Here is a 56,422-nt window from a genome sequence, read left to right on the forward strand (position 1 = left end):
GTCGCGACCGCATCTGATCGCACCCGATCGACTCTGGGGCCCCCGTCACCTCCATGGTGACGGGGGCCCCGTCGTCGTGCCGGGCGCGGTTCACGCCCTTCCCCCCCGGGCCCGCGCCCCGGGCACGGCCGCGCAGTAGTCCAGGCCCAGTTCCACCACCGCCGCGGCCGCCACGTACATGCCCCGGTAGCCGAGCGCGGGGACCAGCGGCCCAGCGCGGCGGGGGAGCAGAGGGCACCTCCCCTCCCGGCGCGGGCGGGTCGGGCGGTCCGGGAACGTCTGCGGGCATCGGGCGGCCTCACCTCCGCGGGTCATCATCGCACCGCCGCCGCCCGCCCCTGCCCGCACCGGCCGACAGGTACCATCGATGCAGTGCGCGCCGCCCGGCGGTGCCGCTGCCACGCGCCCCCCGTACCGGTGCGTGCCGTTGCCGAACCCGAGGAGCACCTTCCCCATGACCACCGTGCCCGAGCACCAGCCCGAGTCCGCCCCCCTCACGCTCACCGTCGACGGCGAGCAGCGCACGGTGGGGACCGGGACGTCCGCCGCGGACCTGTACCGCGAGGACCGGGCCGTGGTGGTGGCCCGGGTCAACGGCGTGCTCAGGGACCTCGCCACCGAGCTGGCCGACGGGGACGCCGTGGAGCGGGTCCTGGTCTCCGAGCCCGAGGGCCTCGAGGTGCTGCGCCACTCCGCCGCCCACGTCATGGCCCAGGCCGTGCAGCAGCTGCACGAGGACGCGAAGCTCGGCATCGGCCCCTACATCACCGACGGCTTCTACTTCGACTTCGACGTCGAGCAGGCGTTCACGCCCGAGGACCTCAAGGCCATCGAGAAGCGGATGCAGCGGATCGTGAACTCCACCCAGTCCTTCCGCCGCCGTGCGGTGAGCGAGGAGGAGGCCCGGGCCGAGATGGCGGACGAGCCGTACAAGCTCGAGCTCATCGGCCTCTCCCAGGGCCCCGGCTCCGGCGCGGACGTGGACGCCGCCGCGGAGGGCGCCTCCGTGGAGGTCGCCGCCGGCGAGCTGACGATCTACGACAACGTGGACCGCAAGACCGGGGAGACGGTCTGGAAGGACCTGTGCCGCGGCCCGCACCTGCCGGACACCAAGCTCATCGGCAACGGCTACGCCCTCATGCGCTCGGCCGCCGCCTACTGGCGCGGCTCCGAGAAGAACAAGCAGCTGCAGCGCATCTACGGCACCGCGTGGCCCTCCAAGGAGGACCTCACGGCGTACAAGACCCGTCTCGCCGAGGCGGAGCGGCGCGACCACCGCCGGCTCGGCTCGGAGATGGACCTGTTCTCCTTCCCCGACGAGCTCGGCTCCGGCCTGCCGGTGTTCCACCCCCGGGGCGGGATCATCCGCAAGACCATGGAGGACTACTCCCGGGAGCGGCACACGGAGGCCGGCTACGAGTTCGTCTACACCCCGCACATCACCAAGGGCCACCTCTACGAGGTCTCCGGCCACCTCGACTGGTACCGCGAGGGCATGTTCCCCGCGATGCACGTGGACGAGGAGCGGGACCCGCAGACCGGGGAGCTGACCAAGCAGGGCCAGGACTACTACCTGAAGCCCATGAACTGCCCGATGCACAACCTGATCTTCCGGTCCCGGGGACGCTCCTACCGCGAGCTGCCGCTGCGCCTGTTCGAGTTCGGGCAGGTCTACCGGTACGAGAAGTCCGGCGTGGTCCACGGCCTGACCCGGGTGCGGGGCATGACCCAGGACGACGCCCACATCTACTGCACCCGGGACCAGATGAAGGCGGAGCTGACCACCACGCTCACCTTCGTGCTCGACCTGCTCAAGGACTACGGCCTGGACGACTTCTACCTCGAGCTCTCCACCAAGGACCCGGAGAAGTTCGTGGGCTCGGACGAGCTCTGGGAGGAGGCCACGAACACCCTCGCCGAGGTCGCGGCCGAGTCCGGTCTGGACCTGGTCCCGGACGCCGGCGGCGCCGCGTTCTACGGCCCGAAGATCTCGGTGCAGGCCAAGGACGCGATCGGGCGGACCTGGCAGATGTCCACCATCCAGCTCGACTTCAACCTGCCGGAGCGCTTCGACCTCGAGTACCAGGCCGCCGACGGCACCCGGCAGCGGCCCGTGATGATCCACCGCGCCCTGTTCGGGTCCGTGGAGCGGTTCATGGGGGTGCTCGTGGAGCACTACGCCGGGGCGTTCCCCGCGTGGCTGGCCCCCGTGCAGGTCGTGGCGATCCCGGTGGCCGAGGCCTTCAACGACTACCTGCAGGGCGTCGTGGACACGCTGCGGGCCCGTGGCGTGCGCGTGGAGCTGGACGCGGGCTCGGACCGGTTCCCCAAGAAGATCCGCACCGCCTCCAAGGAGAAGGTCCCGTTCGTGCTCATCGCGGGCGGGGAGGACGCCGAGGCGAACGCCGTGTCCTTCCGCTTCCGCGACGGCTCGCAGGACAACGGCGTCCCGGTCGGCGAGGCCGTCGAGCGGATCGTGGCGCACGTCCAGCGCCGGGTCAACGAGGAGCCGACGGCCGTTGCGGAGGACGCCGGCGCCGCCGCGGAGACGGCGGGGGTGGGGCAGTGACCGGTACGGCGCCCGACGCCGGGCCCCCGCACCACTGGATCCGCCAGGACGAGTTCGAGATCCCCGGGGTGCCGGACAGCTTCCAGCGGCTGTGGACCCCGCACCGGCTCGCCTACGTGCGCGGCGAGGACCCGTCCGTGCGGGAGGACCCCGGGTGCCCTTTCTGCAACGGCCCGGACCGCGCGGACGAGGAGTCGCTGATCGTCCACCGCGGCGAGCACTGCTTCGTGATCCTCAACCTGTTCCCCTACAACCCCGGCCACCTCATGGTCTGCCCGTACCGGCACGTGGCCGACCTGACGGAGCTCGAGCTGGAGGAGCTGCGGGAGCTGACGGACCTGACCCGCACCGCGGTCGCGACGATCCGCAGCGTCGCGTCCCCGCACGCCTTCAACGTGGGCATCAACCTGGGGGCCGCGGCCGGCGGCTCCCTCTCGGGCCACCTGCACCAGCACGTGGTGCCGCGCTGGAACGGGGACGCCAACTTCATGCCGGTCCTCGCCGGGACCAAGGCGATCATGCAGACCCTCGGGGACACCCGCCAGGACATCGCCGACGCCTGGCCCGCGGCCTGAGCCTCCCGGGCTGGTCTTCCCGGCCCGAGCTTCCCGGTCTGAGCCTCCTCGCCTGATCTTCCGGCCCTGTCCTCCGGCACGACGCCGGGGTTCGACCGCTGCGCCCGGCGCCGGGGCGCTCAGCCGCGGGCGTCCGGCGCGGGCGCCCCGCGCCGCTGGTGGACGAACTCCTCCCGCTGCTGGAGCCCGCGCCGCTCCAGCAGCGCTCCGAGGTGCGGGCGACGTCCCAGCAGGGCCTCGAAGGCCTCCATCGGGGCGGTCTCGTTGCCCCGGGAGAGCACCTCCTCGGCGAAACGACGCCCGTTCTCCCGGATCGGTCCGCCGCGGGCGGTGAACCACTGGGCCGTGTCGGCGTCCAGGATCTCGGACCAGATGTAGGAGTAGTAGCCCGCGGAGTAGCCGCCGGCGAAGATGTGCTTGAAGTAGCCGGACCGGTAGCGCGGGGCGATGCCGTCCACGTCCACCCCGGCGCGGGCGAGCGCCTCCCGCTCCACGGTGCGCGGGTCCGGCAGCTCGGCCGGATCCTCGATCCCGTGCCAGGCGAGATCCAGGTAGGTCGAGGCGAGGTACTCCACGGTCCGGAAGCCCTGCCCGTGCGCGGACGCCTCCCGCAGGCCCGCCAGGGTCTCCTCCGGGATCGGCTCGCCCGTGCGGTGGTGGCGGGCGTAGTGCCGGAGCACCTCCGGGTGCAGCACCCACATCTCGTGCACCTGGGAGGGGTACTCCACGAAGTCCCGCGGCACCTTCGTCCCGGAGAAGGAGGGCAGGTGCACATCGGAGAGCAGCCCGTGCAGGGCGTGGCCGAACTCGTGGAAGACCGTCACCACCTCGTCCAGGGTCAGCAGCTTGGGCCTGCCCGCGGGCGGTCGGGTGAAGTTCGCGTTGTTGACGACGACGGGGCGCTGCCCGGTCAGCCGGTTCTGGTGCACCAGCGATCCCATCCAGGCGCCGCCCTGCTTGGTGGGCCGCGTGAACCAGTCGCCCAGGAACAGCCCCACGCCGCGGCCCTCCTCGTCGGTGACCTCCCACACCCGCACCTGCGGCAGGTAGCCGTGCAGGTCGGGGCGCTCGGTGAAGACCAGCCCGTAGAGCTCCCGGGCGGTGCGGAAGATCCCGTGCTCCAGCACGGACTCCAGCTCGAAGTACTCCCGCAGCGCGGAGGCGTTCACGGCGTAGCGCTCCCGGCGCAGCCGCTCGGCCCAGAACGGCCAGTCCCACGCCTCGATCGGGTGGCCGGCCAGCTCCTCGAGCTCCGCCCGCTCCTCGAGAGCGTTGCGCACCGCGGGACCGGTGATCCGCTCCAGCATCTCGTGCACCGCCTCCGGGGACGGCGCCGTGGCCCCGGCCATGACGTGGTCGCCGTGGCTGCGGTAGCCGAGCAGCCCGGCCTGCTCCGCGCGCAGCCGGGCGATCCGGGCGGCCACGGGCAGCAGGTCCGTGCGGCTCTGCGAGCCCTCGCCGCCGTGCTCGCCGGTGCCGCGGTTGACGGCGGCCAGATGGATCCGCCGGCGCAGCGCGCGGTCCGTGAGCACCGACAGCACCGGCTGGACGGTGAACAGCGAGGGCGTGAGGAGGTACCGGCCCGGCATCTCGTTCTCGGCGGCCGCCGAGGCGGCGGCCTCGACGTCGGTGGCGGACAGCCCGTCCAGCTCCGCGGGGTCGTCGACGACCACGGCCGAGACGTTGACCTCCCGGATCAGATCGTTGCCGTAGCGGATGCTCAGCTCCGACAGCTCGTCGTTGATCTCCCGGAGCCGCTGCTGGTCGTCCAGGGTCAGCTCCGCGCCGGAGTTCGCGAACCAGGAGATGTACTCGTCCAGCGCCCGCAGCTGCCACGGGTCCAGATCGGTGCGGTCGACCCGCCGGACCCGGGCATAGAGGTCCTTGTTGAGCGTGAAGTCCGCCTTGTGCTCCGACAGCCGCGGGGCGAGCTCCTGGTAGATCCGCTGGATGCCCTCGGTGTTGTGGGCGGCGGTCAGTGTGAAGAAGACGGACTCGACCCGGTCCAGTGCCAGGCCTCCGCGTTCGAGGGCCTCGATGGTGTTGGCGAAGGTGGGCGGGTCCGGGTCGGCCAGGATCGCCCGAACGCACTCGAGGTCCTGGGCCATCGCCGCCTCGAAGGCCGGCAGGAAGTGCTTCTCCTCGATCCGCCCGAAGTCGGGCAGCTCATAGGGGAGCTTGCTGGGGCGCAGCAGTGGGTTGTCCAAGGGCCGGCTTCTGTCGTGGTGGGCGAACGGGCGCGCTTAAGACTAGCCTCCCCGTGTGACGGCGGTGTCAGCACGCCGCACCCGTCGACCACACGGCGCGGACCTCGACGACGTCGCGTGGTGCCCATCGGGGCATTACGTGCCGGGCCTTCGCAGGCGCGCATGCGGACGGGAGTCGACTCGACCTCGGCCACCATGCTCAGCACGTTCCCGTCCGGGTTCCAGCATCCGCTCGGAGCGCTCACGCTGTGGCCGGCGAGCCGCGTCGAAGACCCTTGTTGCGGGTGACGTCGGCGCTGTGTACGGAGCCACAAATTCACTCGGGGTGATTGAGGACGTCGCCGTCCCGGGTGAGGTCGGCGTCGGTGCGAACGAACAGCACCTCGAGACCCGGGGTCTCCAGGAGCTCGCGCACGAGCGCCCTGGTCCCGGCTACGAGCGTCGAGTCGAAGTCGATCTCCGTGGCGAGCACCCAGGCGTGATCGTCCGGCCACAGGACGCTGGGCGAGTGCGCCCACACGGCGTCGTCGACCCAGGGCGCGCGGGCGGGCCATGCGACATCCGCGAAGTCGTTGGCACCGGCCTCGAACAGGATGTAGCGCCGCCCGGTGTCTCCGTGCAGCTCGAACCGCGGCCCGGCTGCGATCTCTCGAGAGAGCAGCCCGGTGCCCGGCGCGGGATTCTTGCGGGCAAGTCCGGGGCCGGCCTTCACCACCGAGTGCGCTCCGGTGAGCCCCCGCCGCGCGGCCGCAGCAAGCCGCTTACGCAGCGCCGGGGCGGCACCGCGCCCGGTGTCGTCGTCGGTGTATCGGGCGGGCGGACTCGCGCTGGACGCGGGCACGAAGCGCGCAATCCCGGCCGAACTCACGAAACCGCCCCAGCCCTCCCAGATCGCGGCGATGCCGGTGTCCGGAGTCGTGGTGTGACGGGCCAGCACCGCGGAGGCCGCCGCCGGCGACGCGGCGTCGAGACAGCCCTCGGACGTATCGCTGTAACGCCAGCCGTCTGCGGCGATCGCTCCGTCGACATCGCCGCAGTCACGCCGCACGAGCCGTGCGTACTGCGCCTGGGCGTGCATGGTCGTGCCGAACGATTCCGCTGCCTGCGCCCACGTGGTGCGCTCCGTCTCGAGCGAGGCCTCGATGTCGTCGACCCCCTCGAAGTAGGTCGTCTCGTCGAGACCCTGCCAGGTCCTCGTCTGGCGCGGCCGGTCGCGGTCGACAGGATGGAACACGCGCGCGTACGCCTCGAAGCCACGCGGTACCACCGACAGAATGCTGTCCGGAGGCTCGGCTTCCATCGGGCGAAGCCACTCGCCCCGCTCGAGGTCGGGCACCCATGCGAATTGTTCTGGCATGCGCCTATTCTCCTGGTGCGGCCCGGCCCGGCCCACTGGGCCGGTGTTCCCGAGTGTCCGGGACCTCCGGAGGGTGTGCATCGCCGTCCGTCCCGTGCGTCTGGTTCAGCCCCGTGGCGCCGTCGATGGTGACCACCTGGCCCTCGGTCAGCCGGGTGGTGGCGTCGGGCACGCAGATGACGGCCGGGATGCCGTACTCGCGGGCCACGGTCGGGCCGTGGGCGATCGTGGAGCCGGTCTCCGTGATGAGCCCGCCGAGGGTCAGGAACAGCGGGGTCCAGCCCGGGTCGGTGGTCGGGGCGACGAGGATGTCACCGGGCTGCAGCCTCGCCTCCGACGGGTGGTGGACGATGCGCACCGGCCCGGTCGCGACCCCGGTGGCCGCCGGCTGGCCGACCAGCACGTCGGGTCCGTGCTCGGCCGTGGTGGCGTCGGGCAGGGCCTGGGGGTTCGTGCCGTCGGACAGCAGCAGGCCCGGGACCTGCCGCCGTCGGGCCTCGCGGTGGTGCTCCCGACGCCGGCCGGTCACCACCGCGCGCAGGTCCGCGCCGTGCGAGGCGTCGAGGGCCTCGTCCAGGGTCAGGAACATGATGTCCTGCGACTGCTCCAGCAGGCCGCGCTCGGTGAGTTCGGCCCCCGCGGTGAGCAGCTGCCGGCGCACCTCGGCCAGCGGGGTCAGCCAGAGGAACTTGGGCAGCTCGCGCAGGCCGGCCAGCTCCCGGCTGCGGCGCAGCAGGGAGCCGGCGAGCCGGGCCCGCAGCGGCCGGGTGCGCTGCGCGCGGTCGACGAGCGCTGCCAGGGCGGCCTCGGCCTCGACGGCGGCGCGGGCGAACCGGGCAGGCGGGGCCTGGTCCGGGTCGGTCACCTGCAGGTACCCGGCCAGGGCGGCGAACACGGGGGTGGAGTCGTCGGCCCACCGGGGGGAGCCGACGTCGATCTCGGCGCTGCCCCGGATCCCGTACTCCTCCAGGAAGGCCGTCAGGCCGAACTCGGGCAGCTCGCCGCGCGAGAAGCGCGCGGCGAGCTCGTCCGGAGCGGTGCTGACTAGCAGCTCGCGGTGCGGACGCGCGGCCTCGGCGACGGACCAGAGCTTCAGGTCCATCTGTGTCGTGACGTTGTGGGGCATGCCGCGCAGGGTCGCGTTCAGCTCGCCGGGCTCCAGGACGCCGCGCAGCAGCCAGCCGGCCACTCCCTGGGCGATGAGCGCTCCCCACAGTGGTGGCAGGGAGCGCATCATCGGCCCGGTCATCGTCGCGTCCTGCAGACCGGCGGCGGAGCGGATCCGGCTCGCCGTGTCCGCCGGTCCGGTCCGGGGCTGCCGGCGGACCTGCTCGAGTTCGTGGAACGCACGCTCGCGGGCGGCGGCGGGCCGTGCCAGGGCCCGCAGCGCGCCGAGCAGCGAGGCGGGCACGACGGCCAGGAGCAGCCGCGCGGTCGCACCGGCGGAGAACGCGCGCCAACCGGGACGAGCGGGACGGGGCGCGTAGCGGGGGTCGTCCAGGACGCGCCGCACGCCTCGCGCCACGGCCGGACCGTAGACCTGCACCATCTCGGGGACGCGGGAGTGCAGGCGCGGGCTGCGGACGAAGCCGGTGAGGTCCATGAACAGCCGGCCGCCGATCTCGACGAGGAACAGATCGACCACGGCGTCGTCGACGCCGATGATCTGCAGCCAGCGGCGGGTCGTCTCCCGCAGCACGGACACGCCCATGGGGGTGACCGGGCGCCGCAGGCCCTGCATGTGGCCGACCTCCATGTAGACACGCGGGTCGCCCTGCACCGGGTCGGTCCCGGCCGGGAGCGGGAAGAGCGTGGTGATGGGCCGGGACTGCAGCAACCAGAGCGTGCCCTTGGCGTCGTAGGCGAACTCGATGTCCTGCGGGCTGCCGAGGGCGCGCTGCACCCGCTGCCCGGTCCGCTGGAGCTCGCGGAGCTGGTCGGGGGAGAGGCAGCCGTGATCGTGTGGCCCGGGGAGCGGACCCTGCCCGGGCAGGACGTAGTGGTCGGTGTCCATGGTGCCGTCCACGACGCCGGTGCCCAGCCCCGGGACCGCGTCGATGACCGTCTCGGTGCGGGTGCCGGTCAGGGGGTTGGCCGTGAACATCACCCCGGCGACCGTCGGGGTGATCATGCGCTGCACGACGACAGCCATCGCCGGGTCGTCGGTCTCCAGCCCCTGCCCGTCCCGGTAGGCGACGGCGCGCTCGCTGTGCACGGAGGCCCAGCACTGCCGGATGGCCTCGAGCAGTGCGTCCTCGCCCCCGACGTCGAGGACGGTGTCCTGCTGGCCGGCGAAGCTGGCGTCCGGCAGGTCCTCGGCCGTGGCGCTGGAGCGGACGGCGACGGGGCCACCGCCGAGGTGCTCGTAGGCCGTCAGGACGGCCCGCTCGGGGACGGCGCCCGAGCGGTAGGCCTCGGTGGTCAGGCAGAACCCGTCCGGCACGCGCTCGCCCGCGGAGATGAGGGCCCCGAGGCCGACGGCCTTGCCGCCGACGAGCTCGGTGGTCTCCGGGGTGACGTGAGCCAGGTCGATCAGGTCCATGGGATACCTCTCTGGTGCCCCGGGGCGGACGGGAGGTGTGGAACGGACAGCGCCATGGGGCGTCCGGTGTCCCGTTGGTAGCCGATGATCCAGTCCACCGGTGGGCAGGTCAACCTCTCCGTGCCGTGAGGCACCTGCGTGACGGCGCGGCGGTGACCGCTCTCGGGGCGCGGGACTTCGTCAGCGGCGTCGCCTGCGGGGACAGAGCTGGAGCGTCTGCGCGTGGTCCGTTCCCTGGACAGGGAGCAGGAACGGGGCGCTGCCCTTGCGGAGGGCCATCACCATCGGACCACCAGCGGCAGGGGCCGCTCCTCGACGACCGTCAGCGGCTCGGGCACACCGTTCAGCTGGACGTCGCCCCACGGTCCGTCTCCGTCAGGAACGGGTGCACCCGGGCGAGGAACTCGTCGTGGCGCTCCAGCTGCGCCCAGCGACCGCAGTCGGGCACCAGCACGAGACGAGCCCGCGGGATGAGCTCCGCCGCACGCCGCGAGCCCTCGGGGTCGACGACCGGATCGTCCGCTCCGTGGAAGAACAGCGCGGGCACCCCGATCTCCTGGAGCCGGTCGGTCAGATCGTTGAGCATCCGGTCCCGGCCCAGCGTGGCCTGGTTGTACCGGGCGTACCCCAGGACGCCACGGCGGTCCCGGTCCAGCCTCGCGAACTCCTTGACCACCTCGACGGGCAGGCACGCTGGATCTTTCACGATGGCGCGCAGAGCGGTGCGGACGAACCGGTTCGCGAACCGTCCCGCCGGCAGCAGGACTCGGTCGGGCAGCTGCGCAGCAAGCCACGCGGCACGGTGCATGCCGGCGGACCCGAGTGAGGGCACGAGCCCGCCGGGGGCGATCAGCACGAGGCCGGCGACGCGCTCGGGGTGCCTCAACACCAGATTCAGCGCAACGTCCCCACCCATGGACACACCGCACACCGCGGCCGGACCGACACCGAGTGCGGCCAGTGCCTCGGCCAGCACGTCCGCCATCGTGCCGGGGCCGCCGACTGGGGCGACGTCCATGCTGGTGCCGGATCCCGGCAGGTCCACCGCCCACACCTCACGATCGGCTGCCAACGGCTCGACCAGGCGGTACCAAGAGATGGACGAGCTGTCGGTCCCGCCGCCATGGACGAGCACGAGCGGGCACCTGCCCGGGGTCGGAACACCGGCGTGGAGAACACCGAGGCGTCCGGCCGCGGTGGAGACGTGGCGCCGTTCGGCGCCCGGTGGCGTCAACGGTCGGTCGGTCGTGGAGTGATGCATCGCACCTCCTCGACGCCCAGCCCTGGTCGACCGGCTGGGCCGAGGGGGCGTCGATCTCACCGGTGACGACGATCGCACCGGTTCGCACCGGGGCGCCGAGAGGACCTGGACCGCCGTGCTGTGCGGTGGTGAACACCATGCCCCACCACCGGGCGTTCCTGAAGGCGCACTGCTCGAGATAGACGGGGCGCTGAGACGCAGTGGGGTCCTGGGAAGGAGAAGCGGTCGTGCGGGGGGTCCCCTCAGACCCAGGAGGCGAGCACGGGGACGGTGGTCATCAGTCCCAGCGCCACGAAGACCGCCCGGGAGACGAGTTCGATCCGGCGGGTCACGGTGGGACGGTTGAGCCAGGTGCTGGCCGTGTGGGCGGCCAGGGCCACGGCGAGCAGGTAGACCCCGATCGTGGCCGCCACCGTTCCGCCCATCACCACCACCACGAACAGCGCCCCGGCCCCGGGCGGGGTGAACTGGGGCAGCAGGGCCAGGAAGAACAGCCCGGTCTTCGGATTGGTGAGGCAGCACACCAGCCCCGCGGTGAAGGCCGATCGCGCCCTCCGCCGGGACGGCTCCGGACGGGTCGGGGGAGCTGCGGCGGTCGAGCCGGCGACCTGGGCGGCACCGATGGTCGCCGGGACCGCGGTGGCCGGGGCAGGCGCGTGAGCGGTCACCGCTCGGTAGCCCAGGTAGAACAAGTAGGCGCCCCCGAGCAGGCGCAGCGCCTGGAAGGCCGCCGGGGAGCTGTTGAGGAAGGCGGCCACCCCCACCGCGACCAGCCCGGCCCAGGCGAAGACCCCCACCGCGGAACCGGCAGAGGCCAGCATGCCGTCCCGCCGCCGGCGCAGGGCGTAGCCCAGGGTCAGGACGGTGTCGGGTCCCGGGGTGAGAGCCAGGACCACGGCCACTCCCAGCAGGGCCAGATAGCTCGAGGTGTCCACGGCAGCTCCATTCCGGTCAGTGATCCACGGCCTCTACCGTGCCACCGCACCACCCTTCAGCACTAGCAAGGATTTCCGTCCCATTGACAGGTGAAAGCGTACGGTCGGGGCATGCTCGACCCGCACCGGCTCACCATCCTGCGCGCCGTCATCGCCGCCGGCTCGATCCACGCCGCCGCCCGGAACCTGCACCTGGCCCCGGTCACCGTCAGCCAGCACCTCCGCGCTCTGGCCCGGCAGACCGGGCTGGTCCTGTTCGAGAAGAACGGCCGGGGCATCGAGGCCACCCCTGCCGCCCGGCACCTGTGCGAGGCCAGCGCGGACACCCTCAACAGCCTGGAACGCCTCGAGCGCACCGTGGAGGATCTGCGGCAGGGCCGCGCTGAGCAGGTCGCCGTCGCCTGCTTCGCTTCCCTGGCCCAGGCCTGGATGCCCGAGGTGGTGGTCGCACTGCGCGCCCGGTCCCCGGAGGTGGTGGTGGAGATCAGCATCAACGAACTGCACCCCACCGGCGGCCGCCGGGCCCCTGACGTCGACGTGCGCAACGAGTCCCTCGACGGGCTCCCCGGTCATCTGGAGGGATACCAGCGCCACGCCCTGCACGAGGAGGACTTCTGCGTGGTGCTGCCGGTCGGCCATCCGCTGGCCGCTCGGGCCACGGTGACCATGGGGCAGTTGCGTGACGAGCCCTGGATCGACCACGACATCCACGACGGCCCCACCGGACGCATCATCACCCGCGCCTGTCACGCCGCCGGCTACACCCCGCACTACGTCGCCCGTCTCGACGACCACCACGCGGCCACCAGCCTCGCCGCGGCCGGGCTGGGCATCACGGTGCTGCCCCGGATCGCGCTCACCGGGCTGCCGGCGAATCTCACGACGAGGCCGCTGGTCGACCCGGCCGTCCACCGGCGCATCGTCGCCCACACCCGCACCCACCCCACTGGGGCCCGGCTGATCCACACGATCCTGACGGCGCTGCGCGCAGCCGCTCGACGAAGCCGGCCGTCAGCACCGGACGAGCACTGACTCCGCAGCCACCCCGACAGCCCCTGTGATCTGATCGGGCAACCGAAGCCGCCCGCGGGCCACGCTTCAGCAGGTGCTCTCCGTCCGGGCGTCCCGTCGGGCTATCTTCTGCGGGCGAGCTGCTGCAGTTGCCATCGGTGGACGTCGGGCAGCCAGTCCAACGGGGCGGAGGGGCCGACCCGCGGGTCGTCGGGAACACCGCCGTCTCGCAGGGTCACCACGTAGGCGCGATCCTGCTCGATCCGTGCGCGGACCTGCTCGGCGCCGCCGACCGATCCGTGACCGGGGATGACGGCGACGACGTCGTCGGCCACGCTCTCCAACAGCCGCAGGGCGGCGAGGTAGTCCTCGATCGGATCCGCGGCCTCCAGATCGAGGAACGGCATCAGGATGTCGGAAAGCATGTCGCCGGCGACGAGAACGCCGTGCTCCTCGATCAGCAGCGCCGCATGGCCCGGGGCATGGGCCTGATGCTCGATGATCCGGACCTCGGGGCCGTCCCAGGGGATGCGTGCGGCGTCGGCGGGCAGCCCGGTGATGAGGCCGAGCAGATCCATCGGGATCTCCTCGGCGTACTCCGGTGGCAGCCCCACGGCGATGCGGGCCTGCCAGTCCGCGTGGGACAGCAGACCGTGGACGGAGGCCGCGCAGCGGGAGGTGCCGTATCGCGGCACGTCGCCGAAGAGCCCGTGCCAGAGCACGTGGTCCCAATCGGGATGCGTCGAAAAGCCGGCCACGACGGGCCGGCCCGACTCGTGGAGGTCGTGCGCGAGGGCGGCCATCTCGTCGCGGGTGATGCCGGGGTCGACGAGGAGCACACCGGCCGGGCCCTGCACGAGGACGGAGTTGCTCTGGAGGAACTCGCTCTCGTGCACGAGAACGCCCTCAGCGACGGGCCTCAGCATGGGACGCCTTCCGCTCGTGGTCTGCCACCGCTTGTCGAGACGGTAGGGCCTGGCGGAGCGCGATGTCCAGCCTCCACCGCCTCCTGTCGTACCGCTGTGCGCGCCGAACCCGGACCCCGCCTGCCGGACGTGCGCTGAAGCCGTGCCGGGTCAGCGGTTCGTGGTGATCTGCCCGCCGAGCTCGTCCTGCAACCGCTGCAGCGGCTCCTCGGTCCTGGACAGGACGAACCAGTTGGTCGCCTGCAGGACGGAGACGTCCACCTCGCCGCGGAACGCCCCCAGGAGCTCCTCCATGCTCTCCTCGGAGCCCGCGACCGCCATCGCCATCTCGCCGTTGGCGCAGTCGAGGAAGGTGGTCGCCGGATCGGCCGGCGCGGACAGCTGATCCGTGCCCGGGCACTCGACACCGGCGTCGACGACGGCTTCGCGCAGCGCCAGCGCGTCGTCGTAGGCGGTCTCGCCGTCCACCATCGCCTGGATGTCGTCGGCGGTCGGCCCGCAGCCGGTCAGGGCCAGGACGGAGAGGGAGAGCAGGACGGTAGCAGCGCGGCGCACGAGGAGCTCCGGTCGTCGGGGATCGAGCAAGGGCAGGGGGTCGAACGCAGAGAGGCACGGGCATCGACCCGCCTCGATCCTATGCGCACGACAGGCGCCGGCGGCAGATCCCGGGCGCGGGACGGCGGGTGGACCGAGCACAGGATGTCCGGAGCAGCCGGACCGACCAGGGGAGCACCATGATCCCGAGCAGACCTTGCAGGCTCCGGACGGCGCGGAGGACCGGGTGCTTCCGCCACCGGGGTCAGCCGGTGCACAATCTGATCACTCGAGGACCTCGTGAGCGCTGAGCCCCAGCGCGGCGGGGTCCTCCATCGATCCGATGATCGTCCCGGCGCCAGGCCGGGAACCCGAGAGGAGGAGGCCGGCATGGAGCCCGACGAGTGCCCGGAGTGCGAGGCCGGACGGGTGATCCGCTACCGGGTGGAGCCCACCCAGGAGATCGTGCGGGTCTGCGACGAGTGCGACGCGCTGTGGGAGGCCGAGGAGGATCTGACCTCGCCGTCGGTGACCACCGTCGATCAGTACCTCACCGTCCGCGGGCTGCCGCTGCTGTGGAGCGGGCTGACGGTGATCGTCTGAAGCCGCGGGGCCTTCCCGTGGGGCGCCGCTGCACGGGCCGCGGTGCCCCACGGGCGTGACGGCCCGTCAGCCGAGCTGCTCTGCCAGCGCGACGATGATCCCTGCGGGGCCGCGGACGTAGCAGAGCCGGTAGCTGTCCTGGTACTGCACCACCTCACCGACGAGTTCCGCGCCGTGGGCGCGCAGACCGGCGACAGCGGCGTCGACGTCGTCGACGGTGAACATGATGCTGCGCAGGCCCAGCGTGTTCCCCGGGGCGTCCTGCGGCTCGGCGCTGACCGCTCTCGGGGTGTGGAACTTCGTCAGCTCGAGCCGACCGTGGCCGTCCGGGGTGCGCAGCATCACGATGTCGACCCGGACTCCCTCGAGCCCGGCGACACGGTCCACCCACTGCCCCTCGATCGGCGCCTGCCCCTCCAGCTCGAGACCGAGGTCGACGAAGAACGCCACGGCGGCTTCGAGGTCGTCGACGACGACGCCCACGTGGTCCATCCGCTGAATCGTCATGGTGGTTCTCCCTGTTCGTCGGTCGGACTGTGGTGGCCACTGGTGCACCTGGGACGGAGCCGGCACCACGTTCTCGACACCCGGTGACGTGCTGAGTTCGAGGGACCTGCATCTGACCGTCACCGCCCCGCGGCGCCCGCGAATCCTCCAGGGCTGCGACGTGGCCGCCTCCGCTCCGGGGAAGCGGGCCTCATGCCGGGGCGGTCCCGCCCCGGCCCACGGCGGACATCCCCCTCGCGGGATGCTCCGGCAGGGACTGCGCGCCCGTGCTGATGAGCACATCGGTCAGGACCGGCCCCTCCAGCCGCGGCAGCACCTCGGTGACCAGGTGGACCAGAGCGGCACCGTAAGCGGCAGCGGCCGTGGCGGCCTCCACGGCCAGCAGCACGGACACCCCCGGCACCCCGTGGCTGCAGGACACTCTCTGGCAGGCGGTGACGCCGGCCAGCAGGATCGCCACCGTGGGAGCGTCCACCCGACGGGTCGTGCTGATCGTGACCTGCACCGTCCAGACGCTCATGTCCACCCCCTGTACTCCCCGCCCCACCGCGCTGACCCCGCCGCCAGGAGGGGTCCGGCCTGTCCGCGCGGTGCGGGGACACGGCCGTGCTTCTCATGCTGGTGCCCAGACAGGTGGCGCACAACGTTCGGGCAGGTCCCCGCGTTGATCGGCCGATTGTTGCTGCCGATCAGCACACTGCGGACCGCCGGGTCCGCACCGGGACTGCGTCTGCGTGCTCCGCAGTGTTCGTGGGCTACCGGTTCGAGTTCACGAGGACGTCCGCGGCGTCCCCGCCGAAGCAGTTCCACGTGGCCGGCAGGGGCCCGTTCTCGTTGACGTTCCAGTTGTTCGTGATGGTCAGGCACTCGAGGACGAGGTTCTCCGCCGTGACGTTCTTGTTGCGCTCCCGGTCCGCTTCGGCGTCGATCTTGGCCTGCTCGAGGCGGGACTGAGCGCGGTCCACGTTGGCTTCGGCCTCCACGACCCGATTCAGCGCGTCCTGTGCCGTCTGGTCGAGTGCCGCCGGGGGCAGCGCCACGGAATCCAGTTGCACCCCGTACGGGGACAGGCGTTCGGTCAGAGCCTCCTCCACTGCCTCGCGCACCTCTTCCACCTTGCCCTCGGCACGGGCCTCAGCGGGTGTGTACGACGCCAGGACGGTCGCGACCGCTTCCCTGGCGGCCGGCTGGACGAGCATCCCGTCGACGTTCTCGAACTGCCGGTACCGGGACCACAGCTCCTGGGCCTGTTCCCCCGTGATGGTCCACTGCACGGTCATGTGCTGGGTGCCGGATCCGCCGCCGGCGAAGGCGATCGGGGCGTCCATCTCCGAGCGCTGCAGCTGGGTGGAGAAGGTCTCGACCTCGGCCCAGGGCGCCTTGATCTGCCATCCCGCCTGCAGGGTGCGGGAGTACTTGCCGAGGCTGGTCTCGATCCCCACCTCACGGGCACCCACTCGGGCCAGCGTGGTCCCGGCGGTGACGAGCAGCAGGAGCACCAGGGCGCTGACGGCAGTGAGGCCGGCCGCCTTCCTCGTGGCGCCGGGGCGGACGTGCTCGCCGTCCGCGTCCTTCCGGACGGTCTCCTTCGGGGACATCGTCCAGGCGACGATCGAGAGCACGGTGATGGAGGCCAGGACGATGCCCGTGACGATGTAGAACATGGATTCCTGCTCCCACTTCCCCTGGTCGGAGTTCCCCGCACCCTGCACGCGGTAGTTCACTGATGGAAACGGTCCCACAGTCCGGCGCCGTGGGACCGCAATCGGCGAGCGGCGTGGGCCCACACTTCTGGGGACCACCGACGGCGACCGCCCGCACGGACACGACCAGCGCTCAGGTCGTCAGTGTCCCGGCCGGCGGACCTCGAGCGCTCCGTGCGGTCGAAGACGGGTCCTCACAGGGCGTGCAGGTACCGGCGGGTGGTCCGTCGCTGCACGGCCCGGCTCAGGGGTGCCGCGGCGCGGGCCCACCAGGTGGCCGGCCGGGAGAAGGCGGTGATGGTCAGCACCACGGTGTCGTCCGCCCGCCACTGCAGGTCGAAGAGCTCCTCACCCCGTTCGGGGTGGCCCTCCAGCGTGCCGTAGGCGAAGCCTCGTCGGCGCGGTTCCGCCAGGACGTAGACGACCTCGCAGCCGAAGCGAAGGGCCAGCGGTCCGCGCCCCAGGCCCAGCAGCACCCGTGTGCCGGGGGCGGCCGACGGGGTCGTCGGTGCGACGGTGAGGCCGGCGCGGCGGTGCAGGTCCCAGTGCATCAGCTGCTCGGCCGCGGCGCGGAACGTCGTCGCACCGGTGCCGATGGTGCGGTGGCGCATCAGGTGGTGGTAGCCCTCCGGCAGGGGGCCGCGCGTGGCCCCGACCTCGGGGTAGCTCAGCGGGAGCTCCCGGAGGGAGCTGCGTCCCATCCGAGTGCCCCGGGCCGATCGACCACTGTCACCGCCCTCGGTGCTGTCGTGGGTCAGTGGATCTCCCGGAGGGAGCCGTCGGTCACGTCGTAGACGAATCCGCGCACGCTGTCCTTGTACGGGATGAAGGGGTTGGCGGCGATCCGTGCCATCGACTGGCGGACGTCGTCGTCGGGGTCGGCGAAGGACTCCGGTGACCACGGCGGGCGGATCCCGGTGTCGGCCTCGATCTGTGCCTTGAAGGCGTCGTCGGTGAAGGTGAGCATGCCGCAGTCGGTGTGGTGGATGAGGATGATCTCTCGGGTGCCCAGCAGACGCTGGCTGATCACCAAGGACCGGACCTCGGCGTCGGTGATCACCCCGCCGGCGTTGCGGATGATGTGGGCGTCGCCTTCGCTCAGGCCGAGCAGTCCGTAGGGGTTCAGCCGGGCGTCCATGCAGGCCACCACTGCCACCGGGAGGGCCGGGGGCATGGGCAGATCGCCTCGGGTGAAGCCGGCGGCATAGGTCTCGGCGTGGTGCAGAAGATCATCGGTGACGCTCATGGCAGGGGCCTTTCCTCGACGGCGGTGGCGGACGGCATTCCAGCGGTGGGCGCCGCGGCAGGCGTCCATGGGTGCTGCGGCCCGGCACGTCCGGATCCGCCCGGTCCGTTCCTCACCCTAGGACCGGCCGCCGCCCGTGCACACCCCTCCCGTCGTCCGGTGTCACCCGGGGCGGGCCCGCCCTGCCTGGGGGCCTTCGGCACCCGCTGCGTCCGCCACGAGGCACCGGAGCGGATCCTCCGGAACCGCCGAGCGGGCGGGTCACCCGCCGACTCGACAGCGCGAGCGGGATTCCCTGTCCACGACGGATGTGCCGGATGCGTCAGATCACCCGTGGGCTGGGATGTGCCGGCGCAGCGCGAGCGGCAGTGTCAGCAGCGAGATCGCTCCGGCGACCAGCAGCGCGGTGCTGAACGAGGTCCCCGCGGCGACCATCCCCACCACGACCGCGCCGATGCCGGTCCCGGCGTCGAAGCCGATGTTCCACACCGCGCTGGCCGGTCCGTAGTGCTGCCGGCTGACGGCTTGGAAGGTCACGACCAGGGTGAGGTTCTGCAGCCCGCCGTAGCTGGCGCCCACCATGGCTGCTCCGGCCAGCAGCGCCGGGGCCTGGGTCGCCTGAGGATCCCGGACGGCCCAGGCGATGACGATCATCCCCGCCGTGGTCAGCAGCACCAGCGGCGCGAGGAACCGGCGCGGTCCGTGCCGGTCCGACAAGGAGCCGATCCGCCAGCGGGTGAGCGCGGCGACGACGCTCATCAGCAGCAGCGCCAGGGCGGTCAGCACGGTGCTGCTGCTCATCTGGGCCATGAAGGTGATGAGCGCACCGCCGGCCAGGGTGACGGCGATCAGCAGTGCCATCGGAGGGAAGAGGCTCGGATAGGGCGCCCGCTCCTGCTCGTCCTCCTCCGGGGCGTGGTCCAGCATCCGGGCCAGGCCGATCGCGGGCACGACGGCCACCGCGGGCAGGGCTGCCACGGCGAACACGACCCAGAAACCGAGCCGGTCGGCGAGCCACGGTCCCGCCGGCAAGAACACGACCTGCGGTCCCGCGATCGCCAGGCCGTAGGCCCCGATCGCCCTCCCGCGACGTTCGGGTTCCACCAGCTCGGCCACCAGGGCGCTGCCGGTCACGGTCAGGACGCCGAAACCGAGCCCGCGCACCGCGGAGAGCACCAGGGTCGGCCCGAGCGCATCGCTGAGGCCGTGCGCCAGGGCGGGCAGTCCCAGCAGCAGCATGCCCGTGACGAGGACCGGGGCCCAGCCGAAGCGGCGCAGCGCACGGGGGACGAACAGCTGCGTGAGCACGGTGAAGGCCATGAGCACGCCGTTCACCAGCCCCGCCCCGACGGTGTCAGCGCCTCCGTGCACCGCCCAGAGCGGCGCGACCGCCAGCAGCGCGGCATACCCCGAGAAGCCCAGCACGGTCATCGTCAGCAGCAGCGGCATCCCCGGCACCCGCAGGACCGCGTCGTTCACCACCGGTCGAGGCTCGTGACGACGACGTCGCCCTGGTGGCACGCGTCAGCGGCGGCTGGGCCGTGCCCTGGGCCTCGCGGCCCTGCCGACGGTCTCTTGCTGCGGCCCTCGAGGATCAACATGGTGACGCCAGCCTATGCCTGGCGTCACCTCCGACATGGCCGTGACCCCTGACGGGTCCCCTCGGAGAGAGGACTGAGGTTCCGGTGGACGGAACAGGAATGCTGAGGTTCCGGTGGGCTTGCGGCCCGACGCCGTGCAGGTGCGGTTCCACTGATCGAGGTCACGACCCGCGCCTCAGTCAGGACCTCCGCGCAGCACGTCCACGTGCACGTGGTCGAGGTGGCGCAGGATCTCGTTGCCGGGGTCGGGCGCGTCGTAGTCCCGCCACTGCCCTCGCGGGCTGTGGGCGCTCCAGAACCGGTCGTCGAAGATGACGTACTGGACGTCCAGGTCCTCGGCATGGGCGACCAGCCAGTGGGCCAGCAGCCACCCCTCACGCCGGTTCTCCTCGGTCACCGGGCGGAAGAAGACGTCGACGGCGCGGCCGTCGTAGTGCGTCGACTCCCCTCCGTGCCCCTGGTCGACACCGCCCGGGGCGAACCCGCCCAGGCTCTGCTCGCCGAACACCCCGGTCATCGCCTCGCGGAGCTGCTCGGCGCGCGGTGTCAGACCGGTGCTGGTCAGCTGTTGTTCCGGCAGATCACCAGCGGCCGAGCCCCGGCACCTCAGGCTCGCGCCGGCGTCCTCGGGCGGCCCCTCGGCCAGCCGCTGCAGCACCGCCGCGTCGATGCCGGAGGTGTCCGGGGCCTCCGCCCCGCGGGCGGCGAGCGCGACCGCCGTCGTGGCCCGCTTCGCCTCCTCACGGTCGAGCTCGACCTCACCCTCCGAGGTCTCGACCGTGCACTCCGGGCCCCAGCGCAACCAGCCGTCCCCTGCGCGCAGGCCGCTGAGCACACCGGGCCCGAGGAGGGCCAGCGCTGCCGCGAGCGTGCCCAGGAGGAGAAGGCCCAGAAGCGCCCGCCGGGGTCGGCGCCGGCGCCCGCGCATGTCCTCGACGGTCATCACGAGGGCGGACGGGCAGGCGGCACGGTGAGCTGCCGGGTGCCGGCCGGCTCACGGGTCGGGGCTGGTCCGAGGCGGCCGGTGCCGGGCACGGGGTTCCTGGCTGTGATCACGCACCTGCTTCTGCTCGCTTCGTGGAAGGTCCTGCTCCAGCAGAGCAGGCGGACCTGGCGAGAACCTCCACGAAGCGGCAGGTGGTCCTGCTCGTGCCGCCCGAGCCCGGAGCGGCCGATCCACGAGCTGCCGGAGGGCGCCCCGCATCCGGTGCACCAGGAGGTCCCGGCCGGGGGAGCGTGGCTCTATGGCGTACGGGTGGTGGGCCGACGGGCAGGGCGGCACCTCTTGACAGCTCGGTGTGATCTGTATCATGCTGAGCACATGAACCTGTCAGACAGCCGGACAGCCGGACAGCCGGTCGAGCGCTTCAGCGCGGCGGAAGCCGTCTTCAAGGACCTGCTCGCACAGATCCAGGCGGGACAGCTCGCGGTGGGGGAGAAGCTGCCCTCGGAGGCGGCTCTCGCCCAGGGGTACGGGGTGAGCCGGTCCGTGATCCGTGAAGCGCTGCGCTCCTGCGCCGCCCTGGGCCTGACCGTCAGCCGCACCGGCAAGGGAACCTTCGTCGTCGCCCAGCGGGTGTCCGAGGACCTGGCCCTCGGCCCGTACTCGGCGCGGGACCTGCACGAGGCCCGGCCGCACATCGAGGTCCCCGCGGCAGGCCTCGCCGCGCTCCGCCGCACGGACGAGGACGTGCGGTTCCTGCACGACGTCGTGGCGGCGATGGCGGCCGAGGACGATCCCCAGGCCTGGGTCGAGCTGGACACCGGCTTCCACGCCGCCATCGCCCGGATCAGCCACAACCGGGTGTTCGAGAAGGTCATCGCCGACATCCGCGAAGCGCTCTACCAGCAGTCCGAAACCCTCAACGTGGTGGCGGACCGCCAGAAGCGCTCCGACGAGGAGCACCTGCGCATCTTCCACGCCATCCGGGACGGCGCGGCCGACGAGGCGGAAGCCGCGATGCAGGACCACCTCACGGCCGTTCGCGGCGCCCTCGGCGCCATCAGCGGCGAATAGCCCGGCGGCCGTCCCGCCCTCCGCTCCGGCTTCCCCGCTCTCCGCTCTCCGCTCTCCGCTCGAGCATCCGCGGTCTCCGCCCTGCTCGCCCGCCGTCCCGTCCTCCACCCTGTCCTCCACCCTGCCCGCCGTTCTGTGCGGGGCGCCGTCCGGCGCCTCCCTCCGGCGCGCGCCCCCGCCCGCGCCCATCGCCTCCAGCAAGGACCCAGCATGACCACCGCAGCCCTCCGGGCACCCCTGTCCACCGCCCGCCCGCAGCACGTGCCCGTCGCCGAACAGGTCCGCGACGGCGTCGTCGAGAGCGTCCATCACGGCTCGCTCGTGGCCACGGACGCCGCCGGGCGGATCCTGCTCGAAGCAGGAGACCCCCTGGCCCTCTTCTACCCCCGCTCCTCCCTCAAGCCGCTGCAGGCGGTGGCCATGCTCCGCGCCGGACTCGATCTGCCCGGGCACCTGCTGGCCCTGGCCGCAGCCAGCCACTCCGGGGCGCCCCTGCACCGGGACGGCGCCCGCCGCATCCTCGCCGGACACGGTGCGGACGAGACCGCCCTGGAGAACGTGCCCGACCTGCCGTACGGGTCCGCCGAACGGACCACCGCCCTGCGCGCCGGTGAGGGGCCCTCGCGCCTGGCCCAGAACTGCTCCGGCAAGCACGCGGCCATGGTCGCCACCTGCCGGGTCAACGACTGGCCCGTGGCCGGCTACACCGACCCCGGTCACCCGCTGCAGCAGCTGATCGCCGAGGTCCTCGCGGAGCTGACCGGTGAACCGCTGGGACCCGGCAGCACCGACGGCTGCGGCACCCCCCTGTTCGCCGTCACCCTCCGGGGCATGGCCACCGCCTTCGCCCGGCTCGCCTCGGCCGCCCCGGGGACGCCCGAGGGCCGGGTGACGTCCGCCATGACCCGTCACCCCGAGCAGGTGGCCGGCGAGGGCCGTGACGTCACGGAACTCATGCGCAGGATCCCCGGCCTGCTGGCCAAGGACGGCTTCGAGGGACTGCAGCTCGTGGGCCTGCCCGACGGGCGCGGCCTGGCCGTGAAGATCGCCGACGGCGCCGACCGCGCCCGGATGCCGGTGACCGCGCAGGTCCTGCGGCAGCTCGGCGTCGACCCGGCAGCGCTCGCCGGAATGGACCGTGTCCCCGTGCTCGGCGGAGGCCGCACCGTGGGGTCGCTGCACGCCGTCGACCTCGTCGCCGGCTGATCCGCCCCCGCCGTCCGCCGCCTGCTGATCCGCCCCGGCTGACCCGCCACCCCTCGACCGACCGCCCGCTGACCCACCGCCCCTGACACCCACCACCTCGTGACATCCGAGAGAACCGAGAGAACCGTGACCGCTCCCGCCTTCCGCACCGAGCACGACCTGCTCGGCGACCGCCAGGTCCCCGCCGACGCCTACTGGGGCGTGCAGACCCTGCGCGCCGTGGAGAACTTTCCCATCACCGGCCTCCCGCTGGGCGGCCACGCCCACCTCGTGCGGGGCCTGGCGGCCGTCAAGCTCGCCGCCGCCCGCGCCAACCACGAGCTCGGGCTGCTGGACACCGTCCGGGCCGAGGCCATCGTGGCGGCCTGCCAGGAGATCCTGGACGGTCGCCTCCACGAGCAGTTCCGCGTCGACGTGATCCAGGGCGGCGCCGGCACCTCGTCCAACATGAACGCCAACGAGGTGATCGCCAACCGGGCCCTGGAGCTGCTGGGCGCCGGCAAGGGGGAGTACTCCCGGCTGCACCCCAACGACCACGTCAACCTGTCGCAGTCCACCAACGACGCGTACCCCACGGCCGTGAAGATCGCCACGATCACCGGTGTCCAGGAGCTGCTGGCCGCCCTGGAGGTGCTGGAGGACGCCTTCGCGGAGAAGGCCCGCGAGTTCCGCACCGTCGTGAAGATGGGCCGCACCCAGCTCCAGGACGCCGTGCCCATGACCCTGGGCCAGGAGTTCGGCACCTACGCCGTGATGATCCGGGAGGACCGCCAGCGCCTGGCCGAGGCGAGCCTCCTGGTCCACGAGATCAACCTCGGGGCGACGGCGATCGGCACCGGGCTCAACGCCCCGGACGGCTACGCCGCCGCGGCCTGCCGCCACCTGGCCGCCGTCACCGGCCTGCCGCTGGTCACCGCCGTCGACCTCGTGGAGGCCACCCAGGACGTCGGGTCCTTCGTGCACCTGTCCGGGGTGCTCAAGCGGGTGGCCGTGAAGCTGTCCAAGATCTGCAACGACCTGCGGCTGCTCTCCTCCGGGCCCCGGGCCGGGCTGGGCGAGATCACCCTGCCCGCCGTGCAGTCCGGCTCCTCGATCATGCCGGGCAAGATCAACCCGGTGATCCCCGAGGTCGTCAGCCAGGTCGCCTACGAGGTCATCGGCAACGACGTCACGATCACCATGGCCGCCGAGAGCGGACAGCTGCAGCTCAACGCCTTCGAGCCGATCATCGTCCACAGCCTGCACAAGAGCGTCGGCCACCTCCGGGCGGCCGCCACCACCCTCGCGGAGCGCTGCGTGCGCGGCATCACCGCCAACGAGGAGCACCTGCGCGCCTCCGTGGAGCACTCCATCGGTCTGGTGACCGCACTGAACCCCCACCTGGGCTACGCCACGGCCACCGCGATCGCTCAGGAGGCCCTGGTCACGGGCGCCGGCGTCGCGGAGCTGGTGCGCGAGCGCGGTCTGCTGACCGCCGAGGAGCTGGGCCGCATCCTGCGCCCGGAGCGCCTCGCCAACCTCACCGTCTGACCCGTCCACGAGCTCTTCCGCCACCACCAAGGAGACCGAGCCATGCCCCCTGTGTCCGTCCACCACCCGGACCGGCGCCACGCCACCCCGGCCCAGCCACCGACCGCCGCCCTCGACGTGCTCCACGCGGAGGACGAGGGCTACCACAAGGGGCTCAAGCCCCGGCAGATCCAGATGATCGCGATCGGCGGCGCCATCGGCACCGGCCTGTTCATGGGCGCCGGCGGGCGGCTGGCCAGCGCGGGGCCCGCCCTCGTGCTCGTCTACGCGGTCTGCGGCTTCTTCGCGTTCCTCATCCTGCGCGCGCTGGGCGAGCTCGTCGTGCGCCGCCCGTCCTCCGGCTCGTTCGTCTCCTACGCCCGGGAGTTCTACGGAGAGAAGGCGGCCTTCTTCACCGGCTGGCTGTACTGGCTCAACTGGGCCATGACCGCGATCGTGGACATCACGGCCGTGGCGCTGTACATGAAGTTCTTCGCCCGGTACTGGGCGCCCATCGGGGACGTCCCCCAGTGGCAGTACGCCCTGGCCGCCCTGCTGCTCGTCCTCGGGCTGAACCTCGTCTCGGTCAAGGTCTTCGGCGAGCTCGAGTTCTGGTTCGCCCTCATCAAGGTGGCCGCGCTCTCCGCGTTCCTGGTGGTCGGGATCTGGCTGGTGCTCTTCGGCACCCCGGCCGACGGACAGGAGGTGGGCCTGTCCCTCATCGGCCAGAACGGCGGGCTCCTGCCCAACGGTCTGCTGCCGGCGGTCGTCGTGATCCAGGGCGTGGTCTTCGCCTACGCCTCCATCGAGCTGATCGGCACCGCGGCCGGTGAGACGGAGCACCCCGAGAAGGTCATGCCGCGCGCCGTGAACACGGTGATCGTGCGCATCGCGGTCTTCTACGTCGGGTCCCTGACCCTGCTGTCCCTGCTCCTGCCCTACACCGCCTACCAGGCGGGGGAGAGCCCGTTCGTGACGTTCTTCGGCTCCATCGGCGTGGCCGGCATGGACACCGTGATGAACCTCGTGGTGCTCACCGCGGCCCTGTCCTCGCTCAACGCCGGGCTCTACTCCACCGGCCGGATCCTGCGCTCCATGTCCCTGGCCGGTTCGGCCCCCCGCTTCGCGGGCCGGATGAACCGGGCCGGCGTCCCGTACGGCGGCATCGTGCTGACGGCGGCGGTCGCCGTGCTGGGCGTGGTGCTCAACGCCCTCGTGCCGGCCCAGGCCTTCGAGATCGTGCTGAACCTCGCCTCGGTCGGCATCATCAGCGCCTGGGGGATGATCATGCTCTGCCACCTGCGGCTCGTCGCGTGGTCGAAACAGGGCAAGGCGGAGCGCCCCGGGTTCCGGCTCCCAGGCGCGCCCTTCACCGGCTGGTTGACGCTGGCGTTCCTCGTGACCGTGGTCGTGCTGATGGCCTTCGACTCCCCGATCGGGACCTGGACCGTCGCCTCCCTGCTCCTGCTCGTGCCCCTGCTGGTCCTCGGCTGGTACCGGTGCCGGGACCGGGTGCACGAGATCGCCGCGGCCCACGCCATCGCCGCCCCCACGGCCCCGGAGGCCTCGGAGGAGACGGGGCTGCCCGTCCGGTAGGACCCCGCCCGGCGCACTGGCCGGTGCCCGTCTCCCGACGGGCACCGGCCAGGCCGTGTCCGCGGTGGCGCCGACGGCGCGGGGCTCGTCCCCGGAATCCCGGATCGTTCGCCCGGGGAGGCTGATCCCCACCCTCAAAGGCGCACCCCCTGCCGGGTGCATCCGCGCACCCGGCTCACGGACGGCCTGACCGGCGGCTCGCCTCCGCCCGGCCGGCGGCAATCTGGGCGGCCCAGCGCACCCGGAACGGCCGCCGATCCGGGTCCGTCGCCGCCTGCGGCTCTACGGCCGCTCCCACAGCCCCGGCCTCCACCCCGGCGGGCTGCGACGGGGGCCGACGGGAGGCGTGGCGCCGGGCGGCCGCCACGGCCTCGGCCCGGCGCTGCTCGGCCTCCGCCGCGGCGCGCTGGTCCGGAGAGCGCATCGGGGTGCCGTCCTGGTGGGTCCAGGTGCGCAGACGGGCGGCGAACCAGGCGCCGGGGTGCTCGATCCCGGTCACCGAGTCGTGGGTGTAGCGCACGCCCTGCGGGGTCCAGTCCAGGGCATGCAGGACGTCGGCGACGGTCCACCCGGCCTCGAAGTGCGGCCCGGCCACGGCCACGACGTAGGCGGTGGTGATCCGGCGCAGCACCAGCGCGTGGTGCTGGAGCTCCAGTCCGGCCCGGCGGAAGACCTGCTGCCAGTCCCACCGGGTCGGCGCCGTCGTCGACGGCCGCACGGCTGCGTGCGCCGGCCACAGCGGAGCCACCCGCCGGCCCAGCGCGGCCTGGACCTCCCGCCGCTGCGCGTCGGCTCCGGCAGCGGGCAGGGTCTCCGCAGGGGCCCTCGGGGAAGGCTCCGCGCGCGGGCGCGGGGGAGAGGCGGACCTCTCCGGGGGAACCGGGTCGGCGTCGGGATCCACTGACATCGACTCCTCTGCCTGCTCGTCGGTGGTGTGCTTCGGCTCCGGGGGCCGGCCCGCGGGCCGATGCCCGGGGCCTGTCACTCCGGGCCGGCCTGGACGACCAGCAGCATCGTGCCCTCGGGATCACGGACGTAGGCGACGGTCTCGCCCCACGGCATGGCCTCGGCATCGACAGCCACGGCGGCACCGGCCCGGCGGGCGGCCTCGAGGACGGCCGCCAGGTCCTCGACATAGGCGCACAGGTCCACCGCGTGGCCGGTCGCGGGCAGCGGCGTGTCGCCGTACAGCCCCGCCGTGGTGCCGACGCCCAGGCCCAGCTGACCGTCTCCCACGCGCAGGACGAGGAAGGCCAGCTCACCCGTCTCCGGGAACCGGTACGTCTGCACGGCGTGGAACACCTGCTCGTAGAAGGCCTGGGTGCTCAGCAGATCCGCACAGTTGACGATGGGGAACAGCTCGTGCCCGGTCATGGTCCGACAGTACCGACAGCTCGTGGCCGGGCGCACCCGGCCCCCAGGAGCCGGCTCCCGGGATGTGCTCTACTCGGTCGCATGAGCGCCGACTCCCTGCCCGAACTCCCCACGGCCGAAGACTTCCGCGCCCTGGCGCGCAGCTCGCCGTGGCGGTTCACCACCGTGCACTTCACCCACCGGCGGCAGCGGGACGCCGGGAGCGCTCCGGACGGTGGACCGGTCGAGGCCTGGCTCGACCGGCGGCTCGGCCGTGTGGTCGTCCGCTCCTCCGGGGGTGTCGAGGTCGCCGAAGGGCCGCCCTACGGCGAGGCGGTGAGTCTGGTGACCTGCAACGACGACGACGCGGCGTGCGCCGTTCCGTCACCGCCGGAACCGGAACCGGAACCGGAGCCGGCGGTGGTGCTGCGTCCGGACGGTCTGGTCGCCCGGCGCCCGGAGGACTGGAACCACGACCACGGCGATCCGATGTGGCAGGACTACCGGTGGACGGCCATGCTCGACCCGGCGGAGCTGAGCCAGGGGGTGGACGTCAGCGAGGTCGTCGCCACGACGCTGCGGGGCCGCCTCACCTGGTCGGCCGCCTGCCGGCCGCTGCTCGGCGCCGGCGAGGACTGGGAGAACGGCTACACCCCGCGGTGCGGCTGCTGCCCGCTGCTGGACGGTCCCGCCAGCCGGATCCTCGAGTACGGCCGCGAGGACCCGACCCTCACCAGCGGTGACCTCGCCACGGTCTACCGCGTGCACCTCGATGTGCAGACCGGCATCGTCGTGGACATCACCCCGCTGGACGGCCTCGACGGCACCGGCCTCAGCAACGAGATCCACGCCGTCGACGCACTGCTCGACCCTCCGCAGCAGGGACCGGAGCAGCAGGGCCGCCGCCCGCGGACGACAGGAGCACCGGCGTGACCCACCCCTCCGCCGCACACCCCCTGCAGGGCAGGACTCCCCTGCAGAACGGTGCGGTCCTCGGCGACGTGCAGGCGGACCTGCGGGACGCGGCGGCGGTCGAGGACCTCGTGGACGGGGCCTGCGACCGGACCGGGCGGACCGGGCCCGTCCACGAGACGAGGGCCGGTCGGGTGGTCTGGATGACCTCGGGCCAGGTCCTCACCACCGACGGCGGACGGGGTCTGACCTGAGGGCACGGCGGGGCCGAGGTCCTCGATCCTCCCGTCACCGCCGCGGGGCGGGCCCGCCCCGGCCCACGAGCCAGCCGGCGCGGAAGGCCCACAGGACGAACCCGGCCAGCACACCGGCCCACCCCGCCGCGGCCTCCGGGGTGACCAGGGTCACGGCCGGCAATGCCGCACCGTCCAGCGGGTTGTCCGCGAACCACCCGAACGACGCCTCGGCCGGGTGGAGCAGCACCAGCAGCGCCCCGCCCGACACCAGCACCCCGCCGAGGCACGCCAGCACCACCCACCAGCGCGGCGGCCGGCGGGGAGGGACGGCGGGTCCGGCGGCGTTCATGGTCCGACCCTACGGCCGGTGCGCCACCCGACCACAGCACCCGGCGGCGGCACCGTGTCGTCCGTCGTCGTCGCCCGTCACCTCTGCGGCCCGGGGACGTGCGGCCCGCCTGCCCCGGGCGCACCCGGGTGCCCGCCGCCGCAGGGGCGCAGACCATAGGATGGAGCGCATGTCCAGACCCCACGTGCGCCTGCTCGGCCAAGGCATCCGGTACCTGACCACACTGCGCGGCGGAGGCTCCGCCTTCCCCGGCCTCGTGATGGAGCGGCTGCACCCCGGGTTCGTGGCCGAGGAGCTCGCGAAGCTGCCGCACGGCGTGGTGCTCATCAGCGGCACCAATGGCAAGACGACCACCACCAAGATGGCCGTCCAGCTGCTGCGCTCGCAGGGGTACAAGGTCTTCACCAACCGCACGGGCTCCAACTTCGTCCGCGGCGTGGCCGCCGCCCTGCTCGGGGAGATGAGCCTCACCGGCCGCCTCGACGCGGACATCGCCGTGCTCGAGCTCGACGAGGCGCACGCCGTGCACTTCGTCAAGCAGGTCAAGCCGCGCCACGCGCTGCTGCTCAACGTCATGCGCGACCAGCTCGACCGCTTCGGCGAGATCGACACCACCCGGCGGATGCTCGCCCAGATCGCGGCGGCCACCACGGGCACCGTGGTGCTCAACCGGGAGGACCCCCGGATCGTGTCCCTCGCGGAGCACGTCCCCGAGGGCACGCGGACCCGCTGGTTCGGGCTGTCCGCGCCGCTGCGGCCCCTGTTCCCTTCCGACGACGACATGCGCTCGGCCGGCGGGCCCGACGCCGAGGCCGACCACGAGGCGGAGCTGGCGCCCCGGCCCGCCGCCGACGTGGAGCTGACGTCCTTCGAGGCGAACCGGGTCCGGCTGACGGTGGGCGGCGAGTCCGTCGAGACCACCGTGGAGCTCTACGGCGTCTACAACATGTACAACGCGGCCGCCGCGCTGGCGCTGGCGCTCGCGGTGGCCGGCCCGGACGCGGACCGCGCCGCGCTGGTGGACGAGCTCTCCCGCGTCACCCCCGCCTTCGGGCGCGGGGAGACCATCACCGTGGCCGGCCGGCCGCTGCAGCTGCTGCTCGTGAAGAACCCCGCCGGGTTCCGCCTCTCGCTGGCCTCGGCCCGGCCGGGCGACTACGCCACGATGATCGCCATCAACGACGAGTACGCCGACGGCCGCGACGTCTCCTGGCTGTGGGACGTCGACTTCCACTCCCTGCGCCCGGGCGGCGTGGACGTGGTGGCCGGCACCCGGGCGTGGGACATGGCCCTGCGCCTGGACTACGACGAGGTCGGGGTCCGCGAGGTGGTCCCGGGCCTCGGCGACGCCCTGCAGCGCTTCGTCGCCGGGGCCGGGGACCGTCCCATGCGCGTCTTCTGCACCTACACGTCCATGCTCGAGCTGCGCCGGGAGCTGTCCCGCGTGGCCGAGGTCGCCGAGATCTGAGCGGAGCCCCCGTGACCGACCGCACCGTCCACCTCGTCCAGCTCTACCCCCGGGACATGAACATCTACGGGGACTGGGGGAACACCCTCACCCTCAAGCGCCGGCTCGAGAAGTACGGCTACGCCGTGCGGCTGAGCGACCACAACCCCGGGGACCCGTTCCCGCCCGACGCCGACCTCCTCGTGGGCGGCGGCGGCCAGGACTCCGGGCAGTTCCGGGTCCAGGAGGACCTGCAGCGGATCGCCCCCGAGCTGCGGGCCATGGCCGCCGACGGCGTGCCGATGCTCGCGATCTGCGGTCTCTACCAGCTCTTCGGCCACGAGTTCCGCACCGGCGCCGGCGAGACCCTGCCCGGCATCGGGATCCTCGACCTCACCACGGTGGGCGGGCCGACGCGCCTGATCGGCAACATCGTGCTGGAGTCCCCGGAGTTCGGGACCGTCGTCGGCTACGAGAACCACTCCGGGGTCACCCGGCTCGGCCCGGACCAGACGCCGCTGGGCAGGGTGGTCAAGGGCGCGGGCAACAACGGCGAGGACGGCACCGAGGGCGCCCGCGTGCACCACGTGGTGGGCTCCTACCTGCACGGGTCGATGCTGCCCAAGAACCCCGCCGTGGCCGACCACCTCATCCGCGCCGCCGTGGAACGACGGCTCGGGGCCTTCGACGCCGCACCGCTGGACGACACCCTGGCCGAGCGGGCCCGGGAGGTCGCGCAGGCCCGGCCCCGCTAGACCCCCCGGCCGGGAGCGGGAGCACCCGGTAGAATGGAGCAGGACTTCTCCGGCCCGTCCCGGCCACCGCCGGGGCGGGCCGTGCCGGGACGACGACCGACGCGTCCCGGCCGACCGCGAACGACTTCCCGAGGAGGGACGCATGTCAGGACACTCCAAGTGGGCCACGACCAAGCACAAGAAGGCCGCGATCGACGCCAAGCGCGCGAAGGCCTTCGCCAAGTACATCAAGGGCATCGAGGTGGCCGCGCGGATGGGCGGGCCCGACACCGCGGGCAACCCGGCACTGGACCTCGCCGTGTCCAAGGCCAAGAAGAACTCGGTGCCGGTGGCGAACATCGACCGTGCGGTCAAGCGCGGCGCTGGCCTGACCGGTGAGGTCGTCGACTACACCGAGATCCTCTACGAGGCCCGCGGCCCGCAGGGCACGGCGCTGTACATCGAGTGCCTCACCGACAACAAGAACCGCGCGGCCTCGGAGGTGCGCGTGGCCGTGACCCGCAACGGCGGCACCATGGCCGACTCCGGCTCCGTGGCCTTCCTCTTCGAGCGCAAGGGCGTCGTGGAGGTCACCCGCACCGACGGGCTGACCGAGGACGACGTCCTCATGGCCGTCCTGGACGCCGGCGCCGACGAGGTCGTGGAGCAGGAGGACGTCTTCGAGGTCGTCTCCGAGGCCACCGACCTGCCCGCGATCCGCGCGGCCCTGGACGAGGCCGGGCTCGAGTACAACAACGACGACCCGCAGTTCCGCCCGAGCATGCTCGTGGAGCTCGACGCCGAGGGCGCCCGGAAGTTCCTGCGCCTGGTCGACGCCGTCGAGGAGCTCGACGACGTGCAGAACGTCTACGCCAACGCGGACATCCCCGCCGAGGTCCTCGCCCAGCTCGACTCCGAGGACTGACCACGGCCACGCAGCGGATCCTCGGGGTCGACCCCGGGCTGACGCGGTGCGGGTTCGGCCTGATCGACATGGCCGGCAACCGCACCGCGTCCTTCGTGGACGTCGGGGTGGCCGGCACGGACGCCGCCGACCCGCTCGACGTGCGCGTGCTGCGGATCTGGGAGGCCACCGAGCGGTGGATCGAGCGGTACCACCCCGACTCCCTCGCCCTGGAGCGCGTGTTCGCCCAGACCAACGTGAACACGGTGATCGGCACCGCCCACGCCTCCGGCGCGGTCATCGCCTCGGCGGCCCGTCACGGGGTGCCGGTGGCCTGGCACACGCCGTCCGAGGTCAAGGCCGCGGTGACGGGGGAGGGGCGCGCCGACAAGGCGTCCGTGGCCCGCATGGTCGTGCGCATCCTCCGGCTCGAGGAGGCGCCCCGGCCCGCCGACGCCGCCGACGCCCTGGCCATCGCCATCTGCCACGGCTGGCGCGGCGGCGGCACGGGCGTGGACGCGACGGCCCGGACCGAGACGCACCAGGGCGCCCGACCCCTGGCCGCCGCCCGCACCGGCATGACCCCCGCCCAGCGGGCCTGGGCGGAGGCGGAGCACCGCGCCAGGCGGGGCGGGCGCCGCTGAGTCGGGGTCCACTGCTAGAGTGGTCGTCATTCGTAGATCTGTTCGATCGACCGTCCTCGGCCCCCGCCGGGCACGGGAAGGAGTTGCGCGGTGATCGCGTCCATCACGGGACAGGTCGAGCACGTCGGCCTCACCACCGCCGTCGTCGCGGTGGGCGGGTTCGGCGTCCAGGTCCAGGCGACGCCGGAGACCCTGTCCGGTCTGCGGATCGGCGGAGAGGTCCGGCTCGACACGGCATACGTGGCCCGCAAGGACGAGTCCCCGCTGCTCTTCGGCTTCCGCAGCCCCGCCGAGCGCGAGGTCTTCGAGATCATGCTCGGCGTCAGCGGCGTGGGCCCCCGCACCGCCCTCGCGGTGCTCTCCGTGCTCGGCCCGGACGCCGTCCACCGCGCCATCGCGCAGGGGGACGCCAAGGCGTTCACGACCGTCCCGGGCATCGGCCCCAAGGGCGCCCGCCGGATCGTGCTGGAGCTCGCCGACAAGCTCATCGTCCCGGACCGTCCCGCCCAGCCTGCCGCCGCCCCGGTGGAGCCGTGGCGGGCGCAGGTGCTCGAGGCCCTCGTGGGTCTGGGTTGGAACGAGAAGGACGCCGCCCGGGGCATCGCGGACGCCCTCGCCGGCCGGGAGGAGCTCGCCGCCTCCGGGGACGTCCCGACGATCCTGCGCACCGTGCTCGGGTGGCTCGGCGCGGCCAAGGCCGGACCCCGGGTTCCCGCGGAGCGGGGGGTCTGATCGTGGCCCGCGAGGACGGTGCCGCCGTGAACTCCCGGGACCGGCTGGTCTCGGGGGAGGACGAGCCCGACGAGAAGCAGCTCGAGTCGGCGCTGCGGCCCGCGAACCTCGACGAGTTCGTGGGGCAGAAGCGGGTGCGCCAGCAGCTGTCCCTCGTGCTCGAGGCCTCGCGGCTGCGGGGCCGCTCCGCCGACCACGTCCTGCTCTCGGGGCCCCCCGGCCTGGGCAAGACGACCCTGGCCATGATCATCGCCGAGGAGATGGGCGCGCCCCTGCGGATCTCCTCCGGCCCGGCCATCCAGCACGCCGGTGACCTCGCCGCGATCCTGTCCTCCCTGACCGAGGGCGAGGTGCTGTTCCTCGACGAGATCCACCGCATGTCCCGGCCCGCCGAGGAGATGCTCTACATGGCGATGGAGGACTTCCGGGTGGACATCGTGGTCGGCAAGGGCGCCGGCGCCACGTCCATCCCGCTGGACCTGCCGCCGTTCACCCTCGTGGGCGCCACCACCCGGGCGGGTCTGCTGCCCGGTCCGCTGCGCGACCGCTTCGGCTTCACCGGCCACCTCGAGTTCTACTCCGTGGCGGAGCTCGAGCTCGTGCTGCGCCGCTCCGCCGGGCTCATGGACCTGGCGATGACCGCGGAGGGCTTCGCCGAGGTCGCCTCCCGGTCCCGGGGCACCCCGCGCATCGCCAACCGGCTGCTGCGCCGGGTGCGGGACTGGGCGCTCGTGCACGGCATCGACCGGATCGACTCCCGCACCTCCTCCGCGGCCCTCGACATGTACGAGGTGGACGCCCGCGGCCTCGACCGCCTGGACCGCTCGGTGCTCGAGGCGCTCGTGACGAAGTTCGGCGGCGGCCCGGTGGGCCTGTCCACCCTCGCGATCGCGGTGGGGGAGGAGACCGAGACGGTCGAGACCGTGGCCGAGCCCTACCTGGTCCGCGAGGGCCTGCTCGGCAGGACGCCCCGGGGCCGGATCGCGATGGCCGCGGCCTGGGACCACCTGGGTCTGCGCCCTCCCGAGCACGCCGCGTTCAAGGACCCCGGGCTGCGCGCCGCCTTCGGCGGCACGGCCCCGGCCGCCGCCGAGGACGTCCCGTCCCTGTTCGAGGACTGAGGGCGGCCGCCGCCCCGGACCCGGGCCGGCTCTCCGGGTGCCGTCCAGGACGCTGGAGGGCTCGATCCCCTACCATGGTGAGGACACCCACCACCGACCGAACGGAAGTCCGTGAGCCCGCTCCTCCTCGCCCAGTCCCTCCCCGCCCAGGCCGCCCAGCCCTCGGGAGGCGGCACCGCCTGGCTGCTGCCCCTGATGCTCGTGGCCATGGTGCTCCTGCTGTGGCTGCCCATGCGCCGGCAGAAGAAGGCCGTGGCCCAGGTCAAGGAGAAGCAGGCGGCCATGGGCCCCGGCACCGAGGTCATGACGAACTACGGCCTCTACGGCACGGTGCGCTCGATCGACCGGGACACCAACAAGGTCGTCCTCGAGATCGCCCCCGGCACCGCCGTGACCGTGCACCTGCAGACCGTCACCACGGTCGTCGAGGACGAGGCAGCCCCCGCCGCCGCCGCTCCCGAGACCCGGACCGAGGCGTCCGTGATCGAGCCCGACGCCACCGGCGCCGGGTCGACCCCGGTCGACCCCCTGGACGACGACGCCCGGCGCGATCCCGGGCAGCGCAACGACTGACCCCCCACGCGGGACGACGGGCCGACCGATGGTCGGCCCGTTCCCATGCACAGGCCCGGCCCCACCGGGCCGTCGTTCGTAAGGAAGACCATGGCACTGACCACACGCAAGACCCCCGGTGACCCGGGACCCGCCGCACCGGACGGCCCGTCCGGGCGGGGCGGCTCGACCGCTCCGGCGCGCTCGGGGGTGCGGGCCGCCCTCTCGACCGCGCGCCGGTCCCTGATCGGGCTGATCGTGCTGCTCGCCCTGCTGGCCGGGCTGCTGGCCTGGGGCACGGGCACCGACCGCGCCGGCTGGGGGCCCAAGCTGGCCCTCGACCTCGAGGGCGGGACGCAGATGATCCTCTCCCCGTCCCTGCAGGGGGAGGACGCCGGCCAGGAGATCACCGCCGAGCAGCTGGACCAGGCCGTGGAGATCATCCGCCAGCGCGTCGACGGCTCGGGCGTGGCGGAGGCGGAGATCGCCACCCAGTCCGGCAGCAACATCGTGGTCTCCATGCCCGGCGTGCCCTCCGCGCAGACCCGGGAGCTCATCCAGACCTCGGCGCAGATGAACTTCCGGCCGGTGCTCACCACCGCCGCCGCGGAGCCGGTGCCCGAGGACCAGCGCGTCGCCGACGACGAGGTGCCCGAGCCCACCGCCGAGCCCACCGACGCCTCCGACCCCAACTGGATCACCCCGGAGCTGTTCCGGGAGTTCGAGGAGACCGACTGCACCGTGCCGCAGTCCCCGGAGGAGCGGGAGGCCCAGGACGCCGACGCGCCCGTCGTCGCCTGCGAGCCCGAGACCGCCACCAAGTACCTCCTGGGCCCGGTCGAGATCCAGGGCACCGGGATCGAGGACGCCTCCTACGGCACGGCCCAGAACTCCCAGGGCGTGTCCCTGAACCAGTTCGCCGTGAACCTGCAGTTCGGCCCCGAGGCCACGGACACGTTCCGGCAGCTCTCCGAGCGGCTCTACGGCATCGGCAGCGCCACGCCCGGCGACCCCCGCAGCCAGTTCGCGATCCTGCTCGACGGCCAGGTGGTCTCCGCCCCGTCGATGAACGCCGTGATCTCCGACGGCCAGGCCCAGATAACGGGCCAGTTCACCGAGGAGCAGGCCAAGTTCCTGGCCGAGCAGCTCAAGTACGGCGCGCTGCCGATGAGGTTCGAGATCCAGTCGGAGCAGCAGATCTCCGCGACCCTCGGCGCCGACCAGCTGCGGATGGGCATCATCGCCGGGATCATCGGCCTGGTACTCGTGTGCGTGTACTCGCTCTTCCAGTACCGGCTGCTGGGCCTCGTGACCATCAGCTCGCTCGTGGTCGCGGGCGTCCTCACCTGGCTGGCGATCACCCTGCTGGGCTGGTCCGCGAACTACCGCCTGTCCCTGGCCGGCGTGGCGGGCCTGATCGTGGCCATCGGCCAGACCGCCGACTCGTTCATCGTCTACTTCGAGCGCATCCGCGACGAGATCCGCAGCGGCCGCTCCATCCCAGCGGCGGTCGACCACGGGTGGCAGCGCGCCCGCCAGACCGTGCTCGCGTCCAAGGCCGTGAACCTGCTGGCCGCCGCGGTCCTGTACTTCGTGGCCGTGGGCAACGTGCGCGGCTTCGCCTTCACCCTCGGCCTGACCGCGATCGCCGACCTCCTCGTCGTGTTCCTCTTCACGCACCCGGTGATGGTCATGCTCGCCCGCACCCGGTACTTCGGCGGCGGCGGGAAGCACTCGGGACTCAGCCCCGAGGCCCTCGACGCGGTTCCCCTGTACCGGGGCGCCGGACGGATGCGCGAGCCCGGGGCCGAGCACGACGGCCTGACGATCGCCGAGCGGCGCCGGCGGGCGGGACGGACCGCGCCACAGGACCCCCCGTCCGCGGCAGCACCGGACGGGGCGCCGGTCGGCGCGTCGTCGTCCGCCGCCCGCACCCCCGAGGAGAACGCCTGATGTCCCGGTTCGCAGATTTCGGCAACGCCCTGCACAGCGGGCGGACCTCGTACCCCTTCGTGGCCCGGGCCAAGCAGTGGCTCGCGATCGTGGGCGTCCTCGTGCTGCTCTCGCTGCTCGTGCCCGTCGCCAAGGGCGGCTTCAACCTCGGCATCGACTTCACCGGCGGGTCCGAGTTCACCGTGTCCGCCGTGGCCGACCCGGACATCGAGACCGGCCAGCGCGCCGTCGCCGGGTCCTCGGACGCCGCGGAGGTCGAGGTCACCAACATCGCCCCGGAGACCGTCCGGGTGCGCACCGAGCAGCTCGACGACGACCAGACGCTCGCCGTCAAGGACGCCCTGGTCGAGGCCTACGGCGTGAGCGAGGAGGAGGTCACCTCCAACTTCGTGGGTCCCACGTGGGGCGCCGGCGTCACCAGCCAGGCCCTGCGGGGTCTCGTGGTCTTCGTGGTCCTGGCCACCGCCCTGATGGCCCTGTACTTCCGCACCTGGAAGATGTCGGTCTCGGCGATCGCCGGCATGCTCGCCTCGGTGGCGATCACCGCCGGCATCTACTCGCTCGTGGGCTTCGAGGTCACCCCGTCCGCGGTGATCGGCTTCCTCACGGTGCTCAGCTACTCGCTCTACGACTCCGTGGTGGTCTTCGACAAGGTCCGGGAGAACACCGAGGGCCTGCTCGACGGCACGGCCCCGCCGGAGCGGGCCGGACGGACGTACTCCGACCAGGTGAACCTCGCCGTCAACCAGACCCTGGTGCGCTCGATCAACACCTCCGTGGTGGGCATCCTGCCGGTGGGCTCGATCCTGTTCATCGGCTGGCTCGTCCTGGGCGCGGGCACGCTCAAGGACCTGTCCCTGTCCCTGTTCGTCGGGATCATCGTGGGGACCGCGGCCACCCTGTTCGTGGCCGCGCCCCTCTACGCGCTGCTGCGCCGCGGGGAGCCCGCCATCCAGGAGCAGGAGGCCCGTGCGGGAGCGCCCGGGGAACGTGCCGCCGAGGAGGCGCTCGCGCACTAGACTGTAGCCACCGTAGGGCGGGCCGTGCAGGAGCGGCCCGCCACAGCAGCACCTGTCGAACCGGATCCGGGCTCGACGACCGGGGCGGCGGCCGCACGGCCGCCGCCCCGCGTGCATCGAATGGGAAGGAAGTGCCGGTCATGAGCTCGTCCGACGACGGGGCCGTCCCCACGGGCCAGGGCGCCGCGCCGACCCCGCCGCGCCGGTCGGACATGGCCGGCACGCACTACGTGGTGCCCGCCTCCCGGCCCCTGCTGGGCCGGGCCGTGTTCCCGGGCCGCAGCGACCGCACCCGGTCGAGCCTGTCCTACCTCTCCGGCCGGCCCATGGACCACTCGCCGATCCTCGAGCCGCTGCTGCACACCGTGCGCGCCACCCACCCCGAGGAGGACCTCGAGGTCCTGCAGCGCGCCTTCAAGGTCGCGGAGAAGTGCCACGAGGGCCAGAAGCGCAAGAGCGGCGACCCCTACATCACGCACCCCGTGGCCGTGACCACGATCCTCGCGGAGCTCGGCATGACGGGCGCCACGCTGGTGGCCGCGCTGCTCCACGACACCGTCGAGGACACCGACTACACCCTCGACCAGCTGCGCGCGGAGTTCGGCGACGAGGTCGCCGCCCTCGTGGACGGCGTGACGAAGCTGGACAAGGTCCAGTACGGGGACGCCGCGCAGGCCGAGACCGTCCGCAAGATGATCGTGGCGATGGCCAAGGACATCCGCGTGCTCGTCATCAAGCTCGCCGACCGCCTGCACAACGCCCGCACCTGGCGCTTCGTCTCCCAGAGCTCCTCCTCGAAGAAGGCCCGCGAGACCCTCGAGATCTTCGCCCCGCTGGCCCACCGGCTCGGCATGAACACCATCAAGTGGGAGCTCGAGGACCTCGCCTTCGCGGCGCTCTACCCCAAGGTGTACGAGGAGATCGTGCGGATGGTGGGCGAGCGCCAGCCCCAGCGAGAGCGGTCGCTGGCCAAGATCCGGGAGCGGATCGCCCTGGACCTCTCCGAGGCGGGCATCGAGGCGACCATCACCGGCCGGCCCAAGCACTACTACTCGATCTACCAGAAGATGATCGTGCGCGGGAAGGACTTCGACGAGATCCAGGACCTGCAGGCGGTGCGGGTCCTGGTGAACACGGTGCGCGAGTGCTACGCGGCGCTGGGCGCCCTGCACGCGCGGTGGCGGCCGCTGCCGGGGCGGTTCAAGGACTACATCGCCATGCCGAAGTTCAACATGTACCAGTCCCTGCACACCACGGTGATCGGCCCGGACGGGCGCCCCGTGGAGATCCAGATCCGCACCCACGAGATGCACCGCCGCGCCGAGTACGGCGTGGCCGCGCACTGGAAGTACAAGGACCAGGCCAACCAGGCGAACTCCGCCACCCCGAAGGCCATGGAGGGGGACCTCGCCTGGCTCAGCTCGCTGGTGTCCTGGCAGGAGGAGACCCAGGACTCCTCCGAGTTCCTCGACTCCCTGCGCTACCAGATCAACACGTCCGAGGTGTACGTCTTCACCCCCAAGGGCGAGGTCATGGCCCTGCCCGCCGGCTCCACGCCCGTGGACTTCGCCTACGCCGTGCACACCGAGGTGGGGCACAAGACCATCGGGGCCCGGGTGAACGGCAAGCTCGTGCCGCTGTCCTCGGAGCTGCAGCACGGGGACTGGGTGGAGGTGCTCACCTCCAAGTCCGAGCACGCCGGGCCCTCGCAGGACTGGCTGAAGTTCGTGCGGTCCCCGCGGGCCCGCAACAAGATCCGGCAGTGGTTCTCCAAGGAGCGCCGCGAGGAGGCCATCGAGAAGGGCAAGGACGCGCTCACCCGTGCCCTCCGCAAGCACCACCTGCCGCTGCAGCGCACGCTCACCCAGGAGTCCCTGCTCGCGGTGGCCCAGGACTTCCACCGCACCGACATCAGCTCCCTCTACGAGGCGATCGGCTCCGACGTGGTCAGCGCCCAGGACGTGGTCGCGAAGATCGTGGGCGACCTCGGCGGGGCCGACGGCGCGGAGGAGGACTTCGCGGAGACCACGATCGCCACCCAGCCGGTGCGCCCGCGCGTGTCCGACTCCGGGGTGACGGTCCAGGGCGCCTCGGACGTCTACGTCAAGCTCGCCCGCTGCTGCACCCCCGTGCCGCCGGACGAGATCATGGGTTTCGTGACCCGTGGCGCCGGCATCTCCGTGCACCGCAAGGACTGCGCCAACATGCTCGCCCTCACCTCCACCGAGCGGGTGGTCGAGGTGGAGTGGGCGCCCACCCAGTCCAGCGTGTACCTGGTGGAGATCCAGGTGGAGGCCCTCGACCGCAAGTCCCTGCTCTCGGACGTCACCCGGGTGCTCTCCGAGAACCACGTCAACATCCTCTCCGCCTCCGTGCACACCTCGAAGTCGCGGCTGGCGATCTCCCGCTTCGCCTTCGAGATGGGGGACCCGCGCTACCTGGACCACGTGCTCAACCAGGTCCGCCGCATCGACGGGGTCTACGACGTCTACCGCACCTCGGGCAACCGGCCCATCTCGGAGCCGTCCGGCCGGTGAGCCGCCCAGCCGCCCGTGTCACCGGAGGGGGCGGCCGACGGCCCGGGCGGCGCGGCGGACCCGCAGCAGCGCCGCCTGCCGGCCGGGCATCCGCTCGAAGCTCTCGAGCGCGGTCTGCACCAGCGGGGGCGGGCAGTGCAGGTGCGGGGCGTGCATGAGCTTCTCCAGGGCCGCGATCCCCTCCCGTCCCGGCACGTGCACGGCCAGGTCCACGGCGGTGCGCAGCGGCGTGGTGACGTGCACCGGCCCGGCGTCGTGGACGTCGTAGCTCCCCAGCGTGACCTGGTGCAGCGCCAGGCCCTCGGGCACCGGGGACATGGTGGTGCGGCGCAGCTTGTCCAGCAGCACCGGCAGGATGCTGGGGCGCCCGGCGCAGTCGTAGAACCACGCGGCGGAGAGCCGCCCGAGCACCCCGCGCCGCAGCAGGTGCGGAGGCAGCTGGGCCTCCAGCGCCGCGATCTTCACCGCCCGGGTCACCGGGCGCCCGCGCAGCACGTGCGCCTCCAGCACCACGGGCACGAGCACCCCGTCCGTGACCAGGGCGGAGAGCTCGACGCGCGAGAAGGGCCGCGCGGGCAGGAACAGGGTGTCGGGGTGCCAGGGCGGGGCGTCCATGGGCCCACTCTGACCCGCGGTCGCGGCACGCGAAAGGCCCCGCGGCGCGCTGTGGACAGCGCGGCCGCGGGACCCTCCGGTGCGTCCCCGCTCAGCGCAGGTCCGCCGCCGAACGGCGCAGCGTCTCGAGCCACTGGCGGCTGGTGGCGAGCTCGCCCTCCAGCTTGGCCGCGCGCTTGGTGTCCCCGGTGGCCTGCGCCCGCGCCAGCGCGTCCTCCTGGTCCTCGATCTTCGACTCGAGCTGCGTGAGCATCGAGTTGGACCGGGCCTTGGTCTCCGGGTTGGAGCGCTGCCACTTCTCGTCCTCGACCTGGCGCACGGCGTCCTCCACGGTGCGCAGCTCGGCCTCCACCCGGCGCATGTGGGCACGCGGGACCTTTCCCGCCTGCTCCCACCGGTCGAGGATGTCGCTCAGCGCCCGCTTGGCGGCCTTGAGGTCCGTGACCGGCAGCAGCGCCTGCGCCTCGGCGAGCAGCTGCTCCTTCACGGCGAGGTTGCCCTCGAACTCCTCGTCGATCCGGTCGTTGTCGGCCTTGCGCGCCGCGAAGAAGGTGTCCTGGGCGGCACGGAACCGCGCCCACAGGGCGTCGTCGTCCTTCTTGGACGCACGCTTGGACTCCTTCCACCGGTCCATCAGGCGGCGGTACTCCGCGGCCGTGGCGCCCCAGTCGGTGGAGCCGGACAGGGCCTCCGCCTCGGCGATGAGGGCCTCCTTGGCCTTCTTCGCCTCGGAGTTGTCGGCGTCCAGCTGCGAGAAGAACGCGCGGCGGTGCCGGTCGAACGTGGTGCGTGCGGTGCGGAACCGCTTCCACAGGGCATCCTCCGCGGCCCGGCCCAGGCGGATGCCGGACTTCTGGTGGGTCTTCCACTGGTCGAAGAGCTCCGTCATCCGGGCCGACGACTGCTTCCACTGCGTCCGCTGCGGGTCCTGGGCGGCGATCTGCTCCGCCTCCGCGACGATCGCCTCCCGCGCCGCGACGTTCTGCGCGCGCTGCGCCTCGTGGGCGGCGCGCTCGGCGGCCTCCAGGTCCCGGATCGCCGGGCGCAGGGCCTCCAGACGGGACTCGAGGGCCTTGACGTCCCCGAGCATCTTGCGCTGGCCGACCTGCTCGGCGAGGTGGTCCACCGTGCTCTGCATGTCCGCCGAGGGCGCGCCCGCGGCCACCCGCTGCTCGAGCAGCGCCACCTGGGCCTCGACGTCGTCGAACTTCCGGGCGAAGTAGCCCAGCGCCTCGTCCTCGGTCGCGTCCGGGAACTGGCCGCAGAGGACCTCCTCGCCGTCGACCACCACGTAGACGTGGCCGTCCTCCGTGACCCGCCCGAAGGCCCGGGCGCGGGCCACGGACTCCGGGGAGGCGAGGGCCGGGGCCGCCGCCGGGGGCGCCGCGGGGGCCGGGGCCGCCGCCGGAGCCGCAGGCGGCTGGACCGCTGCGGGCGTGGGAGCCGGACCGGGGGTGGCCTGTGCCGGTGCCGCCGGGGCGCCCGGCCTGGGGGTCCCCGGCTTCGGCACGGGCCCCGGGGTGGGGACGGGGCGGGGCGTGGGCTGGTCGTCGGATTCGAGACGTTCTGTCACCGCTGAAACTCTTTCGCTCTCGCCGGCGGCGGCCCCGGGAACGTGCCCGGCGTCGTCGCCCGGCTTCGGACAATCGTCTGCCCCATACTACCGAGACCACCTGCTCCGGCTGCCGAGCGCCCACCCGGCCGCCCCCTGCGTGCCGACGTGCGCCCGCCCGGCCGGTGGGCCGGGCGGAGGGCCGGCTCCGGCCGGTGCTTTGGGCCGGGCGGCCGCAGATCCCTAGGATGAGTGCGGAACGGTCGGGCCCGTCCGGGCCGGCCGTCCCCCGTCCCGCCGCCGATCCACCCGAGGAGCACGTCCCCATGGCCCGCAAGACCTCCCTGTCCGGTTTCCCCGAATGGCTTCCGGAGGAGCGTCTGGTCGAGCTGCACGTCCTCGACGTCCTGCGGGAGAGCTTCGAGCTGCACGGCTTCTCCTCGATCGAGACCCGCGCCGTCGAGACGGTCGGGCAGCTGCTGCGCAAGGGCGAGATCGACAAGGAGGTCTACGTCGTCTCCCGCCTGCAGGAGGACGAGGGCGCAGCCCCCGCCGAGCGCGGCGACGACCAGCTGGCGCTGCACTTCGACCTCACCGTGCCCTTCGCCCGGTACGTGGTGGAGAACGGCGGGCACCTCGCCTTCCCGTTCCGCCGCTACCAGATCCAGAAGGTGTGGCGCGGCGAGCGCCCCCAGGAGGGCCGGGCCCGCGAGTTCACCCAGGCGGACATCGACGTGGTGGGCGACGGCACGCTGCCGTTCCGCTACGACGTGGAGCTCGCGCTCGTGATGATCGACGCCCTGTCCAAGCTGCCCATCCCGCCGTTCGTGCTGCGCGTCAACAACCGCAAGCTCGCCGAGGGGTTCTACCAGGGCATCGGGCTGCAGGACACGGCCGGGGTGCTGCGCAACATCGACAAGCTCGAGAAGATCGGCCCCGAGCGGGTCGCCCAGGCCCTGTGCGACGAGGTCGGCGCCTCCCCCGAGCAGGCGCAGGCCGCGCTGCAGCTGGCGGCGATCCGCACGGAGGACACCTCCTTCGTGGAGCAGGTCCGCGCCCTCGGGGTGAACACCCAGCTGCTCGAGGAGGGGCTGCGCGAGCTCGCCGAGGTGGTGGGGGAGGCCTCCCGGCGCGCCCCCGGCACGGTGGTCGCCGACCTCTCGATCGCCCGCGGCCTCGACTACTACACCGGCACCGTCTACGAGACCGTGCTCGTGGGCCACGAGCAGCTGGGCTCCGTGTGCTCCGGCGGCCGGTACGAGTCCCTGGCGTCCACCGGCAAGAAGACCTACCCGGGCGTGGGCCTGTCCGTGGGCGTCACCCGGCTGGTCACGCGCATGCTGTCCCAGGGGATGGCCGCGCCCTCCCGCAAGGTCCCCACCGCCGTGCTGGTCTCGCTGGTGGACGAGGAGTCCTGGTCCCCGGCCCAGGACGTGGCCCAGCAGCTGCGCGAGCGCGGCATCGCGTGCGAGGTCTCCGCGAGCGCGGCGAAGTTCGGCAAGCAGATCAAGTACGCCGAGCGCCGCGGCATCCCCTACGTGTGGTTCACAGTCCGCGGCGAGGACGGGACGCTCGCCCACGAGGTCAAGGACATCCGCTCCGGCGAGCAGGTCCCCGCCGACCCGGTTTCCTGGACCCCGCCGGCCGAGGACCTGCGCCCGGTCGTGCGAGCCGCAGGCTCCTGACCCGCTCGCCCGCCCCGTCCGGAGTTCCCGAGCCCCACCCTCCGACCGCCCGTTCCGCCCATTCCGCCGAGTCCCCAGTCCAGTGCCGTTTCCCCCGACTTCTTCTGGGGAATTGCGGCGAAAGTGGGGGCTCGACGCCACCGGCGCCGAGAGGTTGGGGGCTCGGCGCGAGATGGTGGCACGAGGTTGGGGGCTCGGCGCGGGCGGCGTCCGGTTGTGGGGACTCGGCGGCGGAAATGACGGGAGGCTGGGGGCTCGGCGGCGGGATGGACCAGGAAGTCCGGGGGCTCGGCCCGGGGTGGGGGCTCGGCGGTCGAGCTGGGGGAGCCGGGGTCAGCGTCGCCGTGCCAGGACCACGGCGCGCCCGGCCAGGCCCACGGCGAAGACCCCGAGCATGGTGACCACCGACTGCCACGGCAGCGTGAACGCCAGCACCAGGCAGCCGGCCAGCCCGAGCCCGTTGACCGCCCGCGGCGCCCACCCCGGCCGCTGCCGCAGCGTGAGCGCCGAGAGGTTGGCCAGCGCGTAGTAGACGAGCACCCCGAAGCTCGAGAACCCGATGACCGTGCGCACGTCCCCGACCAGCACGAGCGCCACCACGAGCCCGGCCACGGCCAGCTCCGCCGCCCAGGGCACTCGGTGCCGCTGCGACACCGCGCCCAGCGGCCCCGGGAGGTCCCGCTCGCGGGCCATGGCCAGGGCGGTGCGCGAGATCCCGGCGACCAGCGCCAGCAGAGCCCCCAGCGTGGCCAGGGCGGCGGCCGCGGTGACGACGACGGCGCCCGCGGTCGCCGGCCCCGCCGTCCAGCCGGCCTCCCGCACCACCGTCAGGAGCGGGGCGGCCGACGCCGCCAGCCGGTCGACGCCGAGGAAGCGCAGCAGCCCGAGGCCGAGCAGCCCGTAGAGCAGCAGCGTGAACGCCAGCGCCCCCAGCACGGCCCGGGGGATGGTGCGGGCCGGGTCCCGGACCTCCTCGCCCATCGTGGCCACGCGGGCGTAGCCGGCGAAGGCGAAGAAGAGGGTGCCCGCCGCCGGCAGCACACCCCAGCCGGTCCCGTCCCACACCGCGGCCTTCGCCCCGGAGGACCCGCCCGCGGCGGGCCCGGTGCCCCCGAACAGCAGGACCACCAGGGCCAGCAGGACCACGAGCACCGGGGCGACCAGCAGCTTCGTCAGCCGGGCGGTGCGGGTGACTCCGCCCAGGTTCACCGCCGTGAGACCGAGGACGGCGGCCACGGCGAGCAGCCGCGCCGCGGCGTCGTCGGCCCCCGTGAGCTCCGCGGCGTAGAGGCCGAAGGTCAGCGCCATCGCCGCGGCGGACGCGGTCTTGCCCGTCACGAAGCCCCAGCCGGCCACGAACCCGGGCCACGGGCCCAGCTGACGGTTCGCGTAGACGTAGGTGCCGCCGGACGCGGGGTGGACGGCGGCCAGCTGGGCGGTGGAGGTCGCGTTGCACCACGCGACCACCGCGGCCAGCAGCAGGGCGAGCGGCAGCCACGGCCCGGCGAACGCCGCGGCCGGGGCGAAGGCCACGAACACCCCCGCCCCGACCATGGAGCCCACGCCGATCACGGTCGCGTCGAGGGCGCCCAGGCGGCGGGCGAGGGCCGGGTGGCCGGGGGAGGTGCTCATGGGCGTCCTGTCGTCGTCCTGGTGCCGGAGGGCCGGGCTGTAAACTCGTCTCTCGGAACGAGAGTAGGGGCACCGGGGAAACACCGGGTCAACGCGCGAGACGCGCGGCCCCGTCCGCACCTCCCGAACAACGAAGGGTTTTTCAGTGCTGCGCACCCACAACCTCGGCGCCCTGCGCGCCGAGCACATCGGAGAGACCGTCACGCTGGCCGGCTGGGTCGGCCGGCGCCGCGACCACGGAGGGGTGGCCTTCCTGGACCTGCGCGACGCCTCCGGGATCGCCCAGATCGTGGTGCGCGACGAGGCGGACTTCCACCACCTGCGCAACGAGTTCGTCCTGCAGGTCACCGGCACCGTGGAGCGCCGCCCCGAGGGCAACGAGAACCCGGCGCTGGCCACCGGCGAGGTCGAGGTCATGGCCGAGACCGTGACCGTGCTCAACACCGCGGCCGCGCTGCCCTTCCAGATCGACGAGCACGTGGAGGTCGGCGAGGACGCCCGGCTGCGGCACCGCTACCTGGACCTGCGCCGGCCCGAGCCGGCCCGCATCATGCGCCTGCGCTCCGACGCCAACCGCGTGGCCCGCGAGATGCTGCACGAGGACGGGTTCACCGAGGTCGAGACGCCCACGCTGACGCGCTCCACCCCCGAGGGCGCCCGCGACTTCGTGGTCCCGGCCCGCCTGGCCCCGGGCTCCTGGTACGCCCTGCCGCAGTCCCCGCAGCTGTTCAAGCAGCTGCTGCAGGTCGGCGGGATCGAGAAGTACTACCAGATCGCCCGCTGCTACCGGGACGAGGACTTCCGCGCCGACCGCCAGCCCGAGTTCACCCAGCTCGACATCGAGGCCTCCTTCGTGGAGCAGGACGACGTCATCGCCCTCGGCGAGCGCATCGTGGCCGCGCTGTGGAAGCTCATCGACGTGGAGATCCCCACCCCCATCCGCCGGATGACCTACGCGGAGGCGATGGCGAAGTACGGCTCCGACAAGCCGGACCTGCGGTTCGGCCTCGAGCTCACCGAGCTGACCGAGTACTTCCAGGACACCACCTTCCGCGTGTTCAGGGCCCCCTACGTGGGCGCCGTGGTCATGCCGGGCGGGGCCTCCCAGCCCCGCCGCACCCTGGACGCCTGGCAGGAGTGGGCCAAGCAGCGCGGCGCCAAGGGCCTGGCCTACGTGCTCGTCGGCGAGGACGGCACCCTGACCGGGCCGGTGGCCAAGAACATCACCGAGGCCGAGCGCGAGGGCCTCGCCGCCGCGACCGGCGCGCAGCCCGGGGACTGCATCTTCTTCGCCGCCGGCGAGAAGAAGTCCTCCCGCGCGCTGCTCGGCGCGGCCCGCGTGGAGATCGGCCACCGCACCGGGCTGATCGACGAGGACGCGTGGGCGTTCGTGTGGATCGTGGACGCGCCCCTGTTCGAGTCCGCGGCCGAGGCCGTCGAGTCCGGCGACGTCGCGGTGGGCGCCGGCCAGTGGACCGCCGTCCACCACGCGTTCACCTCGCCCAAGCCCGAGTTCCTGGACACCTTCGACCAGGACCCCGAGCACGCGCTGGCCTACGCCTACGACATCGTGTGCAACGGCAACGAGATCGGCGGCGGCTCCATCCGCATCCACCAGCAGGACGTGCAGCGGCGGGTCTTCGAGGTCATGGGCATCGGCAGGGAGGAGGCCGACGAGAAGTTCGGGTTCCTGCTCGAGGGCTTCAAGTACGGCGCGCCCCCGCACGGCGGCATCGCCTTCGGCTGGGACCGCGTGGTCGCCCTGCTCGCCGGCACCGACTCCATCCGCGAGGTCATCGCGTTCCCGAAGACCGGCAACGGCTTCGACCCTCTGACCGCCGCGCCGGCCCCGATCACCCCCCAGCAGCGCAAGGAGGCCGGGGTGGACGCCAGGCCGGGGGCGAAGCAGGACGAGGACCTGAAAGCCGAGAAGGCGGCCGCGCACTAGGCCAGGGCACCAGCGGGCCGGGTCCGCCCGCTCCGGGCGGACCCGGCCCGCTGTGCTCCCGGTGCGCCGGTGCTCGGTCCGGCAGCAGCACGGCGGTGCCGAGCCCCCGCCGCAGGCCGATCCAGCCTGCGCCCACCGCGATCGTCGTCGGGACGGATCCTCGGGCCTCAGCGCGGACACGGTCGGCGGAGCTCTCCCCGCAGCGGACCGGTCAGATCCCCTCTCGCGTCCTCGTCCACGGCGACGGTCTCCGCGCCCAGCCACGTCGCGGTCGTCGCCAGCTCGGCCGCCAGCTCCCCGACGACGACGGAGCGCGTCGGCCACCTCGTTGCCGCGGCGGCGTCGGGACCCGCCGGCTCCTCGGCGAAGGCGGAGCGGACCAGGAGGACGCCGCGGTCCCGGTCGTACTTGAGGTCGACCCGGGCGACGAGGGACTCGCCGAGCAGGAACGGCAGCACGTAGTAGCCGTGGGTGCGTCGGGAGGCCGGGGTGTAGATCCCGATGCGGTAGTGCATCCCGAACAGCTCCAGGAGCCGACGACGCTCGAAGACGAGCGGATCGAAGGGGGCCAGCAGGGCACGGGCGCCCGTGCGGCGCGGCACGCCGGCGTCGACGTGCAGCCACGCCGGGCGGTCCCAGCCGGCGACCGTGACGGGCAGCAGCTCGCCGCCGTCGACGAGCTCGTCGACAGCGCGGCGGGTGACGCGCTGCCCGAGGCGGAAGTAGTCGGCGAAGCACCGGACGGTCCCGATGCCGTGGGCGCGGGCGGAGATGCGGACGAGCTCGCGGACGGCGTCATCCGGGTCCGGCGGCGGCTGACCACGGACGTGCGGGGGCAGGACGCGCTCGGCGAGGTCGTAGACCCGCTCGAACTGTGCGTTGCGGCGCGCGGCGCCGAGCTGCCCGGCGTCGAAGAGGATCTCCAGGGCTGTCCTGGCGGCGCTCCACCGCCAGCCCCACCCTTCCTCGGCGCGCTGCGCGTGGCGGGCGTCGACGAACGCCTCGACCTCCCGGCCCGTGAGCGGGCCGCGCTCGGCGACGACGTCACGGACGAGCTCGAGCACGCCCGGGTGGCGAGCCTCCAGCGCGTCGGGGTCCATGCCGGCCCAGCGCCGGCGGGTCCAGGCGACGAGCGGGAAGGTGGCGACGGGCAGGTAGCAGGCCTCGTGCGCCCAGGCCTCGACGAGGCGGCGCGGCGCCCGGCCCGCTGCCCGATCGAGCAGGGCGGTGTCGTACGGCCCGAGCCGGGCGAGCAGCGGCAGCAGGTGCGCCCGGGCGAGGACGTTGACCGAGTCGATCTGCAGCAGCCCGATGCGCTCAACGGTGCTCGTGACGTGCCGCATCGTCACCACCGGGGGCCGGGTACGGTCCAGGCCCTGGGCGGCGATCGCGATGCGGCGCGCCTGGGCCAGGCTGATCGTGGGGGTCACCCGGACGACGATACCGAGACCGGCGTGCGGAGTCGACGGCATTCGCGGCCGCGCGCACGACTGCGGCCGGGGCATGGTGGTCCGGGCACCAGCGGTCCGGCAGGGCAACAGCCGGCGAGGGGGTCAGTCGAGCAGGCTCTCCAGGTGCGGGGTGCGCTCGTGGGCGCCCGGCAGCGGCTCGCGGCCGCGGCCCAGGAGGAACCACAGCGGGACCACGAGCAGCGCCAGCAGCAGCCCCACCCACACCCACGAGGCGGTCAGCGCGTACTCCGCGCCCGTCATGACGAGGGCGACGGCCATGAGCGCGGCGCCCACCGCGCCGAGCGCCCGCGCGCCGACGGTCCGGCCGAGCTTCGCGACCGCCGCGCAGGCCAGACCGTAGTAGAGGGCCACGAGCACCGAGATGATGCCGATCGAGTCGTCGAACAGGGGCCCGGAGAACGCCATCCAGGCGGCGGCCACCACGGCGGTGGACCACGTGGCGAAGGACAGGGACAGGAAGCGGCGCGGCAGGTGCCCGCCGCGGGCCATGGACATCAGGCCCCGGGAGGTGGGGATCATCGTGGTGCCGATGGACGCGCCCGCGGAGACCGCCACGAGGGCGGCCAGCAGCGGGGAGGCCACCGAGGACCCCGGGGCGTAGGCCCAGCCGATGGCCGCGTAGGCGGCCGCGACCACGCCCAGCGCGATCCACGCGGAGACCCGCGGGGCCCGCTGGGTGGTGGACTCCTCGGTGAGCGAGAACGTGGAGTCCCACCCCCAGTACAGGAACAGGGCCAGCAGCAGGGCGGCCGCCACGTCCCCGGCCGAGACCCCGGGGCCGGTCGCGAGCTCCGCGGCGCCGTAGAAGCCGGTCCACTCCCCGTCCCCGGCGCCCGTGCCGGGCGGGAGGGCCGGCGCGGTGCGCACGGTCCACACCAGCGCGCCCACGCCGATCAGCTGCAGGACGGCCAGGACCCACTGCACGGCGGCCGAGATCCTGATCCCGGTCGAGGACACCGCCGCGAAGGCCGCCATGAGGAGGGCGGCCACGGCGGTGGTGGTCCAGGGCCCGGCCCCGATCCCGAGGGCGAACAGGGCGGAGTCGGCCGTGACCCAGGCCAGGGAGGCGAGCACGAGGGTCGCCGAGAGCCACAGCCCCCAGCCGCCCAGGAACCCGGTGAACGCGCCGTAGGCCTCCCGCGCCCACCGGTAGACCGTGCCCTGGTCCTCGTAGAGCGCGTCCAGATGGGCGAAGCAGATCGAGACGACCACCATGGGGAGCACGGCGCCGACCAGCACCACCGGGGTCCAGGCGCCGACCAGGGCGTGGATCAGCCCGACGGTGACCACGGCCGAGTACAGCGGGGCGATCGAGGTGGACCCGATGACCGCGGAGGTCGTGGTGGAGATCGACCGGGGGAGGAGGTGGGCGGTCACAGCAGACCCTTCTTGTCGATGACGTTGGGCACGAACCGGCAGTAGTAGTCGGTCAGCGGGCCGTCGGACTCGCGGATCCCGATCCCGGCCGCGCCCGCCTCGCCCACCACCCACGAGCCGATCACGGGGTGGTTGGGGGCGCCGTCGGAGCCGGGGAAGTTCCGGATGGGCGTGTAGGCCTGCCACACGTCCAGCGGGGAGGGGTGGGGGTGCTGCGAGCGGATCCGCACGTCGCGGGCGTGCATCTCGATGCCGTCCCCCTCGCGGCCGAACACGGGCTTGCGCACCCACTCCTGCAGGTCGCCGGGCCCGTCCGGGTGGGCGGCCAGCAGGTTCTCGTGGCCGGGGAAGCACCGCCACAGGGCCACGAGCAGCAGCTTGTTGGACTGGAACATCTTCCACGCCGGCTCGTACCAGTGGTGCATCAGGGTGGGGTCGTCGAGCACGAACGCGCCGGGCCCGTCGTCGACCATGTGCTCCCACGGGTGCAGGGCGAAGATCTCCTCGATCGGGCCCACCACCACGGGGTCGTCCACGTCCCCGGTCGCGTGCACCCAGCCGCGGGACCGGGTGTCGTAGCGGACGTCCTCGACCGGCAGCAGGACGGCCCGGTAGCCGGCCTCGACGGCGGTGTTCGCGATGACGGCGGCGTTGGCGGCGTCCTCCCCGGACTCCTCCTCCCGGGTGTAGGCCACGTGCAGGGTTTTCGTGGCCGAGAACGGCAGCCGCTGCCGCCACCGGTCCACGAGCATGGGCCACAGGCCGTTGAGCTGGTCGAACTCCGGGTGGTCCTCGCCCAGGCCCGGGATCAGCGACTCCATGCGGCTCCACTGGCAGATCGCCCCCTCGACGAGACCGGTGGGGGTGTCGCCGTTGAGCTCGAGCATCTTCGGCGGGCCCGTCCCGTCCCAGGCCAGGTCGAAGCGGCCGTAGATCGAGGGCTCCCGCAGCCGGAGGGAGTGCTGGGCCAGCTCGAAGGCCGCCTCCGACAGGCCCAGGGTGCCCAGGGCGCCGGTGGCCAGGTACCGGGCGGCCTCGGCGCACATCCGGTGCAGCTCGTCCGTGACGGACTCCAGCTCGTCCACCTCGTCGGGGGAGAAGACGTAGGCGGCGGTCTCGTTCCAGTACGAGAAGCGCCGGCCGTCGGGCCGCTCGGTGAGGGCGTAGGTGAGCCCCTCGGCGCGGATGGTGCGCTCCCAGCCCGGGCGCGGCGCCAGGCCGTCGATGCGCCGCATCAGGAGCCCCAGCCGCTCTTCGACCCGCCGAAGCCGCGCGAGACGCCGCTCTTGCCCACGGCTGTCCCGTCGCGGGGCAGTCCGCGGGCCACGGTCGCCGACGCCGGCGGGCGTCCGGTGGTGTAGCCCGCCGAGCGCGGCACGGGCGTGCCGACCGCCGGGACGGTCGCCGCGCGCGTGGAGCTCATGAGCACCCACATGGGGAAGAAGCCGCCCACCCGGGGCCCGCGGTCGTCGTCGCACTCGTCGTCGTCCACCCGGACGGGCTCGGCGCCGCCCTCCCCGTCCGGGTCCTGGACGCAGATCTGGGCGTAGTCGGAGTCCACCTCCTGCACGTCCTGGGCCTCCTGGCCGCAGCCCGTCAGGGCGATCGTCAGGGCGCCGATCGAGGCGGCGGCCATGGTCCGTGAGGAGGGGCGGGGCGGCATGCTGGGCCTTCCGGGACGGGAGCGGGACAAGGACTGGGCAGGACAGCGGCGGAGCGGGACGGCGGTGGAACATGACAGCGGTGGAACAGGAGGGAGGGGCACGGGTCAGGTCACAGGGTGCACGGGCCGGGACGGCCCGCAGGCGCGCGCACCGGCGCGGCCGCGCGGGTTCCTCCGAGCGTACGGCGTTCCGGTCGCGTCCGGGCCCAGCGGGGGCCGTCCCGTGTCCCGCACCGAGGTCGACGCCCCCCCACCCGGGCCTCGCACCGGGATGTGCGGGCGCAACCGGGAGCAACATCGGCCCCGGCGCCGGCGCCCCGCAGTATGCTTCGGGCACCTCCGGGGCCGTGTCCCGCCCGACCGGTCGGACCCGCCCGGCCCGCAGCCTTCAGGGGAGCCCATGAGCCGTGATCCCGCCGCCGCCCGCACCGCCCTCCTCGACGCCGGGGCCTGGTTCGCCGACCTCGTCGGGGAGCTCCGGCCGCACCACTGGACGCGTCCGGGCCTGGGCGCCTGGGACGTCCGGGCGCTGGTGGGGCACACCCACCGCGCGCTCGTCACGCTCGGCACCTATCTCACGGTGCCGGCCGAGGACGAGACCTGCACCGCCGTGGCCCAGTACTACGCGCTCTCCGCCGCGACCACGGACCCCGGCGAGGTCGCGGCCCGCGGCGTGGCCGCCGGCCGCGAGCTCGGCCGGCACCCGGCGGCCGCCGTCCGGGCGTCGCTGGAGCGGGCCCGGGACGCCCTGGCGCAGGTGCCGCTCGAGGAGGACCCCCTGATCCGCACCGTGGTGGGCGGCACCCGGCTGCGCGCCTACGTGCCCACCCGCACGTTCGAGCTCGCGGTCCACGGTCTGGACGTGGCGCAGGCCTGCGGGCTGGACCGGAGGCCGCCGGAGCACGTCCTGGCCGACGCCGGGCAGACGGTGCTGGAGGTCGCCGCCCAGGGCGGTCACCTGCCCGGGGTCCTGCTGGCGCTCACGGGCCGGCGGCCGCTGCCGCCGGGGTTCTCCGTCCTGGGCTGAACCGGCCCGGCAACCGGCGCCGCGGGCGCCCGAGGTCCGGTGGCCCGAGGTCCGGGCGCCCGAGGTCCGGTGGCCCGAGGTCCGGGCGGCGAAGTCGTGGTGCGCGGGATCGGGGTCCCGGCCCCCGGGTCAGAGCACCGTGCCGGCGGCGGCACCGTAGCCCAGCCCGATGAGCCCCCCGACGGCCGTCTGCGCCGGGGTGTGGTCCCCGGTGCGCACCCGCGAGACGGCGACCGCGACCGGCACCGGCGCCGCGGCCAGCGCCGCCCACGGCGTGAGCAGGACGCCGAGCCCCACGGCCCAGCACGCCGCCATCGCCACGTGGGCGGAGACCTTCCACCACAGCGTCACGACCAGCAGCACCAGGATGCCCAGCAGCACGAACGCCGTGGTCACCGGCACGACCACCGGGGCGTCCAGCACGAGCTCCGCGGCCACCACGAGGGCCGTCAGCAGCCCCGTGGCGGCGTAGACCGGCAGCCGCTGGGCCCGGGCGCGCACCAAGTGCCCGTCCACGCGCCCGCGCCGGGCCAGCGCCCGCAGCACGAGCATCGGCAGCGACGCCACGACCACCGCCGTCCCCAGGCCCCACAGGGCCCCGGACCACCCGGCCCCCGACCAGCCGGCGAGCACCAGCAGGGACAGCACCAGCGGGGCGGGCGCGAACACCTCGGCCACCAGGGTGCTCGGTCGGGACGTGCTGGGCGCGGCTGCCATGGGAGGAGGCTATCGGGGGTCCCGGGTCCGCCCGCGCCTGTGGTGGACTGGGGCCCATGCGCATCGTTCTGCAGAGGGCGGCCCGGGCCGCCGTGACCGTCGATGGAGAGGTCGTGGGGGCGATCGAGGAGCCGGGCCTCGTGGCCCTCGTGGGCGTGACCCACGACGACGACGCCGCGACCGCCGCGAAGCTCGCCGAGAAGACCTGGACGCTGCGGCTGCTGGCGGGGGAGCGGTCCTGCGCCGACCTCGGCGCCCCCGTGCTCGCCGTCAGCCAGTTCACCCTCTACGGCGACGCCCGCCGGGGCCGGCGTCCCTCGTGGTCGGCGGCTGCGCCCGGCCCCGTCTCGGAGCCGGTGTTCGAGGCCTACGTGCAGGCGCTGCGCGAGCTCGGCGCGCGCGTGGCGACCGGTCGTTTCGGGGCCGCGATGCAGGTGGAGCTCGTCAACGACGGCCCGTTCACCCTGGTCCTGGACAGTGCCGAGCTGGAGCGGCCCCGCCGGGGCTGAGGCGGGCCCGGGATCGGCCGGCGGGCCCCGGCGCAGGCCTCAGATCGCCGTGCGGGGGGCCGCCTCCTCGCTGCCCGTCTCCGCCCGTGCTTTGCGCTCCCGGGCGCGGTCGAGCAGGGTGATGACGGGCCCCGCGGTGACCCCGTGCAGCACGATCGAGGCGACGATCACCAGCCCCACGATGCGCCACAGGGCCTGGTCCTCCGCGGCGAACTCCCCCTCGGACAGGGCGTAGCCCAGGTAGTAGATGGAGCCGATGCCGCGCACGCCGAAGAAGGCGAGCACGCCGCGCTCCCACAGGCCCGTCCGGCCGCCGAGCAGGCTGATCCACCCGGCGAGGGGGCGCACCAGCAGCAGGAAGGCCGCGGCGACGAGGACCTCCCGCCAGGTGAGACCCTCGAGCAGTCCCCGGGCCACGGCACCGCCCAGGAGCACGAGCACCACCACGGTGAGCAGCCGCTCGAGCTGCTCGATGTAGCTGTGCAGCACGCCGTGGGCGCCGTGCACCCGCTCGCCCGCCCGGATGGTCACCGCGCACATGAACACGGCCACGAAGCCGTAGCCCTCGACCATCTCGGCCAGACCGTAGGTGAGGAAGGTGGCCGCGAGGGCCACGAACCCCTCGGTCTGCGCCGCCCCGCGGACGCTGTCGAGCCGGGACCGGAAGAAGAGCCGCCGCAGGAGCAGGCCCACCAGGACGCCGAACAGGCAGCCGACGGCGATCCGCCACACCACGTCCACGGAGAGGAAGTGCGGCAGCCACGCACCGGGCGCGGTGCCCACGACGCTCAGGGCGATCGCGAGGTAGACGAAGGGGAAGGCCAGGCCGTCGTTGAGCCCCGCCTCGGAGGTGAGCCCGAAGCGGACCTCGTCCTCCCCCTCGAGGTCCTCCTGGGACTCCGAGGGCTCCCCGACCTGCACCTCGGAGGCCAGGACCGGGTCCGTGGGGGCCAGCGCCGCGGCCACGAGCACGGCGCCGGCCGCGCTCAGTCCCAGCACCCACCACCCCAGCAGGGCCGCCCCCAGCAGGCTCAGGGGCATGGCGATGCCCAGCAGCCGCCAGGTCGTCGCCCACCGCCGGAGGCCGAGCGGACGGTCCAGCGCCAGTCCGGCGCCCATCAGCGAGACGATCACGCAGATCTCGCTCAGGTGCACGGTGACGTCGCCGTGGGCCACCGGGTCCGGGTCGGGCAGGGTGTCGGCCAGCGAGAAGACCACCGCCCCGGCGCCCAGGAACACCATGGGCATCGACACGGGGGCCCGCACGAGCAGGCGGGGCAGGAGGGCGGCCGCGAACACGGCCAGCCCGGCGGCGGCGAAGAGCAGACTCGGGGCCTCGAACACCGGTACCTCATTCCTGGAACGGCCGGGCGGGGTCCCCGGTGGACCCCGCGCCGTGCAGGTCGTCGTCATGGCCGTCGTCGTGGCCGTCGGCGAGCGGGGAGCGCTCGCCGGTGGCACCGACGTGATCAGCATGCTGATCGTACGCCCATCGACCCCCCTGGGGACAGGCCACGACGGGCGCAGCCGCTAGCCTGAGGAGGTGACCGGCTCCCTCTTCGACGACCTCGACGCCCCCGATCCCGGCTCCCGCGCCCCCGGGGACGAGGAGGACCGCGGCGCCCGCCCCGCCGGCCGGGCGCGGCGGTCCCGGTCCCGGGCACCCCTCGCGGTGCGGATGCGACCGCGCCGCCTCGACGAGATCGTGGGCCAGCAGCACCTGCTCAGGCCCGGCTCCCCGCTGCAGGTGCTGGCGGGGGAGGACCGCGGACCGGCGGGACCATCGTCGATCATCCTGTGGGGACCCCCGGGCACGGGCAAGACCAC

Annotated in this window: 52 protein-coding genes (1 of these 52 cut by a window edge); 26 read left to right on the plus strand and 26 right to left on the minus strand. The window is 73.3% G+C overall.

The annotated features are described in order from the left end of the window. Positions 1 to 454 precede the first annotated feature (454 nt). Both thrS and ACYVM4_RS16945 read left to right on the plus strand, forming a co-directional pair. Positions 455 to 2,569: a threonine--tRNA ligase gene (thrS, locus tag ACYVM4_RS16940; RefSeq protein WP_368820055.1), complete on the plus strand. Its 2,115-nt coding sequence runs from the start codon at positions 455 to 457 to the stop codon at positions 2,567 to 2,569. Next, positions 2,566 to 3,144 (plus strand): HIT family protein, encoded by a 579-nt coding sequence (locus ACYVM4_RS16945; RefSeq protein ID WP_368820056.1) that lies wholly within the window; start codon positions 2,566 to 2,568, stop codon positions 3,142 to 3,144. The genes thrS and ACYVM4_RS16945 overlap by 4 nt, the downstream gene beginning before the upstream one ends. Before the next feature lie 119 nt (positions 3,145 to 3,263). Here the strand turns inward: ACYVM4_RS16945 and ACYVM4_RS16950 are convergent, their stop codons facing one another. From ACYVM4_RS16950 to ACYVM4_RS16970, 5 genes are all read right to left on the minus strand, one after another. Continuing rightward, positions 3,264 to 5,351: a M3 family metallopeptidase gene (locus tag ACYVM4_RS16950; protein WP_460669289.1), complete on the minus strand. Its 2,088-nt coding sequence runs from the start codon at positions 5,349 to 5,351 to the stop codon at positions 3,264 to 3,266. 316 nt (positions 5,352 to 5,667) lie between these two features. Continuing rightward, entirely contained in the window at positions 5,668 to 6,687 is a 1,020-nt protein-coding gene (locus tag ACYVM4_RS16955) for a hypothetical protein (protein WP_460669290.1), read from the minus strand. A gap of 25 nt (positions 6,688 to 6,712) precedes the next feature. Beyond that, the gene (locus tag ACYVM4_RS16960; protein WP_460669291.1) at positions 6,713 to 9,250 is read right to left on the minus strand and encodes a PEP/pyruvate-binding domain-containing protein; all 2,538 of its coding nucleotides are present in this window, start codon (positions 9,248 to 9,250) and stop codon (positions 6,713 to 6,715) included. A 343-nt stretch (positions 9,251 to 9,593) separates the two neighbouring features. Continuing rightward, complete coding sequence (locus tag ACYVM4_RS16965; protein ID WP_460669292.1) at positions 9,594 to 10,511, minus strand: alpha/beta fold hydrolase; 918 nt, start codon at positions 10,509 to 10,511, stop codon at positions 9,594 to 9,596. 242 nt (positions 10,512 to 10,753) lie between these two features. Next, positions 10,754 to 11,446 carry a LysE family translocator gene (locus ACYVM4_RS16970; RefSeq protein ID WP_460669293.1) on the minus strand — a complete coding sequence of 231 codons (693 nt, stop codon included), beginning with the start codon at positions 11,444 to 11,446 and terminating at the stop codon, positions 10,754 to 10,756. A gap of 111 nt (positions 11,447 to 11,557) precedes the next feature. Between ACYVM4_RS16970 and ACYVM4_RS16975 the strand changes: the two genes are divergently transcribed. Continuing rightward, positions 11,558 to 12,478 (plus strand): LysR family transcriptional regulator, encoded by a 921-nt coding sequence (locus ACYVM4_RS16975; RefSeq protein WP_460669294.1) that lies wholly within the window; start codon positions 11,558 to 11,560, stop codon positions 12,476 to 12,478. Positions 12,479 to 12,579: 101 nt separating this feature from the next. Here the strand turns inward: ACYVM4_RS16975 and ACYVM4_RS16980 are convergent, their stop codons facing one another. Next, positions 12,580 to 13,383 (minus strand): MBL fold metallo-hydrolase, encoded by an 804-nt coding sequence (locus tag ACYVM4_RS16980; RefSeq protein ID WP_460669295.1) that lies wholly within the window; start codon positions 13,381 to 13,383, stop codon positions 12,580 to 12,582. 150 nt (positions 13,384 to 13,533) lie between these two features. Continuing rightward, the gene (locus tag ACYVM4_RS16985; protein ID WP_460669296.1) at positions 13,534 to 13,938 is read right to left on the minus strand and encodes a hypothetical protein; all 405 of its coding nucleotides are present in this window, start codon (positions 13,936 to 13,938) and stop codon (positions 13,534 to 13,536) included. 369 nt (positions 13,939 to 14,307) lie between these two features. On the opposite strand from ACYVM4_RS16985, the gene ACYVM4_RS16990 reads away from it, so the two are divergent. Next, positions 14,308 to 14,520, plus strand: coding sequence for a hypothetical protein (locus ACYVM4_RS16990; RefSeq protein ID WP_368820066.1), 213 nt, complete (start codon positions 14,308 to 14,310; stop codon positions 14,518 to 14,520). A gap of 66 nt (positions 14,521 to 14,586) precedes the next feature. Here ACYVM4_RS16990 and ACYVM4_RS16995 read toward each other — a convergent pair whose 3' ends face one another. The 7 genes from ACYVM4_RS16995 to ACYVM4_RS17025 all read right to left on the minus strand — a co-directional run bounded on the left by ACYVM4_RS16995 (position 14,587) and on the right by ACYVM4_RS17025 (position 20,520). Further along, positions 14,587 to 15,027 (minus strand): VOC family protein, encoded by a 441-nt coding sequence (locus ACYVM4_RS16995; RefSeq protein ID WP_368820067.1) that lies wholly within the window; start codon positions 15,025 to 15,027, stop codon positions 14,587 to 14,589. 190 nt (positions 15,028 to 15,217) lie between these two features. Next, complete coding sequence (locus ACYVM4_RS17000; protein ID WP_368820068.1) at positions 15,218 to 15,547, minus strand: hypothetical protein; 330 nt, start codon at positions 15,545 to 15,547, stop codon at positions 15,218 to 15,220. Between the two features lie 235 nt (positions 15,548 to 15,782). Beyond that, positions 15,783 to 16,691, minus strand: coding sequence for an SPFH domain-containing protein (locus tag ACYVM4_RS17005; protein ID WP_460669297.1), 909 nt, complete (start codon positions 16,689 to 16,691; stop codon positions 15,783 to 15,785). A gap of 233 nt (positions 16,692 to 16,924) precedes the next feature. Next, positions 16,925 to 17,431, minus strand: coding sequence for a DUF1990 family protein (locus ACYVM4_RS17010; RefSeq protein ID WP_460669298.1), 507 nt, complete (start codon positions 17,429 to 17,431; stop codon positions 16,925 to 16,927). 53 nt (positions 17,432 to 17,484) lie between these two features. Beyond that, the gene (locus ACYVM4_RS17015; RefSeq protein WP_368820071.1) at positions 17,485 to 17,976 is read right to left on the minus strand and encodes a beta-class carbonic anhydrase; all 492 of its coding nucleotides are present in this window, start codon (positions 17,974 to 17,976) and stop codon (positions 17,485 to 17,487) included. Positions 17,977 to 18,303: 327 nt separating this feature from the next. Beyond that, a complete protein-coding gene (locus tag ACYVM4_RS17020; protein WP_460669299.1) occupies positions 18,304 to 19,458 on the minus strand; it encodes an MFS transporter in 1,155 nt (384 codons plus the stop codon). A 294-nt stretch (positions 19,459 to 19,752) separates the two neighbouring features. After that, a complete protein-coding gene (locus ACYVM4_RS17025) occupies positions 19,753 to 20,520 on the minus strand; it encodes a hypothetical protein (RefSeq protein WP_368820073.1) in 768 nt (255 codons plus the stop codon). A 378-nt stretch (positions 20,521 to 20,898) separates the two neighbouring features. Between ACYVM4_RS17025 and ACYVM4_RS17030 the strand changes: the two genes are divergently transcribed. From ACYVM4_RS17030 to ACYVM4_RS17045, 4 genes are all read left to right on the plus strand, one after another. After that, complete coding sequence (locus ACYVM4_RS17030) at positions 20,899 to 21,594, plus strand: FadR/GntR family transcriptional regulator (RefSeq protein WP_368820074.1); 696 nt, start codon at positions 20,899 to 20,901, stop codon at positions 21,592 to 21,594. A gap of 210 nt (positions 21,595 to 21,804) precedes the next feature. Next, entirely contained in the window at positions 21,805 to 22,800 is a 996-nt protein-coding gene (locus ACYVM4_RS17035; RefSeq protein WP_460669300.1) for an asparaginase, read from the plus strand. Between the two features lie 126 nt (positions 22,801 to 22,926). After that, the gene (locus tag ACYVM4_RS17040) at positions 22,927 to 24,330 is read left to right on the plus strand and encodes an aspartate ammonia-lyase (protein WP_460669301.1); all 1,404 of its coding nucleotides are present in this window, start codon (positions 22,927 to 22,929) and stop codon (positions 24,328 to 24,330) included. 42 nt (positions 24,331 to 24,372) lie between these two features. Continuing rightward, positions 24,373 to 25,905, plus strand: a complete 1,533-nt coding sequence (locus ACYVM4_RS17045) for an amino acid permease (protein ID WP_368820077.1) — start codon at positions 24,373 to 24,375, stop codon at positions 25,903 to 25,905. Positions 25,906 to 26,080: 175 nt separating this feature from the next. On the opposite strand, the gene ACYVM4_RS17050 is transcribed toward ACYVM4_RS17045, so the two are convergent. Both ACYVM4_RS17050 and ACYVM4_RS17055 read right to left on the minus strand, forming a co-directional pair. Beyond that, positions 26,081 to 26,812, minus strand: coding sequence for a hypothetical protein (locus ACYVM4_RS17050; protein ID WP_460669302.1), 732 nt, complete (start codon positions 26,810 to 26,812; stop codon positions 26,081 to 26,083). A gap of 74 nt (positions 26,813 to 26,886) precedes the next feature. Next, positions 26,887 to 27,279 carry a VOC family protein gene (locus ACYVM4_RS17055; RefSeq protein WP_460669303.1) on the minus strand — a complete coding sequence of 131 codons (393 nt, stop codon included), beginning with the start codon at positions 27,277 to 27,279 and terminating at the stop codon, positions 26,887 to 26,889. Between the two features lie 81 nt (positions 27,280 to 27,360). On the opposite strand from ACYVM4_RS17055, the gene ACYVM4_RS17060 reads away from it, so the two are divergent. After that, complete coding sequence (locus ACYVM4_RS17060) at positions 27,361 to 28,191, plus strand: hypothetical protein (protein ID WP_460669304.1); 831 nt, start codon at positions 27,361 to 27,363, stop codon at positions 28,189 to 28,191. Next, the gene (locus tag ACYVM4_RS17065; protein ID WP_460669305.1) at positions 28,188 to 28,424 is read left to right on the plus strand and encodes a hypothetical protein; all 237 of its coding nucleotides are present in this window, start codon (positions 28,188 to 28,190) and stop codon (positions 28,422 to 28,424) included. The genes ACYVM4_RS17060 and ACYVM4_RS17065 overlap by 4 nt, the downstream gene beginning before the upstream one ends. 34 nt (positions 28,425 to 28,458) lie before the next feature. Here the strand turns inward: ACYVM4_RS17065 and ACYVM4_RS17070 are convergent, their stop codons facing one another. Continuing rightward, a complete protein-coding gene (locus ACYVM4_RS17070; RefSeq protein WP_460669306.1) occupies positions 28,459 to 28,755 on the minus strand; it encodes a hypothetical protein in 297 nt (98 codons plus the stop codon). Between the two features lie 160 nt (positions 28,756 to 28,915). Here ACYVM4_RS17070 and ACYVM4_RS17075 point away from each other — a divergent pair, with 160 nt between their 5' ends. The 10 genes from ACYVM4_RS17075 to ACYVM4_RS17120 all read left to right on the plus strand — a co-directional run bounded on the left by ACYVM4_RS17075 (position 28,916) and on the right by ACYVM4_RS17120 (position 40,398). Beyond that, the gene (locus ACYVM4_RS17075) at positions 28,916 to 30,223 is read left to right on the plus strand and encodes a Mur ligase family protein (RefSeq protein ID WP_368820084.1); all 1,308 of its coding nucleotides are present in this window, start codon (positions 28,916 to 28,918) and stop codon (positions 30,221 to 30,223) included. 11 nt (positions 30,224 to 30,234) lie between these two features. Continuing rightward, on the plus strand, positions 30,235 to 30,957 hold the full coding sequence (locus ACYVM4_RS17080; RefSeq protein WP_368820085.1) for a type 1 glutamine amidotransferase: 723 nt from the start codon (positions 30,235 to 30,237) through the stop codon (positions 30,955 to 30,957). A gap of 142 nt (positions 30,958 to 31,099) precedes the next feature. Further along, positions 31,100 to 31,861, plus strand: coding sequence for a YebC/PmpR family DNA-binding transcriptional regulator (locus ACYVM4_RS17085; RefSeq protein WP_035928571.1), 762 nt, complete (start codon positions 31,100 to 31,102; stop codon positions 31,859 to 31,861). Beyond that, a complete protein-coding gene (gene ruvC / locus ACYVM4_RS17090) occupies positions 31,858 to 32,484 on the plus strand; it encodes a crossover junction endodeoxyribonuclease RuvC (protein WP_460669353.1) in 627 nt (208 codons plus the stop codon). The genes ACYVM4_RS17085 and ruvC overlap by 4 nt, the downstream gene beginning before the upstream one ends. A 90-nt stretch (positions 32,485 to 32,574) precedes the next feature. Then, on the plus strand, positions 32,575 to 33,216 hold the full coding sequence (gene ruvA / locus ACYVM4_RS17095) for a Holliday junction branch migration protein RuvA (protein WP_368820086.1): 642 nt from the start codon (positions 32,575 to 32,577) through the stop codon (positions 33,214 to 33,216). Positions 33,217 to 33,218: 2 nt separating this feature from the next. Then, positions 33,219 to 34,337: a Holliday junction branch migration DNA helicase RuvB gene (gene ruvB / locus ACYVM4_RS17100; protein WP_368820087.1), complete on the plus strand. Its 1,119-nt coding sequence runs from the start codon at positions 33,219 to 33,221 to the stop codon at positions 34,335 to 34,337. A 111-nt stretch (positions 34,338 to 34,448) separates the two neighbouring features. Then, complete coding sequence (gene yajC, locus ACYVM4_RS17105) at positions 34,449 to 34,910, plus strand: preprotein translocase subunit YajC (RefSeq protein WP_460669307.1); 462 nt, start codon at positions 34,449 to 34,451, stop codon at positions 34,908 to 34,910. A 90-nt stretch (positions 34,911 to 35,000) separates the two neighbouring features. Further along, the gene (gene secD / locus ACYVM4_RS17110; protein ID WP_460669308.1) at positions 35,001 to 36,842 is read left to right on the plus strand and encodes a protein translocase subunit SecD; all 1,842 of its coding nucleotides are present in this window, start codon (positions 35,001 to 35,003) and stop codon (positions 36,840 to 36,842) included. After that, entirely contained in the window at positions 36,842 to 37,861 is a 1,020-nt protein-coding gene (secF, locus tag ACYVM4_RS17115) for a protein translocase subunit SecF (protein WP_460669309.1), read from the plus strand. The genes secD and secF overlap by 1 nt, the downstream gene beginning before the upstream one ends. 140 nt (positions 37,862 to 38,001) lie before the next feature. Beyond that, positions 38,002 to 40,398, plus strand: coding sequence for a RelA/SpoT family protein (locus ACYVM4_RS17120; protein ID WP_438612786.1), 2,397 nt, complete (start codon positions 38,002 to 38,004; stop codon positions 40,396 to 40,398). A gap of 18 nt (positions 40,399 to 40,416) precedes the next feature. Here the strand turns inward: ACYVM4_RS17120 and ACYVM4_RS17125 are convergent, their stop codons facing one another. Continuing rightward, positions 40,417 to 41,013, minus strand: coding sequence for a hypothetical protein (locus ACYVM4_RS17125; protein ID WP_460669310.1), 597 nt, complete (start codon positions 41,011 to 41,013; stop codon positions 40,417 to 40,419). 91 nt (positions 41,014 to 41,104) lie between these two features. Beyond that, on the minus strand, positions 41,105 to 42,586 hold the full coding sequence (locus ACYVM4_RS17130) for a DUF349 domain-containing protein (RefSeq protein ID WP_460669311.1): 1,482 nt from the start codon (positions 42,584 to 42,586) through the stop codon (positions 41,105 to 41,107). A gap of 305 nt (positions 42,587 to 42,891) precedes the next feature. Here ACYVM4_RS17130 and hisS point away from each other — a divergent pair, with 305 nt between their 5' ends. After that, positions 42,892 to 44,250, plus strand: coding sequence for a histidine--tRNA ligase (hisS, locus tag ACYVM4_RS17135; RefSeq protein WP_460669312.1), 1,359 nt, complete (start codon positions 42,892 to 42,894; stop codon positions 44,248 to 44,250). A 333-nt stretch (positions 44,251 to 44,583) separates the two neighbouring features. Here hisS and ACYVM4_RS17140 read toward each other — a convergent pair whose 3' ends face one another. Beyond that, positions 44,584 to 45,882: an APC family permease gene (locus tag ACYVM4_RS17140; RefSeq protein ID WP_460669313.1), complete on the minus strand. Its 1,299-nt coding sequence runs from the start codon at positions 45,880 to 45,882 to the stop codon at positions 44,584 to 44,586. Positions 45,883 to 46,027: 145 nt separating this feature from the next. Between ACYVM4_RS17140 and aspS the strand changes: the two genes are divergently transcribed. Then, positions 46,028 to 47,830: an aspartate--tRNA ligase gene (aspS, locus tag ACYVM4_RS17145; protein ID WP_460669314.1), complete on the plus strand. Its 1,803-nt coding sequence runs from the start codon at positions 46,028 to 46,030 to the stop codon at positions 47,828 to 47,830. A 167-nt stretch (positions 47,831 to 47,997) separates the two neighbouring features. Here the strand turns inward: aspS and ACYVM4_RS17150 are convergent, their stop codons facing one another. From ACYVM4_RS17150 to ACYVM4_RS17165, 4 genes are all read right to left on the minus strand, one after another. Next, on the minus strand, positions 47,998 to 49,302 hold the full coding sequence (locus tag ACYVM4_RS17150; RefSeq protein ID WP_460669315.1) for a winged helix-turn-helix domain-containing protein: 1,305 nt from the start codon (positions 49,300 to 49,302) through the stop codon (positions 47,998 to 48,000). A gap of 81 nt (positions 49,303 to 49,383) precedes the next feature. Next, on the minus strand, positions 49,384 to 50,679 hold the full coding sequence (locus ACYVM4_RS17155; protein WP_460669316.1) for an APC family permease: 1,296 nt from the start codon (positions 50,677 to 50,679) through the stop codon (positions 49,384 to 49,386). After that, positions 50,676 to 51,914 (minus strand): glutathionylspermidine synthase family protein, encoded by a 1,239-nt coding sequence (locus tag ACYVM4_RS17160; RefSeq protein ID WP_460669317.1) that lies wholly within the window; start codon positions 51,912 to 51,914, stop codon positions 50,676 to 50,678. The genes ACYVM4_RS17155 and ACYVM4_RS17160 overlap by 4 nt, the downstream gene beginning before the upstream one ends. Further along, positions 51,914 to 52,342 (minus strand): hypothetical protein, encoded by a 429-nt coding sequence (locus ACYVM4_RS17165; RefSeq protein WP_368820098.1) that lies wholly within the window; start codon positions 52,340 to 52,342, stop codon positions 51,914 to 51,916. The genes ACYVM4_RS17160 and ACYVM4_RS17165 overlap by 1 nt, the downstream gene beginning before the upstream one ends. A gap of 400 nt (positions 52,343 to 52,742) precedes the next feature. On the opposite strand from ACYVM4_RS17165, the gene ACYVM4_RS17170 reads away from it, so the two are divergent. Beyond that, positions 52,743 to 53,369: a maleylpyruvate isomerase N-terminal domain-containing protein gene (locus tag ACYVM4_RS17170; protein WP_460669318.1), complete on the plus strand. Its 627-nt coding sequence runs from the start codon at positions 52,743 to 52,745 to the stop codon at positions 53,367 to 53,369. Between the two features lie 129 nt (positions 53,370 to 53,498). Here the strand turns inward: ACYVM4_RS17170 and ACYVM4_RS17175 are convergent, their stop codons facing one another. Beyond that, positions 53,499 to 54,086: a hypothetical protein gene (locus tag ACYVM4_RS17175; protein ID WP_460669319.1), complete on the minus strand. Its 588-nt coding sequence runs from the start codon at positions 54,084 to 54,086 to the stop codon at positions 53,499 to 53,501. A gap of 56 nt (positions 54,087 to 54,142) precedes the next feature. Between ACYVM4_RS17175 and dtd the strand changes: the two genes are divergently transcribed. Beyond that, on the plus strand, positions 54,143 to 54,595 hold the full coding sequence (dtd, locus tag ACYVM4_RS17180) for a D-aminoacyl-tRNA deacylase (RefSeq protein WP_368820101.1): 453 nt from the start codon (positions 54,143 to 54,145) through the stop codon (positions 54,593 to 54,595). A gap of 39 nt (positions 54,596 to 54,634) precedes the next feature. On the opposite strand, the gene ACYVM4_RS17185 is transcribed toward dtd, so the two are convergent. Then, positions 54,635 to 55,939: a cation:proton antiporter gene (locus ACYVM4_RS17185; protein ID WP_460669320.1), complete on the minus strand. Its 1,305-nt coding sequence runs from the start codon at positions 55,937 to 55,939 to the stop codon at positions 54,635 to 54,637. A gap of 52 nt (positions 55,940 to 55,991) precedes the next feature. Here ACYVM4_RS17185 and ACYVM4_RS17190 point away from each other — a divergent pair, with 52 nt between their 5' ends. Next, entirely contained in the window at positions 55,992 to 56,129 is a 138-nt protein-coding gene (locus ACYVM4_RS17190; RefSeq protein WP_368820103.1) for a hypothetical protein, read from the plus strand. 144 nt (positions 56,130 to 56,273) lie between these two features. Continuing rightward, positions 56,274 to 56,422, plus strand: partial view of a replication-associated recombination protein A gene (locus ACYVM4_RS17195; RefSeq protein ID WP_460669354.1) — the beginning only. 1,219 nt of this gene lie beyond the right edge of the window; only the first 149 of its 1,368 coding nucleotides appear in the window; the start codon lies at positions 56,274 to 56,276; the stop codon falls past the right edge of the window.

The sequence above is a fragment of the Kocuria himachalensis genome (assembly GCF_054784195.1).

What these genes read in the sequence shown, in the direction of transcription:
- thrS (WP_368820055.1), top strand. Translation starts at nt 455, where the DNA reads ATGACCACCGTGCCCGAGCACCAGCCCGAGTCCGCCCCCCTCACGCTC.
- ACYVM4_RS16960 (WP_460669291.1), bottom strand. Translation starts at nt 9,250, where the DNA reads ATGGACCTGATCGACCTGGCTCACGTCACCCCGGAGACCACCGAGCTC.
- ACYVM4_RS16965 (WP_460669292.1), bottom strand. Translation starts at nt 10,511, where the DNA reads ATGCATCACTCCACGACCGACCGACCGTTGACGCCACCGGGCGCCGAA.
- ACYVM4_RS16975 (WP_460669294.1), top strand. Translation starts at nt 11,558, where the DNA reads ATGCTCGACCCGCACCGGCTCACCATCCTGCGCGCCGTCATCGCCGCC.
- ACYVM4_RS16980 (WP_460669295.1), bottom strand. Translation starts at nt 13,383, where the DNA reads ATGCTGAGGCCCGTCGCTGAGGGCGTTCTCGTGCACGAGAGCGAGTTC.
- ACYVM4_RS16990 (WP_368820066.1), top strand. Translation starts at nt 14,308, where the DNA reads ATGGAGCCCGACGAGTGCCCGGAGTGCGAGGCCGGACGGGTGATCCGC.
- ACYVM4_RS16995 (WP_368820067.1), bottom strand. Translation starts at nt 15,027, where the DNA reads ATGACGATTCAGCGGATGGACCACGTGGGCGTCGTCGTCGACGACCTC.
- ACYVM4_RS17000 (WP_368820068.1), bottom strand. Translation starts at nt 15,547, where the DNA reads ATGAGCGTCTGGACGGTGCAGGTCACGATCAGCACGACCCGTCGGGTG.
- ACYVM4_RS17005 (WP_460669297.1), bottom strand. Translation starts at nt 16,691, where the DNA reads ATGTTCTACATCGTCACGGGCATCGTCCTGGCCTCCATCACCGTGCTC.
- ACYVM4_RS17010 (WP_460669298.1), bottom strand. Translation starts at nt 17,431, where the DNA reads ATGGGACGCAGCTCCCTCCGGGAGCTCCCGCTGAGCTACCCCGAGGTC.
- ACYVM4_RS17015 (WP_368820071.1), bottom strand. Translation starts at nt 17,976, where the DNA reads ATGAGCGTCACCGATGATCTTCTGCACCACGCCGAGACCTATGCCGCC.
- ACYVM4_RS17025 (WP_368820073.1), bottom strand. Translation starts at nt 20,520, where the DNA reads ATGACCGTCGAGGACATGCGCGGGCGCCGGCGCCGACCCCGGCGGGCG.
- ACYVM4_RS17030 (WP_368820074.1), top strand. Translation starts at nt 20,899, where the DNA reads ATGAACCTGTCAGACAGCCGGACAGCCGGACAGCCGGTCGAGCGCTTC.
- ACYVM4_RS17035 (WP_460669300.1), top strand. Translation starts at nt 21,805, where the DNA reads ATGACCACCGCAGCCCTCCGGGCACCCCTGTCCACCGCCCGCCCGCAG.
- ACYVM4_RS17045 (WP_368820077.1), top strand. Translation starts at nt 24,373, where the DNA reads ATGCCCCCTGTGTCCGTCCACCACCCGGACCGGCGCCACGCCACCCCG.
- ACYVM4_RS17050 (WP_460669302.1), bottom strand. Translation starts at nt 26,812, where the DNA reads ATGTCAGTGGATCCCGACGCCGACCCGGTTCCCCCGGAGAGGTCCGCC.
- ACYVM4_RS17055 (WP_460669303.1), bottom strand. Translation starts at nt 27,279, where the DNA reads ATGACCGGGCACGAGCTGTTCCCCATCGTCAACTGTGCGGATCTGCTG.
- ACYVM4_RS17060 (WP_460669304.1), top strand. Translation starts at nt 27,361, where the DNA reads ATGAGCGCCGACTCCCTGCCCGAACTCCCCACGGCCGAAGACTTCCGC.
- ACYVM4_RS17070 (WP_460669306.1), bottom strand. Translation starts at nt 28,755, where the DNA reads ATGAACGCCGCCGGACCCGCCGTCCCTCCCCGCCGGCCGCCGCGCTGG.
- ACYVM4_RS17075 (WP_368820084.1), top strand. Translation starts at nt 28,916, where the DNA reads ATGGAGCGCATGTCCAGACCCCACGTGCGCCTGCTCGGCCAAGGCATC.
- ACYVM4_RS17085 (WP_035928571.1), top strand. Translation starts at nt 31,100, where the DNA reads ATGTCAGGACACTCCAAGTGGGCCACGACCAAGCACAAGAAGGCCGCG.
- secD (WP_460669308.1), top strand. Translation starts at nt 35,001, where the DNA reads ATGGCACTGACCACACGCAAGACCCCCGGTGACCCGGGACCCGCCGCA.
- secF (WP_460669309.1), top strand. Translation starts at nt 36,842, where the DNA reads ATGTCCCGGTTCGCAGATTTCGGCAACGCCCTGCACAGCGGGCGGACC.
- ACYVM4_RS17120 (WP_438612786.1), top strand. Translation starts at nt 38,002, where the DNA reads ATGAGCTCGTCCGACGACGGGGCCGTCCCCACGGGCCAGGGCGCCGCG.
- ACYVM4_RS17125 (WP_460669310.1), bottom strand. Translation starts at nt 41,013, where the DNA reads ATGGACGCCCCGCCCTGGCACCCCGACACCCTGTTCCTGCCCGCGCGG.
- hisS (WP_460669312.1), top strand. Translation starts at nt 42,892, where the DNA reads ATGGCCCGCAAGACCTCCCTGTCCGGTTTCCCCGAATGGCTTCCGGAG.
- ACYVM4_RS17140 (WP_460669313.1), bottom strand. Translation starts at nt 45,882, where the DNA reads ATGAGCACCTCCCCCGGCCACCCGGCCCTCGCCCGCCGCCTGGGCGCC.
- ACYVM4_RS17150 (WP_460669315.1), bottom strand. Translation starts at nt 49,302, where the DNA reads ATGCCGTCGACTCCGCACGCCGGTCTCGGTATCGTCGTCCGGGTGACC.
- ACYVM4_RS17160 (WP_460669317.1), bottom strand. Translation starts at nt 51,914, where the DNA reads ATGCGGCGCATCGACGGCCTGGCGCCGCGCCCGGGCTGGGAGCGCACC.
- ACYVM4_RS17165 (WP_368820098.1), bottom strand. Translation starts at nt 52,342, where the DNA reads ATGCCGCCCCGCCCCTCCTCACGGACCATGGCCGCCGCCTCGATCGGC.
- ACYVM4_RS17170 (WP_460669318.1), top strand. Translation starts at nt 52,743, where the DNA reads ATGAGCCGTGATCCCGCCGCCGCCCGCACCGCCCTCCTCGACGCCGGG.
- ACYVM4_RS17175 (WP_460669319.1), bottom strand. Translation starts at nt 54,086, where the DNA reads ATGGCAGCCGCGCCCAGCACGTCCCGACCGAGCACCCTGGTGGCCGAG.
- dtd (WP_368820101.1), top strand. Translation starts at nt 54,143, where the DNA reads ATGCGCATCGTTCTGCAGAGGGCGGCCCGGGCCGCCGTGACCGTCGAT.